The 55,177-nt window shown below is 39.7% G+C and carries 54 protein-coding genes, 2 pseudogenes and 1 riboswitch; of the genes and pseudogenes, 43 read left to right on the top strand and 13 right to left on the bottom strand.

What is annotated here, in order from left to right:
- Positions 1-125: 125 nt before the first annotated feature.
- Both KQI58_RS16375 and KQI58_RS16380 read left to right on the top strand, forming a co-directional pair.
- Positions 126-1,016, top strand: a complete 891-nt coding sequence (locus KQI58_RS16375) for a CocE/NonD family hydrolase (protein ID WP_216410103.1) — start codon at positions 126-128, stop codon at positions 1,014-1,016.
- A gap of 108 nt (positions 1,017-1,124) precedes the next feature.
- Positions 1,125-1,898 (top strand): CocE/NonD family hydrolase C-terminal non-catalytic domain-containing protein, encoded by a 774-nt coding sequence (locus tag KQI58_RS16380; RefSeq protein WP_216410104.1) that lies wholly within the window; start codon positions 1,125-1,127, stop codon positions 1,896-1,898.
- Between the two features lie 195 nt (positions 1,899-2,093).
- Here the strand turns inward: KQI58_RS16380 and KQI58_RS22780 are convergent, their stop codons facing one another.
- Positions 2,094-2,678: a TetR/AcrR family transcriptional regulator C-terminal domain-containing protein gene (locus tag KQI58_RS22780; protein ID WP_216410105.1), complete on the bottom strand. Its 585-nt coding sequence runs from the start codon at positions 2,676-2,678 to the stop codon at positions 2,094-2,096.
- Between the two features lie 348 nt (positions 2,679-3,026).
- Between KQI58_RS22780 and KQI58_RS16390 the strand changes: the two genes are divergently transcribed.
- The 3 genes from KQI58_RS16390 to KQI58_RS16400 all read left to right on the top strand — a co-directional run bounded on the left by KQI58_RS16390 (position 3,027) and on the right by KQI58_RS16400 (position 4,908).
- Complete coding sequence (locus tag KQI58_RS16390; protein ID WP_216410106.1) at positions 3,027-3,443, top strand: MarR family winged helix-turn-helix transcriptional regulator; 417 nt, start codon at positions 3,027-3,029, stop codon at positions 3,441-3,443.
- Entirely contained in the window at positions 3,443-4,312 is an 870-nt protein-coding gene (locus KQI58_RS16395; protein WP_216410107.1) for an SDR family oxidoreductase, read from the top strand. Before KQI58_RS16390 ends, KQI58_RS16395 begins: the two co-directional genes overlap by 1 nt.
- Positions 4,313-4,623: 311 nt before the next feature.
- Complete coding sequence (locus KQI58_RS16400; protein WP_216410108.1) at positions 4,624-4,908, top strand: PspC domain-containing protein; 285 nt, start codon at positions 4,624-4,626, stop codon at positions 4,906-4,908.
- Positions 4,909-5,357: 449 nt separating this feature from the next.
- Here the strand turns inward: KQI58_RS16400 and KQI58_RS16405 are convergent, their stop codons facing one another.
- Positions 5,358-6,380, bottom strand: a complete 1,023-nt coding sequence (locus tag KQI58_RS16405; RefSeq protein ID WP_216410109.1) for a LacI family DNA-binding transcriptional regulator — start codon at positions 6,378-6,380, stop codon at positions 5,358-5,360.
- Positions 6,381-6,641: 261 nt separating this feature from the next.
- Here KQI58_RS16405 and KQI58_RS16410 point away from each other — a divergent pair, with 261 nt between their 5' ends.
- The 10 genes from KQI58_RS16410 to KQI58_RS16455 all read left to right on the top strand — a co-directional run bounded on the left by KQI58_RS16410 (position 6,642) and on the right by KQI58_RS16455 (position 16,865).
- Positions 6,642-8,048, top strand: coding sequence for an L-fucose/L-arabinose isomerase family protein (locus KQI58_RS16410; protein WP_216410110.1), 1,407 nt, complete (start codon positions 6,642-6,644; stop codon positions 8,046-8,048).
- A gap of 43 nt (positions 8,049-8,091) precedes the next feature.
- A complete protein-coding gene (locus KQI58_RS16415) occupies positions 8,092-9,522 on the top strand; it encodes a PTS transporter subunit EIIC (RefSeq protein ID WP_216410111.1) in 1,431 nt (476 codons plus the stop codon).
- Between the two features lie 127 nt (positions 9,523-9,649).
- A complete protein-coding gene (locus KQI58_RS16420) occupies positions 9,650-10,480 on the top strand; it encodes a transketolase (protein ID WP_216410112.1) in 831 nt (276 codons plus the stop codon).
- A complete protein-coding gene (locus tag KQI58_RS16425; RefSeq protein WP_216410113.1) occupies positions 10,473-11,414 on the top strand; it encodes a transketolase family protein in 942 nt (313 codons plus the stop codon). Before KQI58_RS16420 ends, KQI58_RS16425 begins: the two co-directional genes overlap by 8 nt.
- Positions 11,415-12,842 (top strand): FGGY-family carbohydrate kinase, encoded by a 1,428-nt coding sequence (locus tag KQI58_RS16430; RefSeq protein WP_216410114.1) that lies wholly within the window; start codon positions 11,415-11,417, stop codon positions 12,840-12,842.
- 57 nt (positions 12,843-12,899) lie between these two features.
- Positions 12,900-14,174 (top strand): apiosidase-like domain-containing protein, encoded by a 1,275-nt coding sequence (locus KQI58_RS16435; protein WP_216410115.1) that lies wholly within the window; start codon positions 12,900-12,902, stop codon positions 14,172-14,174.
- 38 nt (positions 14,175-14,212) lie between these two features.
- Positions 14,213-14,698, top strand: a complete 486-nt coding sequence (locus tag KQI58_RS16440; protein ID WP_216410116.1) for a PTS sugar transporter subunit IIA — start codon at positions 14,213-14,215, stop codon at positions 14,696-14,698.
- Positions 14,699-14,932: 234 nt separating this feature from the next.
- Positions 14,933-15,268 carry an ArsR/SmtB family transcription factor gene (locus KQI58_RS16445; protein WP_216410117.1) on the top strand — a complete coding sequence of 112 codons (336 nt, stop codon included), beginning with the start codon at positions 14,933-14,935 and terminating at the stop codon, positions 15,266-15,268.
- Positions 15,265-15,957, top strand: a complete 693-nt coding sequence (locus KQI58_RS16450) for a type 1 glutamine amidotransferase domain-containing protein (protein WP_216410118.1) — start codon at positions 15,265-15,267, stop codon at positions 15,955-15,957. The genes KQI58_RS16445 and KQI58_RS16450 overlap by 4 nt, the downstream gene beginning before the upstream one ends.
- Positions 15,942-16,865 carry an NAD-dependent epimerase/dehydratase family protein gene (locus KQI58_RS16455; protein WP_216410119.1) on the top strand — a complete coding sequence of 308 codons (924 nt, stop codon included), beginning with the start codon at positions 15,942-15,944 and terminating at the stop codon, positions 16,863-16,865. The genes KQI58_RS16450 and KQI58_RS16455 overlap by 16 nt, the downstream gene beginning before the upstream one ends.
- Positions 16,866-17,008: 143 nt before the next feature.
- Here the strand turns inward: KQI58_RS16455 and KQI58_RS16460 are convergent, their stop codons facing one another.
- The 4 genes from KQI58_RS16460 to KQI58_RS16475 form a co-directional block, all read right to left on the bottom strand.
- Positions 17,009-17,884 (bottom strand): PocR ligand-binding domain-containing protein, encoded by an 876-nt coding sequence (locus KQI58_RS16460; protein ID WP_216410120.1) that lies wholly within the window; start codon positions 17,882-17,884, stop codon positions 17,009-17,011.
- A gap of 79 nt (positions 17,885-17,963) precedes the next feature.
- The gene (locus KQI58_RS16465; RefSeq protein ID WP_216410121.1) at positions 17,964-18,578 is read right to left on the bottom strand and encodes an ECF transporter S component; all 615 of its coding nucleotides are present in this window, start codon (positions 18,576-18,578) and stop codon (positions 17,964-17,966) included.
- A complete protein-coding gene (locus KQI58_RS16470; protein ID WP_216410122.1) occupies positions 18,526-18,933 on the bottom strand; it encodes a DUF4430 domain-containing protein in 408 nt (135 codons plus the stop codon). Before KQI58_RS16470 ends, KQI58_RS16465 begins: the two co-directional genes overlap by 53 nt.
- A 195-nt stretch (positions 18,934-19,128) precedes the next feature.
- A complete protein-coding gene (locus KQI58_RS16475; RefSeq protein WP_216410123.1) occupies positions 19,129-19,698 on the bottom strand; it encodes a cob(I)yrinic acid a,c-diamide adenosyltransferase in 570 nt (189 codons plus the stop codon).
- A gap of 247 nt (positions 19,699-19,945) precedes the next feature.
- Here KQI58_RS16475 and orr point away from each other — a divergent pair, with 247 nt between their 5' ends.
- The 8 genes from orr to KQI58_RS16515 are packed head-to-tail and all read left to right on the top strand — an operon-like array spanning position 19,946 to position 29,277.
- Positions 19,946-21,022, top strand: coding sequence for an ornithine racemase Orr (gene orr / locus KQI58_RS16480; protein ID WP_216410124.1), 1,077 nt, complete (start codon positions 19,946-19,948; stop codon positions 21,020-21,022).
- Positions 21,023-21,036: 14 nt separating this feature from the next.
- Entirely contained in the window at positions 21,037-22,458 is a 1,422-nt protein-coding gene (locus tag KQI58_RS16485; RefSeq protein WP_216410125.1) for an amino acid permease, read from the top strand.
- A 24-nt stretch (positions 22,459-22,482) separates the two neighbouring features.
- Positions 22,483-23,538 (top strand): 2,4-diaminopentanoate dehydrogenase, encoded by a 1,056-nt coding sequence (gene ord / locus KQI58_RS16490; RefSeq protein WP_216410126.1) that lies wholly within the window; start codon positions 22,483-22,485, stop codon positions 23,536-23,538.
- A gap of 22 nt (positions 23,539-23,560) precedes the next feature.
- Complete coding sequence (gene ortA / locus KQI58_RS16495) at positions 23,561-23,860, top strand: 2-amino-4-oxopentanoate thiolase subunit OrtA (RefSeq protein ID WP_048720903.1); 300 nt, start codon at positions 23,561-23,563, stop codon at positions 23,858-23,860.
- On the top strand, positions 23,860-25,260 hold the full coding sequence (ortB, locus tag KQI58_RS16500) for a 2-amino-4-oxopentanoate thiolase subunit OrtB (RefSeq protein ID WP_216410127.1): 1,401 nt from the start codon (positions 23,860-23,862) through the stop codon (positions 25,258-25,260). The genes ortA and ortB overlap by 1 nt, the downstream gene beginning before the upstream one ends.
- Before the next feature lie 12 nt (positions 25,261-25,272).
- Entirely contained in the window at positions 25,273-25,632 is a 360-nt protein-coding gene (locus KQI58_RS16505) for an ornithine aminomutase subunit alpha (protein WP_216410128.1), read from the top strand.
- A gap of 1 nt (position 25,633) precedes the next feature.
- Positions 25,634-27,859 (top strand): D-ornithine 4,5-aminomutase subunit OraE, encoded by a 2,226-nt coding sequence (gene oraE, locus KQI58_RS16510; RefSeq protein ID WP_216410129.1) that lies wholly within the window; start codon positions 25,634-25,636, stop codon positions 27,857-27,859.
- Entirely contained in the window at positions 27,859-29,277 is a 1,419-nt protein-coding gene (locus KQI58_RS16515; RefSeq protein WP_216410130.1) for a GlmL-related ornithine degradation protein, read from the top strand. The genes oraE and KQI58_RS16515 overlap by 1 nt, the downstream gene beginning before the upstream one ends.
- Before the next feature lie 8 nt (positions 29,278-29,285).
- Positions 29,286-29,411: riboswitch (cobalamin riboswitch) on the top strand.
- A 117-nt stretch (positions 29,412-29,528) separates the two neighbouring features.
- On the opposite strand, the gene KQI58_RS16520 is transcribed toward KQI58_RS16515, so the two are convergent.
- A complete protein-coding gene (locus tag KQI58_RS16520) occupies positions 29,529-30,416 on the bottom strand; it encodes a LysR family transcriptional regulator (protein ID WP_216410131.1) in 888 nt (295 codons plus the stop codon).
- 775 nt (positions 30,417-31,191) lie between these two features.
- On the opposite strand from KQI58_RS16520, the gene KQI58_RS23055 reads away from it, so the two are divergent.
- The gene (locus KQI58_RS23055) at positions 31,192-31,323 is read left to right on the top strand and encodes a hypothetical protein (RefSeq protein ID WP_301282208.1); all 132 of its coding nucleotides are present in this window, start codon (positions 31,192-31,194) and stop codon (positions 31,321-31,323) included.
- 130 nt (positions 31,324-31,453) lie between these two features.
- On the opposite strand, the gene KQI58_RS23175 is transcribed toward KQI58_RS23055, so the two are convergent.
- From KQI58_RS23175 to KQI58_RS16535, 3 genes and pseudogenes are all read right to left on the bottom strand, one after another.
- Positions 31,454-31,612 (bottom strand): LPXTG cell wall anchor domain-containing protein, encoded by a 159-nt coding sequence (locus KQI58_RS23175; protein WP_367397947.1) that lies wholly within the window; start codon positions 31,610-31,612, stop codon positions 31,454-31,456.
- A gap of 80 nt (positions 31,613-31,692) precedes the next feature.
- A pseudogene (locus KQI58_RS23180) lies at positions 31,693-33,987 on the bottom strand (collagen binding domain-containing protein).
- A gap of 132 nt (positions 33,988-34,119) precedes the next feature.
- On the bottom strand, positions 34,120-34,677 hold the full coding sequence (locus tag KQI58_RS16535) for a hypothetical protein (protein WP_216410132.1): 558 nt from the start codon (positions 34,675-34,677) through the stop codon (positions 34,120-34,122).
- Positions 34,678-35,515: 838 nt separating this feature from the next.
- Here KQI58_RS16535 and KQI58_RS16540 point away from each other — a divergent pair.
- The 5 genes from KQI58_RS16540 to KQI58_RS22800 all read left to right on the top strand — a co-directional run bounded on the left by KQI58_RS16540 (position 35,516) and on the right by KQI58_RS22800 (position 40,677).
- Positions 35,516-37,627, top strand: a complete 2,112-nt coding sequence (locus KQI58_RS16540) for a glucosaminidase domain-containing protein (protein ID WP_216410133.1) — start codon at positions 35,516-35,518, stop codon at positions 37,625-37,627.
- A 105-nt stretch (positions 37,628-37,732) separates the two neighbouring features.
- Positions 37,733-38,116 carry a DUF7006 family protein gene (locus KQI58_RS16545; RefSeq protein ID WP_216410134.1) on the top strand — a complete coding sequence of 128 codons (384 nt, stop codon included), beginning with the start codon at positions 37,733-37,735 and terminating at the stop codon, positions 38,114-38,116.
- A gap of 204 nt (positions 38,117-38,320) precedes the next feature.
- Positions 38,321-39,862, top strand: a complete 1,542-nt coding sequence (locus tag KQI58_RS16550) for a helix-turn-helix domain-containing protein (protein ID WP_216410135.1) — start codon at positions 38,321-38,323, stop codon at positions 39,860-39,862.
- A gap of 347 nt (positions 39,863-40,209) precedes the next feature.
- Complete coding sequence (locus tag KQI58_RS22795) at positions 40,210-40,359, top strand: hypothetical protein (RefSeq protein ID WP_253295992.1); 150 nt, start codon at positions 40,210-40,212, stop codon at positions 40,357-40,359.
- An 18-nt stretch (positions 40,360-40,377) separates the two neighbouring features.
- Positions 40,378-40,677: a GyrI-like domain-containing protein gene (locus KQI58_RS22800; RefSeq protein ID WP_253295993.1), complete on the top strand. Its 300-nt coding sequence runs from the start codon at positions 40,378-40,380 to the stop codon at positions 40,675-40,677.
- 22 nt (positions 40,678-40,699) lie between these two features.
- Here KQI58_RS22800 and KQI58_RS16560 read toward each other — a convergent pair whose 3' ends face one another.
- Positions 40,700-41,497, bottom strand: coding sequence for a MurR/RpiR family transcriptional regulator (locus KQI58_RS16560; protein ID WP_216410136.1), 798 nt, complete (start codon positions 41,495-41,497; stop codon positions 40,700-40,702).
- A gap of 160 nt (positions 41,498-41,657) precedes the next feature.
- Between KQI58_RS16560 and KQI58_RS16565 the strand changes: the two genes are divergently transcribed.
- The 13 genes and pseudogenes from KQI58_RS16565 to KQI58_RS16615 all read left to right on the top strand — a co-directional run bounded on the left by KQI58_RS16565 (position 41,658) and on the right by KQI58_RS16615 (position 51,899).
- Positions 41,658-43,106, top strand: coding sequence for a glycoside hydrolase family 1 protein (locus KQI58_RS16565; RefSeq protein WP_216410137.1), 1,449 nt, complete (start codon positions 41,658-41,660; stop codon positions 43,104-43,106).
- 275 nt (positions 43,107-43,381) lie between these two features.
- Positions 43,382-44,182, top strand: coding sequence for an SDR family oxidoreductase (locus tag KQI58_RS16570; protein WP_216410138.1), 801 nt, complete (start codon positions 43,382-43,384; stop codon positions 44,180-44,182).
- 20 nt (positions 44,183-44,202) lie between these two features.
- The gene (locus KQI58_RS16575) at positions 44,203-46,056 is read left to right on the top strand and encodes a BglG family transcription antiterminator (RefSeq protein ID WP_253295994.1); all 1,854 of its coding nucleotides are present in this window, start codon (positions 44,203-44,205) and stop codon (positions 46,054-46,056) included.
- A complete protein-coding gene (locus KQI58_RS16580; protein WP_216410140.1) occupies positions 46,053-46,535 on the top strand; it encodes a transcriptional regulator GutM in 483 nt (160 codons plus the stop codon). The genes KQI58_RS16575 and KQI58_RS16580 overlap by 4 nt, the downstream gene beginning before the upstream one ends.
- A 2-nt stretch (positions 46,536-46,537) precedes the next feature.
- Positions 46,538-47,089, top strand: coding sequence for a PTS glucitol/sorbitol transporter subunit IIC (gene srlA / locus KQI58_RS16585; protein ID WP_216410141.1), 552 nt, complete (start codon positions 46,538-46,540; stop codon positions 47,087-47,089).
- A 13-nt stretch (positions 47,090-47,102) separates the two neighbouring features.
- A complete protein-coding gene (gene srlE, locus KQI58_RS16590) occupies positions 47,103-48,101 on the top strand; it encodes a PTS glucitol/sorbitol transporter subunit IIB (protein ID WP_216410142.1) in 999 nt (332 codons plus the stop codon).
- 37 nt (positions 48,102-48,138) lie between these two features.
- Positions 48,139-48,492 carry a PTS glucitol/sorbitol transporter subunit IIA gene (locus KQI58_RS16595; protein WP_216410143.1) on the top strand — a complete coding sequence of 118 codons (354 nt, stop codon included), beginning with the start codon at positions 48,139-48,141 and terminating at the stop codon, positions 48,490-48,492.
- Between the two features lie 410 nt (positions 48,493-48,902).
- Positions 48,903-49,292, top strand: a complete 390-nt coding sequence (locus tag KQI58_RS22805; protein WP_253295995.1) for a hypothetical protein — start codon at positions 48,903-48,905, stop codon at positions 49,290-49,292.
- Between the two features lie 21 nt (positions 49,293-49,313).
- Complete coding sequence (locus KQI58_RS22810; RefSeq protein WP_301282209.1) at positions 49,314-49,514, top strand: helix-turn-helix domain-containing protein; 201 nt, start codon at positions 49,314-49,316, stop codon at positions 49,512-49,514.
- Positions 49,515-49,700: 186 nt separating this feature from the next.
- Positions 49,701-49,934: pseudogene (locus KQI58_RS22815) on the top strand (IS1595 family transposase); the annotation flags it as partial.
- A gap of 119 nt (positions 49,935-50,053) precedes the next feature.
- Complete coding sequence (locus tag KQI58_RS16605) at positions 50,054-50,407, top strand: nuclear transport factor 2 family protein (protein ID WP_216410144.1); 354 nt, start codon at positions 50,054-50,056, stop codon at positions 50,405-50,407.
- Positions 50,408-50,639: 232 nt separating this feature from the next.
- Positions 50,640-50,963 (top strand): hypothetical protein, encoded by a 324-nt coding sequence (locus KQI58_RS16610; protein WP_216410145.1) that lies wholly within the window; start codon positions 50,640-50,642, stop codon positions 50,961-50,963.
- A gap of 414 nt (positions 50,964-51,377) precedes the next feature.
- Entirely contained in the window at positions 51,378-51,899 is a 522-nt protein-coding gene (locus tag KQI58_RS16615) for a hypothetical protein (protein WP_253295996.1), read from the top strand.
- Positions 51,900-52,021: 122 nt separating this feature from the next.
- Here KQI58_RS16615 and KQI58_RS16620 read toward each other — a convergent pair whose 3' ends face one another.
- Both KQI58_RS16620 and KQI58_RS16625 read right to left on the bottom strand, forming a co-directional pair.
- Complete coding sequence (locus KQI58_RS16620) at positions 52,022-53,104, bottom strand: DUF871 domain-containing protein (protein ID WP_216410146.1); 1,083 nt, start codon at positions 53,102-53,104, stop codon at positions 52,022-52,024.
- Between the two features lie 3 nt (positions 53,105-53,107).
- The gene (locus KQI58_RS16625; RefSeq protein WP_216410147.1) at positions 53,108-53,992 is read right to left on the bottom strand and encodes a BadF/BadG/BcrA/BcrD ATPase family protein; all 885 of its coding nucleotides are present in this window, start codon (positions 53,990-53,992) and stop codon (positions 53,108-53,110) included.
- A 176-nt stretch (positions 53,993-54,168) separates the two neighbouring features.
- Here KQI58_RS16625 and KQI58_RS16630 point away from each other — a divergent pair, with 176 nt between their 5' ends.
- The gene (locus KQI58_RS16630) at positions 54,169-55,035 is read left to right on the top strand and encodes a MurR/RpiR family transcriptional regulator (protein ID WP_216410148.1); all 867 of its coding nucleotides are present in this window, start codon (positions 54,169-54,171) and stop codon (positions 55,033-55,035) included.
- The last annotated feature ends 142 nt before the right edge of the window (positions 55,036-55,177 follow it).

Raw genomic sequence — 55,177 nt, forward strand, 5'->3', positions numbered from 1 at the left:
GAGTCAATTCTAGAACATCACACAAGCACCAAGCAACTAAAGTGTTATTAAATTATCAAAGAACAAGAGAATAAAACTGGAGTGATTTATCACTCTAAAAAATATATTACGAGGAGAATGGAAAAATGGATATCAAAAAACCACCCATGATGGAAATGTTAAAAGATCAAGACAAGGCTGTAGAATATGAGCGAATTAAAGAGCTGTTTGGTGATGAAGAAATCGAAGTCATCTATAAGAAATCTAAAGATCCAACGGAGTTTATTGATCGAGATATTACTGGATGGGGTTTTTATCCTGAACTAAACCAACGAACGTATGAAGAAAATGGAATTATTTGTGAACAAGATATTCCCATTAAACTTAGAGATGGGGTAACTATCTATGTAGATGTTTATCGTCCATCCGATATCAAACAAGTTCCTGCAATAGTATCATGGGGATTTTATGGAAAAAGACCTGGAGATATGCCAAAAACATGGCAGATATTGGGGGTTCCACCTAAAACATCTTCAAAAATGGCTAAGTTTGAATCTCCTGATCCTGGATACTGGTGTAAACAAGGTTATGCAGTAGTAAATGTTGATTCCCGAGGAGCTGGAAACTCAGAAGGTAAATTGAGACCTTGGGGAAAACAAGATGGAGAAGATGGCTATGATGCAATTGAATGGATTTCCAAACAAATATGGTGTACTGGAAAAGTAGGAATGAGCGGGAATTCTGCTGTTGCAATGGCGCAATGGTATATCGCAGCTGAGAGACCTCCACATTTAGTATGTATCGCACCATGGGAGGGAAGTAACGATATCTACCGTCAATTTGCGAATAAAGGCGGAATTCCTATGACTGGATTTAATGAATTTGTCTTTCGTGATGTTCGTGGGAGCGAATTAGTAGAAGACCACATGAAGATGCTTGAAGAACATCCGACGATGGATGCCTATTGGGAAGATAAGGTTGCGGATTTAGCTAAAATTAGAATTCCGACTTATATTACTGGAGGCTGGAGCCATTAATTACACCTTACGGGAGCAATTAATGCCTTTAGGAAAATTCGTTCCCCTAAAAAATGGCTTCGTATCCATCGAGAATTTGAATGGGAGGATTTATATACACCTTCTTCTATGCAAGACTTAAAGGAATTTTTTGATCGCTATTTAAAAGAGATCAACAATGGGTTTGAACTGGTACCGAGAGTTCGGCTAGAAGTACAGGATGCATATGATTTTGATTACCAAAAGGAGAGGACAGAAGTTGACTTTCCTATTGAAAGAACAGAGTATAGAAAGATGTATTTAGATGCATCAAATCAACGACTTTCAACAGAGCAAATCGCAGAAGAGTCGAAGATATCTTATGATGCAAAAGAAGGATATGCTACTTTCAACTATCAGTTTAAAGAGGATACAGAACTTACAGGCTATTTCAAATTAAAGGTCTGGGTGGAAGCAGACGGAGCAGATGACTTAGATTTGAATGTAACTGTTATGAAGGCGAATGCAAACGGGGAGATATTACCGACCTACGTATTTCATGATTGGGAATACATGGGTACAGCAGGAGCATTAAGAGCCTCGATGCGAGCGCTCGATGAAAAGGCTTCGACAGATTTTCAGCCGCAATATACGTATAAAACGATTCAAAAACTATCTCCAGGTGAAATTGTCCCGCTTGAAATCGAAATCAATCCGACAAGTCGAATTTGGCATGAAGGAGAACAACTAGTAGTCTTTCTCGCAGGATGGAGAAATATAGGTGGAATAGATACCTATGAGCATGAACTATTAGAAAAAGGCAATCATGTTATTCATACAGGAAATGAGTATGACTCCTATTTACAAATTCCAGTTGTGCCACCTAAATATGTAGCCGGAAATGGCAAGGTAGTTTATAGATAATAATAACTAAACTTTTTCTGATCGGAGGCGGAACTTTTAAGAGTAGTTTCGCTTTCGATTTTTGTTATTTCTCTTAAATTGGAATAAGATACCTCGCAGAAACCTTGAGATAATGCTGAGAGATATAAAATTATTTTCCTATAGTTTACCTAGTAAGTATTCTCAATTAGCGATAGGAGTGATTTTTTCCAGCATTTAAACTCCTGAAGAAATCACCCCTTTTATAGCTTTTCCAGCAATAATTGAGAGTTCTTCAGGACTCACATCCTCTCTTTTTTGTATCCAATATATAATGGTGTCCATTAACAAAGAACTAATCATTACAGACACAACATCCGTATTTTTAATGTAGACACCGTTATTTTCAAAGGTCCTGATAAAGTAATCTGAGATATACCCTTTCCACTTTATTGGAAAGCTAGGATTTCCATATGTCCCGAGCAAGGCTTTCAAATATTTTTTGTTACTTAAAACCCAGACATAGGTATCGAGAAAATAGGGGAATGGTTCATTAGAATTATGACTAAAGAAATTAAATTTATAGAATGTTGAATTTACTTTTAGTAGTTCATTAAGCAGGGATTCTTCAATCTTTTCTAGAATAGAATATTTATCTTCATAATGGAGGTAAAAGGTGCCTCGACTCAAATTTGCTTTTGTTGTGATTTCCTTGACACTTATTTTGTGGAGGGGTTTAACAGCAAGAAGATCGATAAAAGTATCATTTAATAGTTTCTCTGTTTTAATAAAATCAATTCTATTCTCTTCATTATTTGTCACAAAAGTTCACCTCCATTTTTAGGATAAGTATACCATATGTGTACTATTTTATGTTTTGTGGTCATAATTAACCGTCACATGTTGGGATGAGGCGGATTAGTTTGTGATTGAAAAGATGATAGCAATTTTTAAGCCCGCAGAAGCTAATGAAGTAAACATACATTACAACTATGAGGCTCAATCATCTTAATCGGTGATTTGGTCATTTTGGTACCCTAAAGAGGAGGATTAAGTAAGCTTACTTTTTTGATGGTGTCTTTTTTCAATAAAAGTTGACAAATCAATCAGATATAGTTAGTGTACTAATTATATAGTTAGTACACTAATTTGTTTGGGAGAGACAGAATTATGGATACAGGATATTTATTAATGAATATTTCCAAAAAACTAAAGTATACCCTAAATCAAGCTTTAATAGAAAAGGGAATTACCATTCAACAATGGGCGGTGATTCAACAACTCTCTATACAAAAAGAGTGTACCGCTGTAGAACTGGCAAGCATTCTTGATATGGATAAACCGACAGTTTCAGGTATTGTAAAGAGACTTGAACTGAAAGGCCTACTGATAAAAAAGGACAATCCTTTAGACCAACGCTCCAGTTTATTGTCTTTAACAGAATCAGGAAATGTTTTATTAAATGACTGTCGAGCTACTAGTGAAAGGATTATTAACAACTATTTGGCTGAGCTATCTTCAGCTGAACAGCAACTGTTGAATCAGCTACTAATGAAAATAAATCAGAAAGAGGTGAATGAAGAATAATGGATCATATACTTGTCATAGGTGGGACTGGAAATATTGGGTTCCCATTAATTGAAATGTTGTCAAAAAATAAAGATATAAGCATTAAAGTCGGTGTACGCAATATTTCTTCAGAAGTTCAAAAGCAGTTTCAGCATCTAAACAATCTAAGCTTTGTTCCATTTGACTTTCTTGATGCTACTACATTTCCAGAAGCATTTTCCGAGGTAAACAAAGTATTCTTTGTCCGGCCGCCACAGCTATCGAATCCTAAAGAGGATATGTTTCCATTTCTATCCTATGCTAAGCAGCAAAAGATTCAACAACTAGTTTTTGTTTCCTTGATAGGTGTGGAAAAAAATCCGGTTACCCCGCATCACAAAATTGAAAAAAGAATCCGCCAATTAGAAATACCGTACACGTTTATTCGACCAAGTTTCTTTATGCAAAACTTAAGTACGACTCATCTGGAAGATATTAGAGAGCATTATGATCTTTTCATCCCTGCTGGTCATGCGAAAACAAGTTTCATCGATACGAGAGATATTGGAGAAGTAGCGGCGGTTTGTTTAACAGATTCAACGTATATCAATCAAGAATTGGAGCTTACCGGCCCAAAAGCACTGACTTACGATGAAATAGCACGAGATATGAGCCATATTTTAGGGGTAAGTATATCCTATAGTAAGCCTAGCTTATTAAAATTTCGCCAGGTCATGATAAAAAGAGGAATTCCTAAAGACTATGTAAATGTGATGGTGATGCTTTATCTGATTACTCAGTTGGGAAATGCAAAAACAGTAACCAACACTGTAGAGAAAGTCTTAAACCATCCACCACGTAGTATCCAGGAATTCATCAGTGACTACAGAAATGACTTCCTATTATAAAGTTGTTAGATTCATAGAATAAAAAATCTCGGTACACTTGCAGTTCTCATATGGAGAATCTGGTAAATTGATTCATATACTCAGCCTGATTTCTTTTTGTTGTTAGAACTCTGACTGTGGATGATCCTAGCTCTCTGTCTTAAGGCTACCAACGAATTGGGCCAAAATGTTTAGTCGAAAATCGGCCTTTTGCCCTATGCTGAATGAAAGGAGATTCGGCATAATATAGTCATAAGGAAAACAACTTCCAGACAAACAGGAACAGGAAGTATGTTTTAAAAACTAAGGGTAACTAAAAGGAGAAAAAGAAAATGAATAAGGAAATGACTAAATCACAAAACAATCGAGTATTAACGGGTACATTGGCAGGAATCGCAGACTATTTTGGAATTGATCCGACAGTCGCACGTGTCATCTATGTCTTTGCTAGTGTTTTCTTGATCGGCGCACCAATTCTTTTGTATATCCTATTGGCAATCCTGATCCCAAATGCAAAAAGCAGCACGCGCAACTACGAGCACAGCTATTACCAATCAAGTAAAAGCCAACCAAAACAAGCAGAAACAACCGCTGATGATTTTTGGGGAGATTTCTAAAAAATAAGCTTCAAAAAACCATTCAAATTACTTGAATTTCAATATAAATCGCACGAGTGAACGACTAAAACAGTTGTTCACTTTTTTTAGTTTTTTCTGCTGTTGATTGTGTTGGAAGTCCAGATGGAACTCTGCGAATCAGAAGTGTGTTATGTGAGCTAACAGAATCATGGTGATGTTTCGCATTTGAAGTGAAGGAGAAGTAGAGCATATCGAGGTAGACGAGCAAAATGATAATTACTTTTTTTCCTAAAGGAGAAATGAAATCAGCACATCATTTTGATCAAAATGATGCGCTGATTTCATTTCTTAAAGGTGTCTCAAATGGAGGTAAAACTAGTCTCAATTGTTAATTAAATATTTTTTAGCTAAGTTTTGCTGACTTTTTTATCATATGGTCTTTCTAGAGATAGCTTTTAAATCGAAGCGACTGAAAAAAGTTTTCTTTATCATTTAAGCAAGCTTTTAACAGAATCCCTACAAACCAATTTTGTATTCATAAATACTTGTTTTTTTGGTTCAGTAGGAGAAGTATTTCTCTCGATCATGGCAATGGCTTCTTTGGCGATTTCCTTAATCGGAACATGAATGGTCGTTAGTTCGGGTGTCATGACTCTGCATTCGGAAATATCATCAAAGCCGACAACCGATATGTCTTCTGGAATTCGGTAGCCTAATTTTGTCAACGTTTTGATGGTACTGATAGCGATGTAATCATCCTCGCAGAAAATAGCGGTCAAACCGTCAATAAAGGCTTTGAATTGGTCGATATTTTTATCAATAACTGCGATATCCATTGCAGGCAAATAAAATTTAGGCAGCTTATCTGGATTAATGTGATGAAACTTCAATGAATCCTTGAAGCCTCGTCGGCGATCGTAGAAATTATTTATTCTCGGCGTTCCTTTGATATAACCGATTTTTTGGTGGCCTAACTCTAATAAATACTGGGTAGCACTATAGACACCTTGGTAATTATTCATAGTGACCGTATTGCAGTTCAGATTACTACATTGGGTGTCCAGAATGACTAGGTTATCAAAATAATCATTGACCGGAGCGATATGAGCAGAAGTAAGATTGGTTCCTAAAAGGATAATACCATCACTGGTCTCAGCTTTTTCCAACGCTGTTAGTTCATCGAATAAATTGTGCTTCGATAGATTATTGGTCGTTAGAATATGATGGTTGTTGCTGACTTCGGTTGTAATATAAGACAGCAGCTCCTTAAAAAAGGGGAGTTGATCATATTCTTCGGTGATCACATCTTCGTTTGTACAAGCAACGAAGCGTATACGTAATTTGACTTCTTCTTGCTTCATGTGCTTCCGCATAGGGATATAATTATTTTCTTTTGCCACCTGTAAAATGTAATTCCGCGTTTCTTCACTTACACCTGGTTTACCGTTCAATGCTAAAGAAGCAGCTGATTTTGATACTTTAGCTAAACGGGCAACATCCTCTAATTTCATATAGTCTTTACTCCTTAACGTTCACTTAATGAAGAAAACGATTAATTTTAGTTTAGTGATTAGTTTAGTCTCTTCTTATTATTTTTACTCCTTCATGGAACAGATGTCTAGCTTTTTACGCAAGAAAACGATTTCTTTTTCTTAGTTTAGTAAACTAAAAATAAAATTGCGATTTTTTTTATTTTTAATATTGTTGCAGTTTAGGGAGGATGATATTCTACGATAAAGAAAGCGCTTGAAAAAAAGAAGGAGTTACTAAACGTGGATAAAATAAGAATCGGTTTTGCACCAACGAGAAGAAATTTATTTAGTGCCGAGGCAGCCATTGAGTATGCCGACTATACGAGAGACAAACTGAATGAACTAGGCATTGATTATGTAGATATTCAAGAGATCAACGAAGATGGTCTATTGTATGACGATGAAGGAGTAGAAAAAATTGCCGAGAAATTCAACACGGCAAAAATTGATGGGCTATTCATCGCCAACGTTAACTTCGGAACAGAATATGCCTGTGCACGCTTGGCTAAGAAGTTGAATGTTCCCGTTTTACTTTGGGGACCAAAGGACGAAACACCAGCTGAGGATGGTTCGCGCTTGAGAGATACGCAGTGCGGCTTGTTCGCAATCGGGAAAGTGCTTCGCCGCTTCAAAGTTCCTTTTACCTACCTGCAAAATTGCGACATTGACTCGCCTGTTTTTGAAAGAGGCGTGAAGGATTTTGTTCGAGTCTGCAACGTGGTCAAAACATTTAAAGCTACGAGAATTCTTCAAGTCGGTCCGAGACCCTTTGATTTTTGGACAGTGATGTGTAATGAAGGGGAATTGTTAGAAAAATTCAATATTTCACTTTCTCCAGTGCCGATCGAGGAACTGGTACAAGAAATCGAACAGGTAAAGAAGGAGAATTATGAAAGTGTCCAAGAGGCAATTGATTATTTTACTCGGACAACGGAGGTTCAAATTACTGAAACAGAGTTGGAAATGGTTGCGGCACTAAAGGTGGCATTACAATCATTATGTAAAAAATATGGCTGTAATTCTGGCGTGATTCAATGCTGGACTGCCTTGCAGGATAAAATTGGTATTTTACCCTATGCATCGCTTTCCTTACTGCAAGAAGAAGGCATTCCTTTTGTCTGTGAGACAGATGTTCACGGGGCGATCTCAGAACTGTTGATCGAAGCGGCTTCATTAGGCGAACATCGTGCCATCTTCGCAGACGTGAACTGTCGCCATCCAGAAAATGAAAATGGCGAGCTGCTTCAGCACTTAGGCGTATTTGCTTATTCCACTGCTGAAACAAAACCAATTTTACCACCACGACATTTTGTCTTTGATTATCCTGGCTCCGTTGCTTTTCGTGCCATCAAAGACGAGTATACTCTTTGTCGATTTGATGGCGATAATGGAGAGTATTCCTTGTTAATGGGAACGGGTAAAGGAATCGATGGTCCCTATAATCAAGGAACTTACCTATATTTAGAATTTGAGAATTTGAATCGTTTAGAGTTCAAATTAGTTGAAGGTCCCTATATCCATCATGTTGCTGCGGTTAGAAAAAATGTTGTTCCAGTTTTATACGAAGCTTGTAAATATTTAGGAGTCAAGCCTGATTTCTATGATCCAATCGAAGAAGATGTAAAAGCTTATCTAAGAGGAGAATAATTTGTTGTTTGTCGCTTCGCAGACTTAAAAAGGAGAAATGAACATGGCTAAGAAAAATTATGATGAATTAGCAGCAAAAATAATGCTGAATGTTGGTGGAAAAGAGAATGTAAACGCGTTGACTCATTGTGCGACCAGATTGCGATTTAAAGTAAAGGACAAAGAAAAAGTAAATATTGATCGACTAAATAAAATGAATGGGGTTATCAAGGTAATTGAAGCAGGCGGACAGGTTCAAGTTGTTATTGGTAACCATGTGACGGATGTTTACGACGTGATTGCAGCGGCAAATAATATGAGCAAACAAGTAAATACAGCATCTGATGCATCAGAAGAAAAGCAAAACATTTTTAATTTATTTATTGATACGGTTGCTGGTATCTTTACACCAACACTAGGTGTGATGAGTGGCGCCGGTATGTTGAAGGGGCTTCTGATTCTTTGTACGACAATGGGCTGGCTTTCTGCGGATATGGGGACGTATCGCTTACTGTATGCGGCGGCGGACGGTGTTTTTACTTTCCTACCATTCTTCTTAGCGTACACGGCTGCTGACAAATTCAAAGCAGATAAGTTTGTTGCGGTAGCTATTGCATCAGCTTTAATGTATCCGGATCTTTCTGCAGCATTTACCAATGGTGAGTCGATTACATTTTTGAATATACCAGTGGTATTGGTTAACTATACCTCATCAGTAATTCCGATTATCATCTCTGTTTATGTCTTATCCAAGCTGGAATTTGGTTTGAAAAAGATCATTCCGGATATGATCAAACGGTTTATGATCCCACTACTAAGTTTAGTGATCATGGTTCCAGTAACCTATCTAGCAGTTGGTCCAGTTGCAGATACAGTAGGTAAATTACTGGCATCCGGCTATACCGCAATGGTTGGCTTTAACCCAATTATCGCTGGCGGGATTTTAGGGTTACTATGGCCGTTAATCGTTATGTTTGGTTTGCACTGGGGCTTTGTTCCAATTGTATTTAACAATATCGCACAGTATGGACGAGATACATTATTTACCATTACTGGTCCTAACAACATGGCACAGGCTGGAGCAACATTAGGCGTCTTTTTGAAAACGAAAAACAAAGATTTAAAGCAATTGGCTGGTTCATCCGCACTTTCCGCGGTACTTGCAGGGATTACTGAGCCTGCTATCTATGGGGTCACGTTAAAATATAAAAAGCCATTTTATATCGGGATGGTATTCTCTGGAATTGCCGGAGCTATTGTTGCAGCAGTTGGGGCTGGCGCACCGACACTTTTAGGTACCAGCCTACTCACATTGCCTGGTTATATTGGAAAAGGATTTGTTGGATTCTTGATTGCCTGTGCCATTGCTTACTTTGGCTCAGCTATCACCACATATTTCTTTGGCTTTAATGACAGTATGATTGAAGTTGAAGAAGAACCAGAGGAATCAGAGGAAGCTGTTGAAATAGAGCCGACGAACATTGCAGCCGATTAGTTGATAAGATACCCTAATCACTTTTGAATACCGAAAGAACTCGTGCAGGGTAGTCTTGCATGGGGACTTTCGGATACCCAAAATTCTCGAAAAAAGGATTTTACACTCGTATAAGGAGCAGTTATTTATGAAGAATTTAGCACTCAAAAAAAAGGCTTTAGAGATTAGAAAGAAGACATTTCAACTGATCTATAACAGTAAAACCGGACACACGGGTTCAGATTTATCCTGTACAGATATCCTAGTTGCTTTGTATTATCAGGTGATGACGATTGATCCAAAAAATCCAACTATGAATGGACGAGATCAATATATCCAAAGTAAAGGTCATGCGGCGGAGGTTTTGTGGACAGTCTTGGCGGATAAAGGATTCATTTCCGAGGAAGAGCTACAATCCTTCTCTCAATATGGTTCCCGTCTGATCGGTCATCCGAATAATAAGGTCGCTGGTGTAGAAATGAACACTGGCTCCTTAGGTCATGGCTTGCCAGTGTCTGTTGGGATTGCGTTAGCTGCAAAGTTGGATCAAAAAGACTATCATACCTACACTTTGATGGGGGATGGCGAATTAGCCGAAGGTTCTGTTTGGGAAGGCGCAATGGCAGCAGCCCATTATAAGTTAGACAATTTAACGGCTATTATTGATCGCAATGGCTTGCAGATTACAGGTGCATCAGAAGATGTGATGGCTGTTGAAAACTTGGTTTGGAAATGGCAAGCTTTTGGCTGGGATGTTCACAAGGTTAATGGAAACGATCTAGATGCTTTAGTTGATCTGCTTAGTCTGCAAAACGAAACGAAAAAACCGCGAATGATCATTGCTAAAACAACCAAAGGGAAAGGGGTGTCATTTGCTGAAAATAAGGCCCATTGGCACCACAAAGTTCCAACACCAGAAGAATTGGAGCAAGCCTTAGCGGAACTTGATCAGCAATTGGAGGAATTAGCTCATGCGTAAAAAAAATACAGTGGCCAATCGACAAGCAATGTGCGAGGTATTGATTGAAGAGGCACAGAAAAATAAAGACGTTCTAGTAGTAACCAGTGATTCTCGCGGGTCGGCATCACTGGCTGATTTTGCGAAGCAACTACCGGATCAGCTGATTGAAGTAGGGATCGCTGAACAAAATCTTGTCAGTATTTCTGCTGGACTCGCGCATATGGGAAAACGGCCTTTTGCTGCCTCGCCCGCTTGTTTCTTAAGTATGCGGAGTATCGAGCAGATCAAAGTTGATATGGCGTACTCAAATAAGAATGTCAAATTAGTCGGAATCAGTGGTGGTGTTAGCTATGGCGCTTTAGGAATGAGTCATCACTCACTACAGGATTTTGCTGTAACAAGAGCCATTCCTAATTTACAGGTCTTAGTTCCTGCTGATCGGTATGAGACAAGGCAGTTGTTTAAGGCGTTAACACATTCCGATACCCCAGCGTATATTCGTTTAGGCCGTAATCCAGTGGAGGATTGCTATGATTCTGAAGATTATCCGTTTGAAATTGGTAAAGCAGTGACGATGATAGAAGGAACCGATATCTTGTTCATTGCAGCTGGAGAAACCGTTCGTCAAGCGATGGATGCTGCTGAACTGCTGGAACAAAAGAAAATCTCAGCGAAAGTATTAAACCTGCATACAATTAAGCCCTTCGATACCGAAGGAGTGGTCAAAGCAGCGCGACAAATCAAACGAGTGATTTCTGTTGAGGAACATAGTCTAAATGGCGGACTTGGCGCGGTTGTTGCTGAAGCTTTATCAGAGGAAACGGAGATTACTCACAAAATTGTGGCTTTTCCAGATGAATCTTTAGTAACTGGAACAAGTGAAGAGTTATTTAAGCACTATGGGTTGGATGGCGAATCATTAGCGAAATTGGGCGAAACGATGGTGAAATAGATGAAGGCATTCGGAGATTATCGCATTGTAATAGATCAAAGCACTTCAGCGACTAAACTGCTGCTCCTTCATGGTGGAAAAATTATAAAGAAATATCGTAAAAAGCATCAGCAAATTTTTCCTCGGCAGGGCTGGGTAGAGCATGATCCAGAAGAGATTTCTGCTAACGTCAAGAGCTTGCTCAATCAGCTTTTGACAGATAATCAGCTCGAAGCTCAGGCAATTAAAAGCATCTCCATCACGAATCAACGAGAAACAATTATAGTCTGGGATAAATCAACTGGCAAACCTTTATATAACGCAGTTGTTTGGCAATGCAATCGAAGTACGCAAATTTGTAACGAATTAATTGCTCTAGGGAACGAGTCACTGATCAGCGAAAAAACAGGTTTGAGGATCGATTCTTATTTCTCAGGAACGAAGATTAAATGGCTGGTGGATCAAATTCCTGAAATTCAATTCGCTTTAGCCCAAGAACGTTTAGCTGTGGGCACAATGGATAGTTGGCTTATTTGGCAATTAACTGACGGAGAATATTTCGTAACTGAACCGAGTAATGCATCTAGGACACTCCTATATGATATTTATGAAAACTGCTGGGATGAAGATTTGGCGGCACTTTTTGGCATCAAGCTTTCAGCTTTGCCAGAGGTTTTGCCCTCTTCAGCAACTTTTGGTAGTTATCGTGGTATTCCAATTATCGGAGTAATGGCAGATTCTCAAGCAGCACTATACGGACAGGGCTGCTTGGAAACTGGCGAAATCAAAATAACAATGGGAACTGGTTCATCAGTCATGATGCAAAGCGGAGAAAAAGCGAATTATCACAGTTCGAGTATTCTAACGACTATTGCATGGAAAACGACAGATCAAACGTTTTACGCACTTGAAGGGGTTATCCGTTCTTGTGGGGATTCCTTGAATTGGCTTGAAGAAAATCTGGCGATGTTTGATGATATCGCTAGTGCCAGCAATCATGTCCTTTCCCAAAATAGTGATGAGGAAGTTTTCTTTATTCCCGCTTTACAAGGGATGGGCGCTCCTTTTTGGGATCAGCAGATGACAGCTGCTTTTGTAGGTATGCGGCGCAGCACTAAGAAGGAAGATTTATTGAGAGCCGTACTGGAAAGTATTATTTTTCAAATAAAAACGGTCATTGATTCGATGGAAAATCTTTCAGAAACGACAATCAGAACAGTGAAGGTAGACGGCGGAATGATAAATAATCATAAGCTGATGGAACAATTGGCAGCACTCTTGAATAAAAATTTGGAATTAAATGCTGTCGAGGAGCTCTCAGCAATTGGTTGTCTGAAGCTAACTGGTGCAGAGCTGGCTCCTGAACTTTTTTCGGGTGATACGATTCAAGCGGGGAAATCCCCTGCTTTGGCAGAGAAATACCAGAAATGGTTGTCTTTGATCCACTGATATTTGGAGAATGGGCTCTGGTATAATAATTATAATACGAAAAACGAGGTGACCTCAGTGAGATTAACAACAAACAAACGGACTATTTTAAAGGATGGAGAACCTTTTTTTTACCTAGCAGATACCTGTTGGAGTGCCTTTACAAGTATCAAGGAGGATGAATGGCTCTATTATCTAAAAAAAAGAAAGGATCAAGGTTTTAATACACTACAAATCAATATTTTACCGCAGTGGGATCGCAGTATTGGAAATTTTGATCAGCTTCCTTTTAAGATTGAAGAGGGTGTTTTCGATTTTAACGAGCTAGATGAATCGTATTTTGCGAGAGCAAGAGAAATGTGCAAGGTTGCAACTGAACAGGGTTTTGTATTGTCGTTAATTGTTTTGTGGTCGAATTATGTGACTGGTACGTGGGCGAGTGCGATTGATCAAGAAAAGAATGTCTATCCAACAGAGCTGCTTGAAAAATACTTTGTAACAGTCATTAAATACTTCGATGTCTTTTCACCAATTTATGTCATTGGCGGAGATACAGACTTTCCAACTGATAAAACAATTGATACTTACCAACAAGCTTTTGATTATTTCGAAGCAGCTTCACCGGAAACGCTTAAAACGATCCATGTGAAAGGTCGGTTTTCAGAAATTCCGGAAGTGATCCAAAATCGTTTAGATATCTATTTCTATCAATCGGGACACAATAGCTCTTATCCGGAAATGGCGTATACGTTAGCGCAGGATTTCTACAAGAAAGAACCTCAACTACCGGTCATCAATTCTGAACCTTGCTATGAGCAAATGGGCTATGCCAGAAAGGTTTATGGCCGATTTAGACAAGCAGATGTTCGAAGGGCTGCATGGCAATCCGTTCTATCAGGCGGCTATGCCGGAGTTACTTATGGCGCTCACGGTATATGGAGCTGGCATGGCAATTCAGCGTCCTATTCGATTGATCTTGGTGAAGCATTCGACACGCCAATGCAGTGGCAGGATGCTATCAATTTTCCTGGTGCATTGGATTACGGTTTTTTAAAACAGTTGTTGGAGGACAATGGAATCACAGATTTGGAGCCAAGTAACCAGCTATTAGAAAAAGGCAATGAACAGATCCGAGTTGCCTATGCAAAGGATGGAAACACATTGCTCGTTTATCTTCCAAGCAATACAAGTATTCGTTTAGCAGCTGATATGAGCGATTACAAAATTTCATTGATTGATTTAGCGACTAAAAATGTTCATAAAGCAACCTATGTAATACAGGATAATCAAACCATATTCCCTACGCATAATTGTCTAGAGGATGTTTTGATTATTGCTAGTAAAAAGAAATAGCTTGAGTAAGGAAATCAAGGCTGAGGGGATATGAAACAATGCTTAATTTTTTTAAGAAGAAACCTAGCAGCATAGAGCTATTTTCTCCAGTTGACGGGGAAGTGGTTCCGATCGAGGCGGTCCCGGACGAGGTGTTTTCAAGTAAGATGATGGGTGACGGTTTTGCTGTAAAACCAATGGAAACCGCCATTTTCTCGCCTATTTCAGGTGAAGTAATTAGTGTTTTCCCGACTAAACATGCGTTGGCACTAAAAACCGCTCAAGGTTTAGAGGTCCTTCTTCACATGGGAATTGACACAGTGGAGCTTGAAGGAACTCCGTTTGAGATATTTGTAATGCCAGGGGAAAAAATCAATGAAAAAAAGAGACTAGCAACAGTCGATTTGTCCTATTTAGAAGAATATGAAAAATCCACAGAGATTATCGTTGTATTCACTAATCTTGACGAGTTAAATGGTCAGGTGAAAGACATGCAATATGGGCATTATAGAGAGTCTGCCAGTGTAGGAAGAGTGACTATTTAGCGTAAGTTTTTTACTATTCAAGCCGATCATTAGAAGAAGCCAGCAAATTACTAACTTAATTTATTTTCTGGAGCCCAATCATTTATGGTGATTGGGCTATTTTTCGCGATTGCCTTGCTTTATTGAAAATTTATAACCCATACCGAGTCTAAAAACTCAAGCCTAATTCATTGCATGAAAATCGCCTCTATGGTTTAATGTTTTAAACCATTAAACCATAGAGGTGAGCTTATTTTGACTGATTATTCCATTCTAAAACAAGATTTTCATGACTTGAGTGATTTTTTAATTGCACTTGGAGATAAAAAAAGACAAGCGATTATTATTCGCCTGCTTGAAGAAAAAACCTGCGATGGTCTACAAGTCACGTCGTTAATAGAAACAACGAACTTATCTAGACCAGCAATTTCCCATCATTTAAAGATATTGAAAGATGCAAAAATAATAGATTACAGACAAGAAGGGAAGAAAAATTTTTACTACCTTAGTCACGAACAATCCGAAATAAAAAAACTGCAATTTTTCTTAGACAAAGTCATTACAATAATCGATGAGAAGGATCGTTCATGAAAAAAGTACTAGTAGTTGAAACGAACGTTCAGAAGTACGCCGGTACTGACGAACCAACAGGTCTTTGGTTGGGGGAAAGCGTTGAGTTTATTAATGAACTTTATAAGCAAAAGATTGATGTTGATTTTGTCAGCCCCCAAGGTGGGTTCGTTCCTTTAGACCCTAGAAGCATGAAGTATACAAATGCGGACATTATGAACGTTTATCTGGACAAAGAATTCATTCGCGAAGGTCTAGTAAACACGAAAAAGCCGAAAGATATCGATCCGGAGAAATACAATGCGATTTATTACACTGGAGGACATGGTGTAATGTGGGATTTTCCTGATAATAAGGAACTGCAAGAAATTGCTTTAGCTATCTATGAAAATAATGGCTATCTTTTATCCGTTTGTCATGGGATCGCCGGATTACTTAACATCAAGGACAAAGAGGGCAATTTTTTGATTTCTGGAAAAAAGATTACAGGATTTACCAAAGCCGAAGAACGATTGGCGGGGAAAACACGTGTGGTGCCGTTCTTTAATCAAGAGGAAGCTGAAAAAAGAAAGGCCCTCTTTCAAAAAAAGCGATTCTATAAAGAATTTGCGATCAAAGACGGTCGTATCATCACGGGACAAAATCCGTTTTCGGTACGTGCGGTTGCAAAATTATATCTAGAGGAGTTAGAAGCATGCAAACAATCTTAGGCAGTAATGGCCAAATAGGCTATGAATTAGCGAAAGAATTATCCACCAATTATACAAAAGAGCTTCGACTAGTCAGCCGGAAGCCTAAAAAAATCAATGCAACAGATCAATTGGTTTCGGCAGATTTAATGGATTATGCTCAGACCAAACAGGCGATTGAAGGCAGCGAGATTGTTTATTTTACTGTTGGTTTACCCATGGACTCTGAGCTGTGGGAAACGAATTTTATGCAAATTACGAAAAATGTCGTAAGGGCCTGTGAGGAATCTCAAAGCAAACTTGTCTTTTTTGACAATACCTACATGTATCCTAAAGACAGTACGCCGCAGAAGGAAGGCCTGGCATTTTCCCCTAAAGGCAGAAAAGCAGTGGTTCGTTCTGATATGGCGAATTTCGTGTTGAAGGAAATGGAGGAGAAGCGATTAGAAGCAGTCATTTGCCGAGCTCCAGAATTTTACGGACCTGAGAAAACTCAAAGCATCACGAATACGCTCTTTCTAAATGCGATTAAAGCAAATAAAACTGCAAAGATCCCCGTCAATAAAACGGCATTACGGACGTTGATTTGGACACCAGATGCTAGTCGCGCGATGGCGTTGATCGGAAACACGCCCAGCGCCTACGGTCAGAGCTGGCACTTACCTTGTGACGAACCCCATACGTATATGGATATGATTGCTATTGCTGAGAAAATTCTAGATAGACCGGTCAATTATAAAACGATTCTTCTATGGCAATTCAAACTAGCCAAGCCTTTTAGTAAAGAAGTACGCGAATTAGATGAATTATTGCCTAGATATGCTGTCGATAATCTTTTTATCTCTGATAAATTCAAAACGGCGTTCCCAAATTTCACCATCACCACACTTGAAGAAGGACTCACGCTAATATTCAGTGAAATGAACTAGATTTAGTAAGATATTCCTGGATTATCATTGAAGAATTCTAGAGTCTGAAAATTAAAAAAATGAAGGAACAGGTTTCTATCAAGCTGATAGTTCCTGTTCCTTTGGTTTTTGCTGGAATTTAGATTTAAACATTTAAATTTGTTCTAACTGATTATTTTTTTTCGATATTTAGCGGGAGTCGTACCCACAAACGAACGAAATATTTTACAGAAATAGCTTGTCTGTGAAAAGCCAATTTCTTTTGAGATGGCGTTTACGCTCAAGCTTGACTGCGTTAGGAGATTTTTTGCTTGTTTAATCCGTTGTTGATTCAAGTAAGTATTGAAGTTAACGTGGATCTCATTTTTAAAGACACGACTAAAATGAAAAGGGCTTAGGTAAACGTGATCTGCGACCTCCTTAATCGTTAAGTCCCTTGCATAATTTTTATTTATATAGGAGATAGCCTTACAAATTTCTTCTTTTTTTGAATGATTTTCTTGATGCTTCTCTATTTTAGCTGTTGGCAACCTAAATTCTATTTGTCCGTGAAGATCGCTGTTGAAATGGTGATCTATGAGTGTTTTAAGCAATGATGCAGCTGCTTCAAGCTGAGGCTTGGAAGCAGTTTTTACGGTTCTTTTTGCCAATTGTAATTCTGGAGAGAGCTCGCTGGGAGTAATAACTGGATATATTTGGGTAAGTTGATTTTCAGTGCTATCAATTCGCTCCACTTGTCCAATTGATACAGAGCCAACCAACTGATTGTTTTGAATAATAGGCACGGAAACATTTATGAGTCCCATATGACAATAATTATTACAGCGAGGCCTGGTTGTATCTGATCCTCCAAAGGCGTGACAATCTTGGCATAAAGCTTTAAGTGTTGGTTTTGAACGGACTATTTGGCAAAAATAGGAGAAGCTGGAGAGATCAGGAACGATCCTCCCGTCTCTGTCAACAACGATCACATCAAAGCTAGTTGCTATAGAAAAATCTTGAAGCTTTTTGAAAAATTCAAGAGCGCCATTTATATTCAACGTACCACCTCCGATAAATGTCTTCGTTTTAGCCTTTTCAAAATAATAGTCATTTAAGCGTTCGACTTTTTATGAAAGATCAAATCTTTTGATTTTGTTTCGGGCTTGAGCTTCGCCATTCGCCTAATTTTTGAGTCAACAGTCTTCTAAGAATAGGTGCCAGCAAAAGATAAAAGACAATATTCCCAAACCCATGCATAAGATCAGTCGGAAGCCCTGCCAAGTAATAGGGGAGAAAGGCCGAAATGCCGAAAAACGGCGCCTGTATTGCGGAAATAAAAAAGCCAAAGAGAATTCCTGAAATTCCGGCATAAATGGCCTGCAATAACAGACTATTTTTAAAGGCAGGGCTCATTTTCAATACTCCGGTTAGAAAAATAATCAGACTGTAGGTAATAATTTGTGCAATTGTCCAGACGCCCATTCCCATGTAGAAGTTAGTAATCAGAATGGAAAAAATACTGACTAAAAGCCCTTGATAGCTTCCCAAATAAATGGTGATAATTAACAGGATAGCAGTGACTGGCTGGACATTTACGATAAATTGGAAAAAGGTCCGGCTAACCACACATAAAGCGATCATCATTGACAGCAGGCTCAATTCTCTTACGCCAAGTGAAAAGAAGACAGCTGTTTTACTATTAGAATTGTTCAAGCTTGAACACCACACGATCACCTTCCTGCAGTACAACATCCTTCGCCCCGGAATTTACTTGCTCATCGTTTATTGTAAATACCCAATATTTATTGTTTTTATCATCTTGAGCTTGCCCGTCGATGGAGGTAATCATCCCATCATTATCTTCAATAGCATAATTGTCCTTGAGTACATCAAATAGTTTTTCTCCCTTATTGAAAGTTACGTTTTTTTTCGATAATTCCTTTTCTCCATCCAACAAAGTAATGGTTGCTCGCTTTTCTGTTTCTTGACTGCTAGAGATCGTTTCTTTTGGCGCTGAACTAGCTGTCGAATCAGCTTCTTTTGTTGTGCAGCCGCCAAATAGCACAAGGCCTGCAGCTAATACTAAAAAACAAATTTTTTTCTTCATCGTTTTCTATCTCCTTCACAAAAAAATAAAGACACCCAAAATAAAAGGGTGTCCAAAAAATGATTGAAACAAACGACCCTGATATTGCTTGTTCTTATCAATCAGGATTAGTGTCTGACTTTGCCTAAAGCATTTACAGTAGAAAGGGACTGTAAAGGAATTTCACCTTTTTCCTAATAGCTGATTGAAATCTATTTAGTTTTTAAAAACACGATCACTGTTGCGATAAAATACTTCCTCTTCCTTTTTCTGGGTATTAGCATAACGTGCTGCCACAAACAAATAATCCGACAAACGATTAATAAAAACATAAGCGTGGGTGTTGATTTCTTCTTGAGCCATCAGGGTGACGATGCGGCGCTCGACTTTACGACAGACGGCGCGAGCATAATGCAGCCATGAGGCCAAGGCGTTTCCGCCAGGTAAAATAAATTTTTCGATCGCTGGGGTCTTGTCGGTGTACCAATCGATTTGCTGCTCCAGCCATTTTGTTGGTTTTTCCGTGATGCGCAGGGGAAGCTCCCCATCTATATTTGCTAAATCTGTTCCGACATCAAACAATAAGTGTTGAATTTCAGTCAGTTCCGTCGCCAGCTTGCTGAAGGCTTCTTGCTTTATTTCTTCTTGACTATTGATTAAACCAATAAGTGAGTTAAGTTCATCGACTTCTCCATACGCTTCAATACGGGGAGAGTCTTTCATCAGACGGGGTCGGCCGATTGCACTGGTTTTTCCTTTGTCACCGCTACGAGTATAAACTTTCATTGCAACAAAACCTTTCTCTAAATTATTGGAAACGCATACAAATAAAGTAACAGATTAGTACAAGAAAAGAAATGCCAAATACGAATGTTTAGTATGCCAATTTTTATCTCTTCTTGGATGTTTCGCTAAGAAATCTAAACGAATCGATTTTCGAATAGTAACTATGCAAGTTTGTGAATTTCCCGTAGAGAAGAAAAAGTATCATATGGTTGAAAGCGCTTCACAATAACATGGAAGGACGAATGCTATGAAAAATCCGAGAATCGTTATTGATCGGACAAAGTTACGAGAGAACATTTCATTTATTGTCGCTAAATTAAAAGAACATGACTTGACGATCACGGCAGTAACCAAAGTATTTAACGCGCATTCACAAATAATTGCTTTATATGAAGAATTTTCTGACATTATTTATTTTGGAGATTCCCGCATTGAAAATTTGATGAGTTATTCCAACTCAAAAAAGCAAAAAATTTTGATTCGAATACCGATGATCAGTGAGATTCCTGAAGTGATCCATTACGCGGATATTAGTTTTAATTCGGAGTTAAAAACGATCCAGCTGCTTGATTGTGAGGCACAAAAGCAAAAGAAGCTGCACAAAATTGTCTTAATGGTAGATCTGGGTGATTTACGCGAGGGCTTTTTCGAGAAGGAAGAGCTATTTGACTGTATTCGCGAAGTTATGAAATTGAAAAACATTCAAATTTTTGGTTTAGCGGTGAATTTGACCTGCTATGGCGCCATTATACCCAGTTCGAAAAATCTCGGGAATTTGGTCGCTATCCAAGAAGAAATCAAGGAACGGTTTGATTTGTCTTTAGAGATGATTTCTGGCGGCAACTCTAGCTCGCTGTATCTGCTGGATTCACCAGAGGATCAGCTTCCTGGCGGGATTAATAATTTGAGAATTGGTGAAAGCTTTGTATTAGGAAGAGAAACGGCTTATGGTGCCAACTATCAAGCAATGCATCAAGATTCTTTTACTTTGGTGACAGAGGTTGTCGAAGTAAAGCAAAAGCCTTCCTATCCGATTGGCGAGATTGGTGTGGATGCCTTTGGTAAAAAGCCCCACTACGTTGATAAGGGAAAGATGCTGCGGGGGATAGTGGCGATTGGTCAGCAGGACATCTCCTTAGCTGACATTACGCCAAAGGATTCGCAAATCGAAATCTTAGGAGCCAGCTCAGATCATCTGCTGTTAGATCTGACACAAACTGAGCAGGAGTATCAGGTGGGAGATGAGATTGAATTTTCAGTTTCCTATGGATCGGTATTAAGTACATTTACGAGTAAATACATTAAAAAAGAGTTCATTAATTAAGAGGGGGAAAAAGAATGTCACTCAAAGAACAGCAGGAGAACCAATCAACAGATTCAGCTTCGTTGAAGCGAGGGATGAAGATTCACCACGTTGCGATGCTGAGTGTAGGGGGAACGATTGGAACAGGATTGTTTCTGGGAACGGGATATGTTGTCCAGCAATCTGGTCCAGGAGGAACCTTTGTCGCCTATGCATTTGGTGCATTGATCATGGTTCTCATGATGTTAAGTATGGGAGAAATGCTGGTGCAAATGCCTGTTGCCGGCAATGTTCAAGCCTATGCGACACAATTTCTAGGCTACGGTGCAGGCTTTACGGTTGGATGGGTAAAATGGCTGCAGCTAGCGGTTACTGTTCCAACACAAATTGTGGCCTCTGCGATTATTATGAAAAATATTATTCCGCAGGTACCATCGATTGTTTGGATCATCGGCTTTGGTCTGCTGCTATTTTTCTTAAATTCGCGATCCAATGAAGAGTATGGTTCTTCTTCGTTCTTCTTCAGCAGTATCAAAGTGATCTTAATCGTTGTTTTCGTTCTGGTTGGGTTAGGGATGATTTTAGGTGTTGGTGGAAATGGTGTGGGCTTAGCGAATTACACCAATGACGGCGGACTATTTCCGACAGGTTTTCGTCCAATCATGATGTCGATGATGACTGCGGTTTTTGCTTATAGCGGCGCAGATATGTTCGCGACAGCGGCTGGTGAAAGTGAAAATCCCGAAAAGAACCTGCCTCGAGCAATCAAAATCAGCTCTTTAAGTATCATCGTCAGCTACGCCTTGACCTTGTTTGTTCTAGTTGCGGTTTTACCTTGGCGTGAAGCGGACTTGATGGGCAGCCCGTTTGCCTATGTATTTGGAAAGCTTGGTATTTCTTCAGCAGAAATGATCGTGAATCTGGTTGTTGTTACCTCGGCACTGTCTTCAGCGAACGCCCATGTTTTCGCGGCCGTTCGTACTTTATGGTCAATGGGGCATTTTGAACAAGCTCCTAGTTTCGTAAAAATAGTCAATAAACGCAAAGTGCCAATCAATGCATTGATCGTAACGATGATTTTCGCCGTATTTGCGGTGGCATCAAGCTTTATTTCGCCAGATGTTGTGTATTTATTTTTAACCTCATTTATCGGAGCAGCAGAATTGGTGGTTTATTCGATTACCGGAGTCTGCGCCTTGAAGCATCGAAAAGCCTTTTTAGCGAAGGGCAATACGGTGGCAGATTTGAAATTTAAGATTCCATTGTTTCCAGTTGTCCCAATTTTATTAGTCATTTTATGTATTTTAGTGGCAACGGGGATGATCCTTGATCCAACTCAGCGAGGCGCGCTGACAACAGGCGCACCAGTCTTTATCGCCTTGTTTGTTGGAAGCACCATATGGGCGGGGATGAAAAGAAAAAATAAAGAAAAAGCACCAGATAAATCAGTAGAATAAAAAAATTACTTAGGAGGATTCAACTTGAAAAACGTAAAAGTCATTATTTGGGGAATGGGTGCCATGGGAAGCGGCATGGCAAAAATGCTAATGAAGAAAAAGGGTGTCGATGTTGTTGGCGCGATTGATATCGGCGATAAGATCGGAAAAGCAATCTTTGAAGTACTAGGAGAGGAATTTCCTAACAATGAAAATATAAAAATTAGTACGGCAGAGGATGCGATTACAGAAAAAGCAGCGGATATTGTTCTGCTATGTACAGATTCCTTTACAGTAAAGGCCTTCGATAAGATTAAAAAAATTGTCGAAAACAAGATCAATGTGATCACCAGCGCCGAAGAAATGGCCTTTCCAATGGCACAAAATCCAGCGTTAGCAGAGCAATTAGATAAATTAGCCAAAGAAAATGGCGTATCTATTCTGGGAACAGGCATCAATCCGGGATTGATTATGGATGTATTGGTACTGGTAATGACGGGTGCTTGCGAGGATATCAAACATATCACTTCTCGTCGCGTAAACTCCCTCTCTCCATTTGGAAAAGCGGTAATGGAGGAGCAAGGAATCGGTATTTCTGTAGAAGAATTTGAACAAGGAAAGAAAGATGGCACCTTAGCAGGTCACGTCGGCTTCCCAGAATCGATGCTAATGATTGCCAAGGCTTTGGGCGTTGAGCTTGATACTGTTAAACAATCCATGGATGCGATTGTAACAGATGTTGATCGTGTGGCTCCATACGGTGAAGCAAAAGCAGGCGCGGTTGCTGGTGTTTCCATGAAGGCAAGCGGAATCAAGGACGGCAAAGAGCTGATCGCCATGGATCATCCGCAACAGATCGAACCAGAGCAGGTAGGGGTCCAAACGGGAGATTATGTCATTATTGACGGAAATCCTCAGGTAAATCTAGTAAATTCACCAGAAATTGAAGGCGGAGTTGGAACAATCGCCATGTGTGTCAATATGATTCCCCAAACAATCAATGCGCGTCCAGGCTTAGTCAGCATGATTGACTTGCCGATTCCTCATGCGATTTTAGGAGATTTTAGAGATCAAATCCATGAAGAGGCAAAAATCGTTTAAGAGACAGGAAAGGGTAGAAAAGATGATAAAAAGCGGAAGTTGGGTGCAGATTCATTCAGTTGTGTTAAAGACGAATGAACGGGCACCGCAAGTACCAGATAGCACCAAAAAAGTCCCGCTTGAAATGTGGGTCAAGGGTTTTTTACAAGAGGATGGCAACATCGGAGAAGAAGTAACGATCAAAACGGTCACCGGTCGGATGGAAACTGGGCGATTGGTTCAGGTTGATCCGACATTTAATCACAGCTTCGGAAATTTTGTTCCGGAAATCGTCGAGATTGATCAGATGCTGAGAAAAGAATTATTTGGAGGTGCAGATTAGTGAGAGACGACAGTTATCAGGCCGTTATGGCGCGTCGCGGAGAGCTGATGGAGGCCTCATTGCAAATCAATTATGAAGAATTTGAGCTAGCAGGTGTGGCCTTTGATTACGAGAAAATGATGTCAGAGGCTGCCTATTCTATGGAAGAAATGATTGAGATTCAACGCTCCTTAGGTGTGGGGAACACGCCAATTGTCGAGTTGAAGAATTTAACCAAGCTAGCCAGAAAATATGCGCCACAAGGAAACGGTGCGCGGATTTTTGTAAAGGATGAAGCGGCCAATGCTTCAGGAAGTTTCAAGGATCGACGCGCAGCCATCTCGGTGTATCATGCCAAGAAATTAGGCTACGAAGGTGTGGTGACCGCAACTAGCGGAAACTATGGTGCGGCAGTCGCGTGTCATGCCGCAAAACTCGGCTTGAAGTGTATTGTTGTTCAGGAATGCTTTGATTCAAAGGGTGTAGGACAGCCAGAAATCGTTGAAAAGGCTCGTAAATGTGAAGCCTTAGGTGCGGAGGTTGTTCAGCTGACAGTTGGACCGGAATTGTTTTATCAATTCCTAAAACTAATTGAAAAAACCGGCTTCTTCAATGCTTCCTTATATACACCCTTTGGAATCGCAGGCGTTGAGACATTAGGCTATGAAATCGTCCAGCAGTTTAACCAGCTGGGTCAGCAGCCAGACATCGTTGTGGCTACAAATGCGGGCGGCGGAAACTTGACTGGTACTGCTCGAGGAATGCGCAAAGCGGGAAATACAGAGACGAAAATTGTTGGCGCTAGTGTCGATTTGCAGGGACTGCACATGGCATCAGATGTTGATTTTAATCGGAAATCATTTACGACTGGTCATACCGGCTTTGGTGTACCTTTCACGACTTCACCGGATCGTTCAGATGTTCCGCGCTCGGCCGCCCGACCACTGCGTTACATGGATCGTTACGTGAAAATTCGTCAGGGGGAAGTGTTCTTTATCACCGAAGCTTTAGCCAACTTGGAAGGATTAGAAAAGGGACCAGCCGGAAATACGTCCTTAGCCGCCGCCTTTGTCTTGGCGCAAGAGATGCGGGAGGATCAAATCATTTTAGTTCAGGAAACGGAATATACCGGCGCTGGCAAGAGTGTTCAGCCGCAGCTATCTTTTGCACGAGAAAATGGGATTGATGTTCGTTTTGGTAATCCAGCAGAGGAGATCCCAGGAAAATCGATCATCTTACCGTCTTCACCGGAAAAAATCTCGGTGAACGACATTGATTTGGCTTACCTGAAGCAATCGCTGGTGAAGAATGTCTTAAAAACGACTGATCAGCCATTATCTGAGGGTGAACTGGAGTACTTAGCTGAAGAGATCAACGGGACTGTTGAGCAGGTCCAACAAATCATTAAAAATTTGAACTAAGAGGTGACGGAAGTGGAAAATATAAAATTTGAGGATGCGAGAAAGCATTTAGCTGATTTAAGCGATGAAGAATTGAAGGCACGTTTTTGGCAACTAGCAGAAGAGGTCGTTGAACCGATGCTAGACATGGGGAAAAAATACACCTCGCCATCAATTGAACGTTCCGTCTTATTACGAATGGGCTTCTCATCAATTGAAGCCACAGAAATTGTTAAACGCGTGCTGGCTCATGAGCTGATGGGCAAAGGAGCCGGACACATCGTTTATCGAATCGCCAAAGAAAATGGTCTGAGCGTCCGAGATGCTGGACTAAAACTAGCCGATGGCGAACTTTGGGAACAAGTAGATCGTATCTTCAAGGAGGCAAACTAAGATGTCAAAAGAGATGAAGCTTGATGAAAATAAAAAGTTAGATATACACGAAATTTTGGATGATTTAGCCAATTATCGTCCAAGACGTCGCGGCTGGTCATGGCGTACCCCAGTTCCACGTTACAAGATGCACAGCTTTGAATACCATGACATGGCAGAATCCTTAAAAAAATATGTTCCCTTACCGTCTGCAAAATATTTTGACAATATCGATCCACAAGGTACTTCGTCAATTACAACGGAAATTGCCTCAGGTCGTTTTGAAGATGATATTCGCAGAATGCGAATGGCTGCTTGGCATGGTGCCGATCATCTGATGGTGATTCGTACGGCAGGCCAGTCCCATTTTGAAGGGCTGATCGAGGGCACACCACAAGGAATCGGCGGTATTCCAATTACGCGGAAACAAGTTCGAGCACAAAGAAAAGCGTTGGATGCGATTGAAGATGAAGTGGGACGGCCAATTAACTATCATAGTTACGTTTCAGGAATCGCTGGTCCAGAGGTTGCGGTAATGTTCGCCGAAGAAGGAGTCAACGGCGCCCACCAAGATCCGCAATACAATGTGTTGTATCGTAACATTAATATGATTCGTTCATTTGTCGATGCCTGTGAATCGAAAAAGGTGATGGCTTGGGCAGGAATAGCCCAAATTGACGGAGCGCATAACGCGAATGCAACGGCGCGTGAAGCCTGGAAGGTTATGCCTGAGCTGATGGTCCAGCACGCGATTAATTCGATCTTCTCCCATAAAGTCGGAATGGAAAAATCAGACATCTGCTTGTCCACCGTTCCGCCAACGGCACCGCCAGCACCGTCAATGTATCTAGACCTGCCGTACGCTGTTGCTTTGCGGGAATTTTTCAGCGACTATCGGATGCGTGCGCAGCAGAATACAAAATACATGGAGGCCTCAACACGTGAAGCTACGGTGACTCATGTATTGAATCTATTGATCTCAAAATTAACCAGTGCCGATATCCAATCAACTATCACGCCAGATGAGGGACGCAATGTTCCTTGGCATATTTACAATATCGAAGCTGTCGATACCGCGAAACAGGTTTTCCAAGGCTTAGATGGTTTTGGTGATATGGTGAAGCTGCTTGATGATGGCCCGTTGCGAGAAACAGCTCGTGAAATCAAAGAAAGAGCGGTCCTATTCTTTGAAGGGATCATTGAAGCAGGCGGCTACTTCCAAGCAGTTGAAGATGCCTTTTTCGTGGATTCTGGAAACTATCCAGAGCGAAATGAAGACGGAATCTCTCGTAAAATCAACGGCGGCGTTGGAGAAAATACGGTTTATAAACGTGATGAAGACTATTTGGCACCAGTTACCGCCCATTATGGCTATAACAATGTCGCTCAATACGATGAAGGCGCAGTGGAAGATCCTGCGAGTCTAATTGGCGGCTCGACACTTGAAAAACCGGAAAAAATCATTTTTATCGATGAACTGGATGAAAATGACAATGTCAATGTTCGTTTAGAAGAAAACAAAGAGCTTCGAGAAAAGGAATTGATCAAACCAGAAGCAGAATGGCAGGGCGATGGGATAATCCTGCTAACAATGATGCTTCCAGAATCAAAACGTGTGGCAGAATTTGCGGCGTTAGAAATTGGGAAGAAGATGGGGCTGGTCGATTGCGAAGTGATCAATAAGGAAGTGATGCAGGCCGCAGAAGGAACACGAATCGAGCTAAAAGGCCGGGTGCCATTTACGATTGATAAAGTCACTTTAGTCATTCCTGAAGAACCAAAAACACTGTCAGATGATGAAATTCGTGAAGAAGTAAAACGCAAAAAAATGGTGATTGTTGCGGGAACAGTAGGTGAAGATGAACATTCTGTAGGGTTGCGTGAAATTATCGACATCAAACACGGCGGAATTGAAAAATACGGAATGGAAGTCCATTACTTAGGGACGAGTGTACCAGTTGAAAAATTAGTGGATGCGGCGATTGAATTAAATGCCGATGCAATCCTAGCTTCAACGATTATCAGTCATGATGATATTCATTACCGCAACATGAAACGGATTCACGAATTAGCGATTGAAAAAGGCGTTCGTGAAAAAGTCATGATCATGGCTGGTGGAACCCAAGTTATTCCAGAGATCGCTGTTGAAAATGGGATGGACGCTGGCTTTGGTCGGGGAAGTAACGGTGCAAATGTCGCAACAGCGTTGGTAGAGCGCAGGAAAGAAATGGAAAGAGAAGAAGTCTAATGAAAATTGATATCTTAGTAGCAGAGATCGGGTCCACGACAACCGTGGTTAATGCTTTTCAAGGTATCCACGGAGCGCAGCCTGTCTTTTTAGGACAAGGACAGGCTGCAACAACGGTGTTAGAGGGTGATGTTCGAATCGGTCTAGAGAACAGCATCAAGGATCTGCAGGAACAGCTGGAGGTGGACCATTTATCCTATGATGAGATGTTCGCCACCTCCAGTGCGGCCGGCGGGCTAAAAATGACTGTTCATGGGTTGGTTTTTGATATGACTGCACGTGCGGCCAAAGAAGCGGCGCTGGGAGCAGGAGCAATTGTCCATATGGTGACAGCAGGAAAATTACGGCGAACAGACATGAAAAAAATCGCGGATGCTTCGCCAAACATTATTTTGATCGCAGGCGGTGTTGATTATGGCGAACGTGAAACGGCATTAGACAATGCAGAAAAAATCGTTGACTTAGGTCTTTCAATTCCCGTGATTTATGCGGGTAATGTTGAAAACAATGAAGAGATCAAGCTGATTTTTGAAAATAGTAACCAGGAGCTGTACATTGTTGAAAATGTTTTTCCAAAAATTGACGAGCTAAATGTCGAGCCGACACGCAAGGTGATTCAAAATGCCTTTGAAAAGCACATCATCCACGCGCCTGGAATGGAGCATATTCACGATCTGGTAAATGAAACCATTACACCAACTCCCGCAGCGGTAATGAATTTAAGCCAGCTAATCTATGAAAAAATCGGTGATGTCTTAGTCGTCGATGTGGGTGGTGCAACAACGGATGTTTATTCTGTCACCGAGGGAACCGATGCTATTTCAAAAATTCAAGTTGCTCCTGAGCCAGTAGCCAAGAGGACTGTTGAAGGCGATTTAGGCATGTTTGTCAATATGGAGCATGTCATCGAGATTGTTGGTGAAGAGCAGCTTGTCAAAGAAGGCCATCATCTGGAAAAGCTGCGGCAGGAGTATCACTCGATTCCTAAGAATAAAGAAGAAAGAGCATTTGTTGAGCGGTTGACTGAAGTAGCTGTGAAGACGGCGGTAGATCGGCATGTTGGCGCTTTGCGTTATGTTTATGGGCCTTCCGGTAGAGATACACTAGCACAAGGGAAGGATCTGTCGAATATTCGCTATGTCATTGGAACCGGAGGCGCATTGACACGATTGAAGAATGGTCCAGACATTTTGAAAAAGATCCGTAAAGAAGATTCGGATACAAAATTATTGCCAACAGGCATTCCGAAAGTTTTGATTGATCAAGATTATATTATGTCCTCATTGGGAGTCTTAGCCTGTAAATATCCCGATGAAGCCATGAAGCTGCTAGAAGCTTCATTAGGCTATCCGCTGTTAAATGAGGAGTTAATTTCCAGTGCTGTTTCTTCTCAACAAGAAGCTTCTATGCTAAAATAATGGTAGTTTAATACAATTGAGTGCGTGATAGTCATTACGACTAGGATGGAAGTTGGTGAAAGTCCAACGCTGTACCCGCAACTGTAAGGATCGTAGTATCCAAGTCAGGAACATCGTGAGTGCTCAATCACTTTTTCGGGAGTAAGAAAGTGGCTATAAAACCATGAAAGTAGCCGCTTTGTCTCAATAACAAAGCGGCTTTTTGTTGTTTAAAAAGATTCCCCAATCTTTTTAAATCATTTAATAAGAAATCAGATCCATTGGACTTTGGCGGTCTTTGAGTGGGCCTGACTTTGCTGACAGATAAGTGAATACAAATTTTGAATACTTTCATGGTTGCTGCTTGCTTTATTAATTACCACATTAACGGGTTCATTTGTCGAAAGCTCTTTGATGATTGAAATTTGTTTTGATTCAATCAAATGGCGAATTCTTCCCGCCCGAACGATGCCCAGCATGCTATTGTTCAAGACGGCTTCTTGCACCACTTCATCACTTGTCGAATCAATGATTTGCGGTGTGTTAAGGGATTGCTTAAAGGAGTTGTGGTAGTTATAATATTCAGATTGATCCACAACGATTGGATAACGTTCAAAATAGTCCTCCAAATGGAAATTAGGACGATAATATTTTGTGTTAATACACAAGATAACGCTTTCATAATCGATCGTTTCATAATTCAAATCAGAAGAGGCGATATTGCCTGAAATAATTCCGATATCGATCTCATTTTTTAACAGCTGACTAATTGTTTCTTCATTGCTAGAGCCATGCAACTGAAAAGATACAGTCGGATTTTTTTTGTTTATTTGACGAATTGCCGGTAAAAAATAGCGGAAGCAATAGTAGTCGTGACCTTGTAAATGAATTAAGTGATTCTTTCCATATTCGCTAGGAATTCCCTCGATTAGATTCACTTCTCTTAGTATGTTGATTGCACGTTTATATAACTGTTCTCCTGCATAGGTTAATACATATTTTCCTCCACGCTTCTCTAATAAAATGGTTCCTAGATGTTCTTCTAAGCTGCGTATATGCTTTGTAACTGTGGGCTGTGAGTAATTCAATTTAATAGCAGCTTTAGTAAAATTCAATTCCTCAGCAACGACTTGAAACGTTTGCAATGTTCGAAACTCCATAATCTCCCTCCACTTATTTCTATTCTAAAAATAATTTCCACAAAAAGCATTTTCGTTAAAAACTATTTTTAACATTACTACCATTATAATATAAACAGAGCCTATTGTATAGGGAACGAACGATGATCAAACACGCAAAAAAGTGACGATAAAAAAACTATTTTTCGTTCAAATCACGATTACTATCAGGGGTTAAAGTAGATCGAAATAGTATCTGTTTTCCACGATTTTCCTACCATTAATCTCCCGTTTCTCTCAAAAACGACAACTAATTAAAAAACAAGAATTTCTTTGCTCCTTTTTTATTTTTCTATTTTGGATGAGGGGGAGCTGTTAGGGACTCTCAAGATAGATAAAATAACTTAAGTTCTTTGTCGCATTGTGTTGCATTTTGGATCTGTAACGGGGTCAGAGAGCTGTTATCCATATGAAAATAGCGATTTATTTTCTTATTCTAGCTAATAAAATAGTAGAACTGAGCTATTTTCAATCATAAGAGGAGTTTGGTGAGAAGCAATCAGCGCACAAAACTGAGAAGAGGAAAAATCTCTCACTATTAAGAAATATCTGAGGTTTTCTTGAAGCTCATCAGATTTTGATTGATTTAAAATTGAAAATAACGTCGGATATTTTAAGAACCAGAGAATTTTTTTCAAAATGCGACAGTGCTGTTATTATTTGTAAATCATTCTGTCATTTTTCTGTCTTGGTTTTAGTTAATAATCATTAAGGAAATATTTTTAATTGAAATTATAGATAGAAAAGGTTGATAGTGATGATGAAGTTATGTATTGGAATGAAGCTAGAAGCAGTAAGTGTCCATGGAGAGGTTGTTGAAGGTGAAGTGTTATGTATTTATCAACGAACCTTCATAATCGTCTCAAAAAAGACGCACAACGTTACTTAGTTCGCCTAAATACGCTGAGCAAAGACTTATATATACAAGATGTCCCTGCATGAGGAATACATTTAGTAATAGTATATAAATGAAAAAAACGTACAGCAGATTTTTGCTGTACGTTTTTTAATGTGCTAAATTATTGATCGTCCTTTAAGTTAAGTTTTCTATACAGACTAATTAAGAGTACTCCTAATAGAAAAGTCATTCCCAAAAGTGTCAACGCGGTAGAAGATTTCTGCCCAGTGTTAGGATAAGCTTTAGCTGCTCCACCTTTGTTATTTATATGAGTACTCACGATAACAAAATCAAAGGGTGCTTGTTCAACAACTCTTGAATGGTAATTTTTTGGAACATCGATTGCTTCGACCGTATAGTTTATCTTGTTTCCATTCGCATCCTGTTTCGGAAGATTCTTCCAAGAATGGCTCCAGTGATTGTCGTCATTTAAAATCACGGGCTCTCCATGTTTTTTATCGCGATCGTAAAGCTGTACCTTAACAGAAGAGGGGCGATCCTTTTCTCGATCGTTGTTATCATTCCATTGTTGAGTGACGTTTACTGATGGAATAGTAGGGACTTCTTTATATGTGTTCGTTATATTAAAGCCCTCCACCTGACTTGAATATCCAGAGACTGGTTCTTCATTGATTGTGTAAACGATTGGTTGACCATTTCGATTTTTTGGCAAGTCAGTGAATTCATAGTCCCAATTATCATTGGCGGTAACTTGTTTAGTCGCCACCTGCTCGCCATTTGCTAACAGTAGGACAGTGATGCTGGGGGGTCTTTTTTTGTCGCGATTGTTATTGTCTTGCCAGGTTTTATTCCCCTTGACCGAGGTTTGTTCTGGCAAATGCGTATTGGTAACGATAAAGCTATCAGCGTTTTCTTGGGACACAGCAGAGGTATAGCCAGATACTACGGTTTCTTCCTCGACCGTATAGTTGATTGCTTGTCCTTTGTCATTTTTTGGAAGATTCTCCCAAGTATGGGTCCATTGATCGGCGCTAGAAACAGAAGCTTCGTCGATTTTTTCTCCGTTAGCTAGAAGTGCAAATGTAACAGCTTCCGGTCTTAATCCATCCTGATCATTTTGATCGCTCCAGATCTTTTGAATATTAATGGAACGAACTTCAGGTGTGTGGGTGTTGGTAATTGTATTCCCTTCAATAGTAGTGACATAATCAGGTACGGCGTTTTCAGACACGCTATACTCGATCTCCCGTCCATTTAAAAATTTGGGCAGGTTGGAGAAAGGGTAGCTCCAATCGTTTTGACTCGTGACCGTTTTACTCTCCTGAAAAACGCCGTTGGCCAGCAGGTTGACGGTAATTTGATCCGGACGTTTGCCGTCTTGGTCATTTTGATCCCGCCAGATTTTTTGTCCAGAGAATTCGGTCGTTTTTGCCGGATAGTGATTGATGATGTCAAATCCCTTTACTTCGCTGCTATATCCTTCTGGGACAGTCGTTTCTTGCACAGAATAGCCATATTCTCTTCCAGTATTGTCGTATTTCGGTACTGAAGGAAAGGCGTAGCTCCACGTTCCGTCTTGGCTTTCTGAGATAGTTGTCCATCTCGCAACAACGAGACTGAGATAGTTTCCGGTCGTGTTTGGGAACCATTCTCTTCGTCCTCCCAAATTTTTGTTCCCGAAATAGTAATCAGCTGCTCGCCTTCACCGCCACCGCCTTGTCCATGATAAGTAGCGGTGGATACAGAAGTATCGATAAAACTTCCGTTATCATAAGTGCTTGCGGTGTTGTGGTATCGATTATTGGCTACATTATATAATAGCCGCGTTTGATAATGGATGACTAAAGAAGTCGTAGCTGTATTATTTTGTTCCTGCACACTGGTCAATTTTCCAAAGCTAAGATTGAAGGTCTGTGTTCCGTCGGCCTGTTGCGTAATAACCGGATCTATTCGCTCAGTAGTTAGGACAGTTCGTCGCCAATTACGATGAGCGATCGTCATTGATCCAGGAATATAGTCCTGATTGTTCTCCATAATATCTTGAAGTGTCGCATTTTCGACTGGGTAGCCGCCATTATTGACCGTTAGCGTCCAATTGATAATGGTGGGATCTGCATCGTCGTAGGATAAGCTCTTGGCGATTGCACTAGTTCCAGAGCCACCGCCTGAACTGCTCTTTGAAAAATTTAAGTGAACGGTGTTGTTTGGATTGGTCTGTGTCGGAAAGGCCAGATCATTTCCAGTTTCATAATTTAGCTGACTGCGATTGAAGGTAGCCCAAAAATTAAAATTAATTCTTAAATTATCATAGGATTGAGCATCAGAAGTAAATTGGATTGAAATGACACCATTGCTGATGGTAACATCCGCCAAATGCACGCCCGTTGATGTATTGATACTGATTGGTGTCGTTGTTGTGTAATTCAGTTCTTTAGGCAGAGGCATGGTGTAAGGCTGGTCTATATTGATGGCGCTGCCATTTTCCAAATTTAAATTATAGGTTATTTGAACAGAAGAAGTATCGCGAATTCTATTGGTTCCAACCGGTCCGTCTGCATCAGCGAGAGTGACACCTGAGACAAATTGGGAAGCATCCAGATTTTCGGCTGCATAGCCGCTGGTTGAACCTAACTGAATAAATAGGTTGCTTAGTAAAAAGATAATACTAAAAAGGGATTTTAGCCTTTTTTGCATGGGAAACCTCTCCTTTAACTTCTTATTATCAAAAGTATAAAGGGGGAATCACTGAATCCAAAGAATTCTGCCTACACAAGAAAAAACATCTAGCAAAACTAGATGCTTTCTCAAAAATATTCACTGATTGAGTTAAATAAAGCTCTCTAAAAATTCCGTTGCGACTCGTTGAAACGATTCATCGTAGTCAATCAATAATTGCTTTAAAGACTCAGTTTGACTAACTTTTCGCCCCTGACTTTGTACCTCAAGCAGTAATTCCTCGCCATTCAAACGAAAATCTACAAACACCTCATCGTCGATCGACGTTTCTAAATAATCAATCATAGATTCGAAATAGCCTTCCGCTAGCGGCTCTGCAACCTCCAACAAGACATGCTCCATCAAGGCATCAACCTCTGGATTTTTGTATAAAAGGAAATGCTTGCTAACAAATGCAGAATCATAAACATTCTCGATCTTAAAACCTAAAAATTGCAGATACTCTTCGACTTCACCAATCTTTTCTAAGGTATCTAAGACTGTGCGGAGGATTCTAAGGAGTGCGTCATCAAGCACCGTATCGAACTGCTCCTTTGAATAGTAGGTTTCAATGACCTCTTCTGTTTCAAAAAAGCTCGCTTGGATTTTCTCGAAGTAATAGCCCGTTGATGATTGGTCTTTGACAAAAAAACTCACTTGCATACTCATTTTGATCACCTCTTAGAGAAAATGATTAATTGCTTTTTTAGTTTAGCATATTCGAAAATAGTTTTCGCTTTTTGAGCATGAAGAGATAGGGGAGGGAAAAGTTTAATGAGTAAAACTATCCATGGGTGAGCGAGTTACTATGGATAGTTTTGAGTACTTAGCCTTAAAAAGCTTTTCCTTGTATAGAAAGTTAATTTTAAAGAAAAGTAAACATGAAAGCTCAAAATAAAGTTTATTTATGTGAGATACGCCAAAAAAATAAAAATTGTTCTGATTTATGACTTTTGATCAAATAACCATTGATTTAATAATGAAAAGCATAAGCGGGGAATTGCTTTGTCATAACATTTTTTATCTATAAAAATTTAGGAGGCCTCTTCACAGCCATTTTTATCGGATAGGAGAAAACGACTGATTTGTAGAGAAAAGCTTATTTAACTCAATGTTTGTTTGTAAAATCCATTGGAATATTAAGTGATTATAATAAAAAATAAATACATTGTTTTTATTAAATAAGCCTCAAACAAGAACGATCATCGACGATTATGACGTTTCTCCCTTCTTAAAATATTCAATAATAACTTGTAAGAAAGATTATTTTTTAAGAAGGAGCGCCGCAAATTAATAAAAGCGTGCGGTTGGTTTGTTAGATAGTCATTAGCAATAGTACATAAGCGCTCAATTTGCTCTGTCTTATCTCGGCATTAATCTCATTAAGGAAGCGATTGAGCGTTCTCTAGTCAAACTAGTATAAATCGTAAAAAGATTGTTGGGTAGGAAAGATTAAAAAATTCCCTACTTCAATGAACACCACTATAGAAAAAAGAAGGTAGATTACATGAAAAAGAGCATCTGGAAAATTTGCGCAGCCTGTTTGAGCATCTTACTTTTAACTAACACGTTTAGTCAAACATTGCAGGCGGCGGAGGAATTAACATCTGATACAACCATCCATTCGACTGAAGACTCAGCAATAAATAAAAAAACATCCGCAGAGAATTCTGTTACGAGTTCTGAACAGCTTCAGGAGTCTGCGACTGTTCCAAGCGAGTCAGCTGCTGAATCGTCAAGTATTTCTAGTTCGTCATCAACGGCTTCGGAGAATACAACCACATCTTCTGAGCAATCAGCAAGTTCTACAACGGAGTCTAGCAGTGGACAAGATTCGTCAGAAACCAGCACTGTTCCTTCTAGTACAAAACCGACAGCTTCTTCAACAACCTCGAAGCCGTCTACCAGTACCACACCTAGTAAGGAACAAAGTGCGCCGTCAACCTCTAAAGAGACATCTGTCGGGAGTACGCAAGCAAGTCAAGAAAACAATGGAAATCACATAATAGCTGGAAAACAAACGAATTCTGTGTTGGCTACACAATCTGCGTCAACGGTAGGAACCGGAAACACCGCTGCAACAGCTACACAAACTGCGGCTGCTCTTTCCCAATTAGATGAGGTTAGTTTGGATGAATCTCTACGTGTAAGCGATGTTTCAGAGTCTGATTTAAAGGGCTTTGAATTGCCACTTTTAACAGCCTTTGAAGACAAAAGCAAAGCGGTTCTAGTTTATGAAGGGATAAGACAGGTTGGCAGATACCAAGTAACAACTGCAGAAGCAGATAAGACAGGTCAGACCTTTAAGAATACAGAAGAGCTGCTCAATCTAATCACAAAAAATCTCTTTGGTGAATCGGCAGCGACAGCTCAAAAAGCAAGTATTGCCAATGAAAAAAAACAGCCGGGAGATTTGCTTTATAAGGATGATCAATTGTTTGGCTTGTATTTGGGTGGCGACCATTACTTAGTTGCAGGCGATCCGAGTGACAAAGAAAAAACAGAAAATCCAGAACAGGCCGATCATAAAATCGGGAAGATTGCTCTTTTTTCTGACCAGAAAGACCTAGAGCAAAGCCTACAGGTACAGCGTTTAAACAACAGCGCCTTGACCACCTATGGCAAGGAAGTAGAAAAAGCTTATCCAGCATCCATGGACTTTACAGAAAACGAGCAAACCCAAGCCTTTATTGAAACAATCGCAAAATCAGCTCAAAAGCTGGGACTCGACTATGATGTATTCGCCTCAGTGATGATCGCTCAGGCAATCTTAGAAAGCGGATCAGGTACGAGTAGCTTAGCGGCAGCCCCTAACTATAATTTATTTGGTGTAAAAGGGAGCTACGAAGGCGCTTCGGTGAATTTTTCGACTCAGGAAGATCGGGGAAGCGGCGAAATGTATACCATTCAGGCGGCTTTCAGACGTTACCCTAGCTATGCGGAATCACTGGGGGATTATGTGACTCTTATTCGAGGCGGTATTCAAGGAAACGAAGAATATTATCAAGATGTTTGGCGCTCACAAGCGAAAAACTATCTACGATCTGCAAGTGCTCTAACAGGAAAATACGCGACCGATACAAGCTACAATCGCAAAATCAGTTCATTGATTGCCGTTTATCACCTTACGCAATACGACCTGCCGATTCCAGAAAATAAAGTAACTGGAACACAAACAAGTGCAGTCATGCAAGGAAAAGAAACCATCCCGGCGGCTTATCGTGAAAAAATGACTTTCCCAGATTACGACGGAAAAAATTATAATCTTTCGGGTTCTTATCCCGTCGGACAATGTACCTGGTATGCGTACAATCGTGTCGCTCAATTGGGCAAACGAGTGGATGATTATATGGGAAATGGCGGGGAGTGGGGCACCTCGGCCAAACGCTTAGGGTATCAAACGAGTCAAACACCAAAAGCAGGATGGTTAATCTCCTTTAGTCCTGGAACAGCTGGCTCTGATCCTCGCTATGGGCATGTTGCCTTTGTGGAGGCTGTTACTGATGAAGGAATCCTGATTTCTGAAGGAAATGTAGTAGGAGGAACGATCATCTCTTATCGCATCATTCCAAATAGCTTGGCTCGTTCACAGCTGGTGACCTATATTGAAGCAAAATAACTTGAATCAGCAGAAGTTGCAAAGGAACAGGATAAGCTTCACAGTTATTTAGCACTGCAGAAAATTGGAGAGGTCTTAGACTAAATCAAAACAGGAGGAGAAAAGATGCGCAAGCAAACACTTCAAATCAACGATGTAAACGACTACCTGTACTATTTTATTGAAAAAGTAAATGAACAGTCATTTGAGACAAAGTTTCCTAAGGTTAAGGCGCGTATTCTTCAGAATTGTGCAGAACTAAAAAAACAAATCGATTTGATTGACGGAAGAAACTTTTTCCGACAGCTGGCCCAAATCAACGGTCTGGAATCGGAAATATGGATCTTAATCGAGATGTGCAGCATAGCAGATTCAGATGGAGCATCTATTTTTTCAGAAGAAGAAATACTAACGATTGCTCGAAATGATTTCAAAACCTATTTCAAGGAAAAATGCGGAATGAGCATAGTAAGTACACCGCCGCATTCCTTACACTTTTTAACAGAATGATAGACAGCAAGAAGTGAAGCATCTTTTTTCTCATTAAGCAGTATTTTATTAGCTCTCAAAAAATAGACAGCCAACGAGTGTTTAAGTTTCTATTAAAGCTTGAGGTGTGTGGTCTATTTTTTTGCACAATGAAGCAGATAGATTGAGTCGGGTGAAAAAAGGTGCTATATTCTAAAATTTATCAGGGTAAAAGGGGGAATATTAGTGCTAGATTCTTTTATAAAAGGACAAGATCAACTAGTACAGCAGCTTTTTTTATACTATTATCGATCGTATCAAAATTCATTTAGCTATAAAGAATTGATCGATGAATTAAATATTACATACCCAATGTTAAAACATGCGTTAGATCAGGTAGAGGCCATTCAGGCTGGCTATCCTGAGTTTTCTATAGATCGAGGAAGTCGCACAGTAACGATTACATTCTCAGAAAAATTTTTGTTAAACAAGATTCGTGTGAATTTGACCAAAGAGACGGTTCCATTTATTATCTGGGATGCGATTTTCTATCAAAAGTTTGTCTCATTAGATGCCTTTAGTCAGAAAAATTATTTAAGCCGTCGAACCGTTCAACGTCAAATAGCCGCATTTGGTTCTATTCTAGATCGTTATAAGATCGGATTGAATCTGAAGAAAAACGATCATTTGGAAGGGGAAGAATACCGGATTCGTTATTTTTTCCACAGCTTCTATTGGCACGTGTTTGATGAAATTGAAAGCAATCGACCGCCAATCTCGCAAAAAAGTGCTGCGGAAGTCTATCAAAAAATTACCGCCTATTTTCCGTTTATCCGACATGCGGCAAAGGAGCGCTTCATTAACCTTTTAGCAGTATCAGTCACGCGGATAAAGCAGGGGCACGTGATATCGGAATTGCCGGATTCGGTCAGGCGATTCTATAATCCATTTATGGCCAAGGGTGCGTTTGAAGAGAAGCTTTTATTACCGTTTTTTGAGGCCAATTTTCTTTTCGCAAAGGATCTAACTAAAGAAGAGCTGCTGTATATTTACTACATGTTTACGATTGGTCAAAGCTATCCAATCGATTCAATGCAGACCATTCAATTGCAGTCGCCGATGTTTTTAAGTGATTATCGTCGCCTAATTGATGATTGGATTTCGCTAGTAGAAAAACAACTAAAATTTGAATTTGGGCAGAATGAAAAGAAGTATTTACTTGTTAATTCAACCTATGTGTTCTCGTTTCTACTTTCCTTTGGACTCAGTAATCAAATTGATTCCTTTGGTGATTACTTATCTGTTTCGGAAATGGAGGAACAGTACCAATATTTATTCGCCGTTTTAGATGAAATTGCACCTAAAGTAAAAACAGACAATCCAGAATGGACCGAGGCGTTGAGATCAAACTCGTTTAAATACTACACTTCTCAATTGTTGTATTACATTCTAATGGATTATGATATACCAATTCGTGTGGCGATCGAATCAAAAGGACGAGGAATCGAAGAAGCCCTGCAGAAGCAAAAACTTGTGCGTTTGAGTCCAAGACCGATAATTACTGTACGAATCAACGAGGAGCCGGACGTGATTATTTCTGATTACGCGATTGATTTGTCGAAATACTTTTCTTCGAATGTTCCACATCTATTTCAATGGAGTGAAAGACAATATTTATCCGATTGGATACGAGTGGTAAATTTCATCAATGATGTTCGCGATCAAAAATATGCCCAATTGCTGCCGAAAAATGTTGAAACAGAACAATCCAACAAATCTGAACAGTGAGAAATAAAAGCATAGAAACCGTACAAGAGAAATTTCAGCAAATCATTTTATGAGACTAGGAAACTTTTGATCTGTGTATCACACACCCTAGGTAGAAAGTAGTTTTACTTGGGGTTTTTGAATTGTTGCTAAGAGTGAGAGAAGCATTTAGCAAACGGGTTAAACGATTCACTTCTCTATTAATGAAGCTTAGAAATTGAAAATATTCTTTGGTCCAATTAGTAAAGCTGATTGGATCTTTTTTTGTATTCGATTGATGAGAAAATGGATTGAGGGAAAAGGTTATAGCGGAAAAGCCATTCGGTTAATCAGGATTATTAGGATATAAAGGAAAGGGTGAGAACAAGGTGGAAATTCAAATCGAAAAAATGAAAGCGTTCCGATTACTTGGGAAAGTCGAAAAACAATTTGTCGAAAATGTTCGGGCAGATGAATTTTGGCAGCGCTGCGGCCGGGATGGGACTTTAGAGGAACTAATAGATTATTCTACATCCTAGAATAAGGAACTTATAGGATTGGCGGATGGCTCTTCGTATGATGGAGCGAGCTATCAGTATTATATCGCGACTCCTTTTGATGGCAAGGAAATTCCAGAAGGCTATGTAATGAAGACGATTCCGAAAAGTACATGGTTAAAAGTTCAAAGTCCCGATTCGGATGGATTAATTGATCAGGAGATATGGTCAAAAATATATTCAGAGTTTTTCCCAACAACGACCTACGAGCCGGCTGAATATCAATTAGAGGTCTATCCAAATGGGGATATGAAAAAAGAATCCGAGGTTTGGATTGCTGTTCAAAAACGCGGAAAATAATCGTTAAAAAAGCCTCTCTGGATTATTTCTGTCCAAAGAGACTAACATATCGACGGATCACGTAATCGAAAAAGAAGGTTAAGGGGTAGGTTCCAATTTGCACATAATTTTGGCTGGTGACCTGAATGGTCTGGGTAAATAAATTTGTAAGTGTATTTTTTGTGTTTTGCGTAATAAAGATCGACTGAGCGGGACTGTTATTAATCAAGCGCGTCAGTTCAGGGTCCTTCGTCAGCAATGTTCCATAAGAAGAAATAAGAAGGATCAAGGCATCCTGATTCAATCCTTGAAGTAGTTCCTTTTGTAAGGGCTCTGTTTCACCAAGATAGAGAATTTTTCCGCTGGAAAGAAAGGACATCTGGACTTCCTTAGCGATCTCCAAAGTGGCACCATAGCCCATCAAAACAACTTCTGAAGCCTCGTGAATTTTTTTGAGCAGCTGATCAATTTCAGGAATATCAATGGTTTTCAGCACATCTTGAATTGAGGTAATGATTTCCTCACTGTAGTTTTCCAGATAGGCTTGCGGGTTGCTTTGGATCAGCTGGTATTGCTGCTCATTCATTCGTAAGCCATTATAAGGAGGCATTCCAACCAAATGAGCCAAGGTTTTCCTCAGTTCATTAAAGGAGGAAAAATCAAAATGACGGCTGAAACGGGTCAGCGTAGCTGGAGAGACATAGCATTTATCGGCAATTTCAGAAATCGTCAAGGTTTGTACCTCTTCTGAATGAGTCAATAGGTAAATAATGATCTTAGAATAGCTGGTTTCTTTTCCATTGATATTTAAGTAGGTTAAAAAGTCTAAGAGGTTAGACAAAGTTAGGCACGCTCCAATCAAATCAAATCGTTCATTTTCATGTTTATGAAAATGGGTCCTATCACATGAAAATCTACTTTGGCTTTCTTGTGATAAGATAAAAGAAATCAAGTAAATCAATTATACAATAGACTTGAATGGAAAAGGAAGGATGAAGAGCATGAGTGGATTTCCTAAAGACTTTTTATGGGGCGGAGCAACGGCGGCCAATCAATTTGAAGGCGCTTTTTTAGAAGACGGAAAAGGTTGGTCGACTGCTGACACAGCTCGTTATATTAAAGAAAATGGTACAGATATGCATGGTATCACCAATCCAATGACCACTGCGGATGTCAAGGCGGCGATGGCAGATAAAGAGGGAATATACCCGAAACGCTACGGGATTGATTTTTATCATCGCTACAAAGAGGATATTGCCCTATTTGCTGAAATGGGCTTTAAAACCTTCCGATTATCGATTTCTTGGCCGCGGATTTTTCCAAATGGCGATGAAAGTGAGCCGAATGAGGCGGGATTGGCTTTTTACGACGCTGTTTTTGATGAGCTGTTGAAATATGACATCGAACCGCTTGTTACGATTTCACATTATGAATTTCCGTTGGAATTAGCCTTCAAACAAAATGGCTGGGAGTCTCGTGAGACAATCGCAGCATTTGAAAGATACGCACGGGTTCTTTTCAATCGCTATAAGGACAAGGTGAAGTATTGGCTGACCTTCAATGAGATCAATATTATCGGAATGACTGGGTATTTAAGCGGTGGGATTTTGGCCGATAAAACAGATAACATGCTGCAGTCGCAATTTCAAGCGGCTCATCATCAGTTCGTCGCAAGCGCACTAGCTGTGAAGGCTTGTCATGAGATCATTCCAGATGCCAAGATCGGCTGCATGCTGGCTCGCATGGAGGCTTATCCAGATACCTGCAATCCGCTGGATGTGATGGAAAGTATTGATAGCGATCATACCAATCTATTCTATTCGGACGTTCAAATTCGCGGGTATTATCCTAGTTATATGAACAAGTTTTTCCGCGACAATAAGCTTACGATCAAAAAGGAACCAGGCGATGACGCGATTTTGCGAGAAGGCACGGTTGATTATATGTCCTTCAGTTATTATATGAGTAGTATTGCTACCCATGAAAAAGATGGAGAAGAAGTGGGGGGCAATTTACTAGGCTCTAAGAAAAATCCTTATCTAAAAGCCAGCGACTGGGGCTGGCAGATCGATCCTGTAGGTCTAAGAATCACGATGCACAAGTTGTATGATCGTTATCAAATTCCCTTATTCATTGTTGAAAATGGTCTAGGAGCGAAGGATGTCGTAGAAGAAGACGGTGCTATTCACGATCCATACCGCATTGATTATCTCCGTGATCATATTAAGGAGATGGAACAGGCCATTGATGAAGGGGTTGAGCTAATGGGTTATACACCATGGGGCTGTATCGACCTAGTCAGCGCAAGCACGAGTCAGATGTCTAAACGCTATGGCTTCATCTACGTTGATTTGGACGATGAAGGACATGGAACATTGAGACGTTCGAAAAAAGATTCCTTCGATTGGTATAAAAAAGTCATTGCCACAAATGGGGCGGATTTGACTTAATCGCCATCATAAGAGAGAAAAAAATGGAATAAAGCTGCTTAATAGATAGCACGCATAGATGATGTTGATCATTTTCTATGCGTGCTATTTTTTGACGTAAAAATTAAATTTCCCAGAAATCTCCACAAAAACAGTATCAGTTATATCTACTCCTTCCTTTTCAAGAACTCTCGAATTAGTTCACGTTTTTTTATTCTCTCGATAAAAAGACCGTATTAATTTTGTGAATGAAGGGCTCTATACTTTGGGTGTATTAAAAATAGGAGGAACGTGTTATGACAGATTGGTTAGACATTGCAGGTAAAACAGTGATTGTGACAGGGGGATCATCAGGTATTGGAGCAAGTATCGTCACGGAATTGCTGGAGATTGGCGTGAAGGTAGCAAACTTTGATCTCAAGGAAGGAGAACAAACCCATGAAAATCTTCGCTTTTTTGCGACAGACATTTCATCCAAAGAACAGGTCGAAGCAAATGTCGCAAAAGTAGTAAAAGAGTTTGGAACTATTGACGGGTTGGTCAATAATGCAGGAATCAATGTTCCGCGGTTACTAGTAGATGGTAAACAGCCTCATGGCGAATTTGAATTATCTGTGGATGTTTTTGACAAAATTTGTGGGATCAATCAAAAAGGGCTCTTTTTAATGAGTCAGGCAGTTGCTAGAATCATGGTAGAAAAGCAAAAAGGTGTGATTATCAACATGTCTTCAGAAAGTGGATTGGAAGGCTCGGAAGGTCAAAGTGCTTATGCAGCGACCAAGGCAGCAGTGAATAGCTACACTCGTTCTTGGGCGAAGGAGCTGGGCAAACAGGGAATACGTGTGGTCGGGATTGCTCCGGGAATCATGGAGGAAACGGGCTTACGGACCCTCTCGTATGAAACAGCCTTGGCTTATACTCGGGGAATCACCGTTGATGAATTACGTCAAAATTATAGTAAAACCACCACCATTCCATTAGGAAGAAGCGGAAAGTTAAGTGAAGTGGCAGACCTAGTATGCTACTATCTATCTGACCGAGCAAGTTATATCACTGGTGTTACAACTAATGTCGCAGGTGGTAAAACAAGAGGCTAAGGTGAAAGCGGGGTAATATGATGGCGTTGGTGAACCGTTGGTATCAAGTATTGCAGCATTTTATTACTCAAGATCGACTGACTCTAGAGGAACTAGAACTGATTACCAATACAACTTCACAAACAGTCAAAAAGACGATTCAATTACTAAATGAACAAATGGAACATGTAGGTAAAATCGTGGAAGTCTCCGGTGTTTATCAGCTAAAGGTAATTGATTCAAAGCAATTTGAGGTAGTGATGAACGGCAGCTTAAAGCAACAGATGGATTTTAATTCCAGCAGTAAGCGCATGGCAGTATTAATTGATTGTTTTATGAAGCGGCAGGATTACGTAACGATTGACGATCTGTCAGAACGTTTGGGTGTTAGTCGGTCAACGGTAAATAAGGACCTGCGGAGTTTGAAGCAGCTGCTACAGAAATTTAACATTTCATTAATTGGAACCCCTAACAAAGGATTGCTTATGAAAGGGCAGGAAGCTGATCTGCGGATGTTGTATTTGTATCATGCCTATGACTATTTGGAATATATCAGCTTAAGTGAGACGATTTTGCTATTAATTGAAGAAATATCAATCACTAAGAAACTGGATTTTCGAACCGCCGGGTTATGGCAAAAAGTCATTGGTTTAACCTTGGATCGGATTCAGGAGGGAAATACTCTACCGGCTGCGGTTCCGTATTACGTTAATTATTTCAGTGAAGATGCACAGGTGGAAGAGCTGCGGGTGACGATTGAAGAAGGCTACAGCGTGACCTTGAGCCAGTTTGAATTTGATTTTCTGTGCTTTCCTTTGAATATTTTCAACAACAACATAGTGGATGAAGAAGTAGCGGACAATTCAATTGTTCATCAGCTGTTTAAAAGCATGATGACGACCATTCACGAGTCGGTCATTATCGCTATTGATGAAGATCAGCTATTTAAAAATTTGCGAGCTCATTTTATGTTTTTACTTAATCGAATGATTTTTCGTGTACAGACATATGATATCTTTGGACGGGATTTTCGTACGAAGCATGCGTTTGCTTGTGAATTAGCAGAGATTGGTATTCGTGCGTTGGCAGATGTTTTGAATAAGCCGCAGTGCAGTGCTGAAATTCCTTATTTAGCTATTTATTTTGAATTAGCTCTTAAAGCGGATACCAGCGGGAAATTTAAAGAAATTGCGATTGTCTGCAATACCGGAAAGGGAACGGCCTTGATGCTGAAGCGGCAGCTAGGCAATGTACTGGGGCCAAACATTCGAATCGCTCATTATTCAGAGGAAGAATACCAAACGAAGGATTTGAATCGCTATTTCGCTATTTTTACGACCATTCCGCTAAATAAAACCAGCGTCCCTACGACGTTGATCAAGCTGACGGATTTGTTTAATGATAATTGGCTTTTAGGTGAATGGAAGCGGATTATTGCATCAAAAGCAGCTTCATTTGAGAATATTCATTTCAACTTCCAGACGTTGGACAGTCAAAAATCATATGAAGAGAACTTATTGCTGATGTTGAATCAGCTTGAAGCTGAGAAGTGGATTGATGAAGCTTTTAAAACCTATATCCTGCAGAAATCGCAGGAGGAATCGGCGGTGATTGAAAACGGGATTGCGTTTCCTCATGGTATTAATAATCAAAGTGATCAGATTATTGCCTTTATTGGTTCGTATCCTGAAAAAGCGTCAATCGAAGAAGTTGAGCTAGTCTTTTTAGTCGCTATCCCAGTCGATTTAACGATGGAGGCCGAGGATGAGCTGTTGAGTTTTTACGATACGATCTTTACTATTTCTTCCAGTCCGAACCTGCGTAAAAAGGTGAAGGAAGTTGTTTCTAAGGAAGAATATACACAGCTATTAACGAAAGGGGAAGTTTGGAAATGAATATCTTTTTTCTAGGTGCTATTGCTCTTGTTGCATACATTATTCAGACGTTTTTAGGATTAAAGCAAATTAAAAATTTCAATATGGTATATGGTCGGATGCGAAGAAGAGGCAGGGTGGCTATCGGCAGAAGACCGGGAAAGATTGCTTCAGGGACACTTCTTTTGTTTGCTGTAGATACGACAGGGAAAATCGGAGAGGCAGAAATGATGCAAGGAACGTCAATCTTGGCTCGCTTCAAACCACGGCCGCAGTTCATCGGCTTGGATATTCATGAGCTATCTGCGGATCATCCAATTTTATTGAAGGAAAACAAATTGACTCGTCAAGCCGCGATGAACGCGCAAAAAGTTTATATGGAAGTTGAAAAGGGCAATTATCAGGAAAGTCAGCCAGTTTCACCAGCGATGAACGTAGGGCTGAAAGTAACGATGCTAAAACAAGCAATTCAGACAAAATTTACTAAAAGGAGTGTATAAAAATGGATTTTCTAATTAAATTCGCAGAAGGCTTCATGGGCCTTTTCCAAACAGGTGCTGAAACATTTATCAGCTGGATGACGGGGATCGTCCCGGTTGTCTTACTTTTGATGGTGGCAATGAATACTCTGATTGCCTTTCTAGGAGAAGAACGAGTAACAAAGGTTGCGCAGGCTTCTTCTAAAAATCCCTTTACCCGCTATTTGATTTTGCCGTTTCTGTCAGCCTTCATGCTGGGAAACCCAATGTCCTTTACGATGGCCCGTTTCTTGCCAGAGTACTATAAACCAAGCTACTATGCGTCGCAAGCACAGTTCTGTCATACAAGCAACGGCGTTTTCCCTCATATCAATCCTGGCGAACTGTTCGTATGGATGGGAATCGCTCAAGGAATTACAGCACTAGGCTTGAATTCAATGGAACTAGCGATTCGTTATATGTTGGTAGGAGTTGTTATGAACTTTATCGGCGGCTGGGTCACAGACTTTACAACAGCCTTTGTTTGTAAACAGCAAGGCATTGAGCTAAGTAAAGACGTGCGGACAGTAGACTAGAGGAGGAAAAAGAATGACTTACAAAAGTATCAAGATTGTTAAAGGTAACGGCGGATTTGGCGGACCATTAGTCATTACGCCGACAGAAGAAAAGTATAAATTTATTTACGTAACCGGCGGCGGAGAAAAACCGGCAATTGTTGATAAAATTGTTGAATTGAGTGGTATGGAGCCAGTAAACGGCTTTAAAACTTCGATCCCAGATGATGAAATTGCTTTAGCAATCATCGATTGCGGTGGAACCTTACGCTGCGGGATTTATCCAAAGAAAAATATTCCAACAGTCAACATTGTACCGACGGGTAAAAGCGGTCCGTTGGCACAATATATTACAGAAGAGATCTATGTGTCAGCCGTTGGGACTGATCAGATCACGTTAGCTGATGAAAGTGAAGCAGTTGTTGCACCGACTGAGGAGCCGAAGAAAGAAAAGAAATTCAAGTACTCTACGGATAAAAAGATCACGGAACAGCGGGCCGAACAGCAAAGCTTTATCGCAAAGATCGGCATGGGAGCCGGGAAAGTAGTCGCCACCTTCAACCAGTCGGCTCGTGAAGGGGTTCAAACCATGATCAATACGGTCATTCCTTTCATGGCCTTCGTATCGCTGTTAATTGGGATTATTCAAGGTTCAGGGATTGGAACAGTTTTCGCCAATATGATGAAACCATTGGCAGGTAACGTGATTGGCCTGATCATTATCGGTTTTATCTGTTCGCTGCCATTTCTATCGCCATTATTGGGGCCAGGAGCAGTGATCAGCCAGATTCTAGGGACCCTGATTGGTGTAGAAATCGGCAAAGGAAATATTCCGCCGCAGCTGGCTTTACCAGCATTGTTTGCCATCAATACGCAAAATGCCGCGGACTTTATTCCGGTTGGTTTAGGTCTAGAGGAAGCAGAAGCAGAGACTGTTGAAGTCGGAGTGCCATCCGTTTTGTATTCCCGTTTCTTAAACGGAGTGCCTCGCGTAGTCGTAGCATGGCTGGCAAGTTTCGGTATGTACAGTTAAACTAAAGGTAAAAGTAGTTGTTGGGAGAGATGAAAAAATGATTTTTGAGACGCACGTAACGAACATTGGGCCAGAGGCAGAGATGTTTCAGGCTGAAAAAATGCTGATCTTTTTTGGAGATGAAGCCCCTGAGACATTAGCTGATTACTGCTACAACATTGAGCTAAAGGCTTCAACCGGCGACATTTTGCCAGGCATGACCTTCGGCTTTAACGATCAGACGTACAAGATCACAGCCGTTGGCGATGTGGTTAAGAAGAACTTGGACGATTTAGGGCATATCACCGTGCGTTTTGATGGTGCCGAAGAAGCAGAGCTTCCAGGAACATTATACGTAGAAGAAAAAGTTCTGCCCGAGATTCAAATTGGAACGAAAATCAGTATTTATTAAAAACGAGCTTCTTGGCAAGTATCCCTAAGGTGGTATTTGCCAAGATTTTTTTATTTAAAAGGGACGAGCGACACAAAACATGTCACGGGAAAAGAAATGACTATCACAATTGGCATATTGACAGAAAAACCTAATATATCAATATTTATAACAGGTTTAAACGCTTAAAAAATCGAAAATTGAAAGTGAAAAGTAGTATTGCGCTCGCTGTTAGCAAATTAATCGTTGATAAACTCTCTAATTTTGAATGATTTCATTTATTTTTAGTAAAGCAAGACTCAAAAACTATTATTTTTAATTGATAATGACGTTTTTGAGGCTGAGAAATGAAACATAATAGTATTGGAATTAAATCCATAAAAATTAGAGAAAATAAACAAATCCTATAGATGATTAATGGAGGAATCGAAATGAGAATATTAGTGCTAACCAAAAATATTTTTCATGAATTAGAATTACAGCGAGAATTACAGGTTTTAAATCACGAGGTATTTGTAACGAGAAATGAGCGGAACAATTCCTTATTGGCTAATTGTGGAAATGTCTTTGATTGTCTATTTTTGAGCGAGACGTTATCAGAAAAGGAGTTCCTAACGATTGCTAAGGAAACCTCTGCGTTATTTGATGGGCAAATTATTCGAATTAATTGCGAAGAGGGACAGAATAACTCTATACCAAAGGGAAAATTGGATGTCATGTATGTTGATCGTTCATTTGTAGAGATTAGAGAGCTTTTAGATATCTTGAATACTAAAAATGATGAATACCTAATGGCGACCTCGATAGAAGAATTCAATTGAAAATTAAGTAAACAGGAGCAATTGTTTTTTGAGAATTTACAGGAAGGAAAAACAATCGCCAGAGAGGATATGTGCTGGTTAATTTGGGGAGAAGATGAGTCCAGTTCAAGGAAATCACAGCTTTCTAACTTAGCCAAAAAGATCAATCGAAAACTAGATGAGTGCAACTACACAGACAAAAGAATCAAGACCTATTGGGGGAAAGGCTATATCCTTCAATAGTTATTTAAAGGCATCAAAAATTTGTCCAGATTTGTCAGCATATCGTTATAGGAGGGATGTTCTTTTTAATAAATGGTAAAACTGATAATTTTTGATGATATGCTGCAATAAGGGAATATTTACAGGTTCAGAGGTCATATTATGGCAAATAGTAAATCTTGATTTCAGATATTCAAAAACTATAGGTATCATATCCAACATATAATTGCTGTTCACAGTAAGTTAGAAAAGTGGCTGAATAGGTTTAATGGAATTGCGACTAAATGGTTAAGCAATTCTATGTATTGGATCAAATGGCTCGAATTATTTGAAAATGATAGAGAAACGGTTAAAGAGAAAAATTTCGTGATTTAATGCAATATATCCGATGCTTATACAAGAGTAATAGATTTTAGAGGTCGAGAACCTATCTATGTTTAATTTATACAGGTTCTCGAAATTAATTGTAAAAGTAAAATATAGTAATACAATTAGATACTTGTTTTGTATGGTATTGCAAATTAAAATGAAGATTATTACATGCCGAGGAGGTAAATTATATGAAGCCAAAAGAAATACTTTGCCAATGGGTTGACGCATTTAATAATGCGGATGTAGAAACTATTTCTGAATTATATGATGATAATGCAATAAACCATCAGGTTGCCAATGAGCCAGTTATTGGGAAAGAGGCTATAAGGAAAATGTTTGAACAAGATTTTTCTAGCGCAGAAATGGTTTGCATCGTTGAAAACATTTTCGAAGATGGACAATGGGCAATTTTAGAATGGCGTGATCCATTAGGTTTGAGAGGCTGCGGTTTCTTTCAAATAGTAAACAATAAAATTTTATTTCAAAGAGGCTACTGGGATAAGCTATCTTTCTTAAAACAGCACAATTTGCCTATTGAATAAAATGAAACTATCCCTTATATGAATAGTTTGAAAATTTCTTAAAATGTGCATGAAGGGAAGTATAATAACTTCCCTTAAAAATTGTTATAATAGCAACACTGTATTAAAACATAGCCTAAATAAGATAAATTTTCAAAGAATAGTGAAGAACAATTAATGCCCTTAACCACCCTTTATACAGTTGATTTTCCTCTTTCGTAAGCGGATAATTATCGAAAAAGGACTGAAATCAATGAGTAAAAAAGTGTTATGGGTATGGTCATTCAACAATCACCAGCAAACGGTTGGTACACCTGCTGGAATGAGTGGTGTGACTCTGCATCCAATCAAATTTCAAAAGGCAATGCGAAAGACGTTAGCTCCTGAATGGGCTTTCGAATTCATCAGTGATGATTTTTCCGAGGAGCTGCCAAAAGCAGATGTGATCGTTATACCTAAGACCAATAAAGCACTTTATGCAGAACGGGCAAAAAATGCGAAGGTGGTTTGGGTGTCAGGAATCGAGGTTGCAGAGCATAATTATGAAGGAATCAAGCATAAAATTATTAACGCGTAAAACGATAGAAGAATGAATAGTCCCATTAGATTAGTAGCTAGTAGAGCTGTATCAGGAATTTTGATACAGCTCTTTTTTTGCAGTTTTCGATGCTCTATTGAGATTAAGATCAAATGAAGTCGATCTAATCATTCTTTAAGTTATACGCAGTTTTTTGTATTTGCTATCATTTATGGCTTAAAAATCGCTATATATCACTACTTAATGTGGTTTTATGACAGTTTTAATTTATTCAAATTGCTAATTAAAAGAAAAGATATTGAGAACCAAAAAAAATAAACAAAATGATATCATTAGTAAGGAATATTATTTTAATTAATACTATCCTTTTATCAATGAAACCGTCGTTCCATATTGATCAGGCTTTTTTGAAACACAAATTGAAGGAGAGTTATTTAGAAGGAGTGGGTGTAATTGGATTATAAAAGATTGTATGGCATTTATTATGATGAAGAGGCAGGGGGCTATATTTCAGGGACTTATAAACAAAATGGAAAGAGTCACGTACATCTGACAGATTTGTACCCTAGTCAATTTCCAGAAGATGAGATCCCAATACCAGTCCTGCAGATCGCAAGCATAAAGACATACGACTCTCTAGTGAAAGTACAAAAGGAATTAGAAAAATACGCTTCATATGTAAATGTGGCAGATGCTTCCAAGCTAGAAGCAAGAGAGCTGAATTATCAGGAGATCGAGTTGATCGACAGATGTCGCGCATTCATGGAAGGACGGAAAAGGGCGCGTTCTTACGCAGAACAGTTCAAAAAAGAAAAATTGAAATGCTCTAAGTGCGGGAATACCGATATTGAAGAAATGGTTGTAGGTGAAAAAACGTTTCAATTAATGGATCGACAGAGAACCACACAGGTCGACGAACGCTTTCAAAAAGAAATCAGTGTTTATTGCAATAAGTGCACGGCTAAAATATTGTAGGCAAGCGCAGCGTTTTGATGCGTTTCATAGTAAGCAAAGAAGAAGTATCGCTATTGGATACTTCTTCTTTTTTGGTGTTCACACTCATTAAGAGTGTTGTTTCTTGATAACTTGAAAAGGGATCAAACCAGTTTAAACTTTGTCCATGGTTTCAAATAATTGACTAGCTCAATTTCTACTTTTGAAAGTCGTCCAATTTTATTTTTACGGTCATCTTTATGTGGTGTTAAGACAATCTGCAACTCATTTTTGTAAATTCCAAAGCGGTCATTTCCGATCAAAACATCACCAAATTCAAATTCCTCATCGTTATCATGAGGAGGATTCGCCTCGTTCTTATAAATAACACGTGATTGTGTAGAGCGGGCGACTAGTGCGTTCGTATCTCCCCGGCGAAAATGTTGCATATCACAAGCAATTTTATGTTCTAATTCTGTTGTCTCCGCTAAAAAATCCACCTTCAATTGAAGCTGGTAACGATCTAGTTCTGCTAAAGCCTTCAGTTCCTCTTCAGTGGCATAGGCATTTCCAATGATGACATCATCAATGAGGCCAGTGGCGAATAATTTTTTTGCCTGTACCTCGATTGGCAAATAACGATCACTTTCCAAAGTAGGCAAGCCATCATTCACATTCCAAGGACCTTGTTCTCCATATTGGCTGGCTACGAAGGCGGCGGTATGAATGCCATTCTTCTTAAATCGTTCGCTGCACTCTAGGAAAAACTCTTCTGTTAAGCCAGTTCCCACCTGTGGGTAAAAATTGTGACAGCCGAATAAATATGGTTTATTGGCTTGATAACTCAAGATATTCTCAAGGTAAGCGACATCATTGCTCATGTTCAATTCGATGATGAGTCCATAAGGATTATAGCTTATCAGTGCTTCGGTATTTCCATCAAAGCCTTGATCTAAACGAATCCCATCCACGCCTAATTCCGCAAAAAAGCGCAGATCCTGATAGCTGATCCCCAGTTTTTCAAAGATGCGAGGAGAGATATCGATGATGGTTAAATAGCCTAAATCCTTCGCCACAGCAATGATCCTGCTGAATTTTTGCTTGGTGGCAAGGATGTCGTCCGCTTCAAGCATACTCATGAAAAGTCGAGAATATCCGTATTTTTCCCCCAGTTCTAAATAGTCTTTGTCTTTTGAAAAATCACTATGGTCTGGATAAATGGAAAGGCCTAATTGTCTAAATGTCATGGTTTATTCTCCTTTGTAATAAAGTACCCCAGAAGCATTTGTACCAACTAAAGGGATCAACGCCACTTCGGGATAGTTATGTTTGATTGTTTGTTCAAAGCTATCTTTGAGCACTTGATTGTTTGTTAAAACGGAACCTGTAATAGCAATTTTACTTTGATTTGCGCTCGGACCTATTTGATCAAGGATTGCCAAAGCCTGAAGGCCTAAACGTTTTCCGCAGCTCTTTAAAATTTTTTGAAAGGCCTGATTTTTAGTGCCGTGTTCTGCAAATGCTTTTCCAAAAGCCGCCAAATCATTGCGAGGAAGACGATTGAACAGTTTAACAGCTTCAAATACATTTTCTACGCCAATTATTGGCAAAATTAGTTTTGTTAAATCACCGATGATTCCTCGATCCGCTTCTCCCAGCATTCCTTTAAACGCCTGACGCACCAAATCATAGGCGCTGCCCTGATCCCCTAATAAATGTCCCCAGCCGCCAGCTCGGTAGGCTGTTTGATTGAATTGGCCTAAGACAATCGAACCTGTTCCAGCGATGACCAAGATTCCGTCTGTTCCCTGTAATCCTTTCAGCATTGCCAGTTCAGCATCGGATAAGACGACTGCTGGACGATGAAATGTTCGTTCAATAAATTCCGCGATTTCTTTTTGGTTTCCAGCACTTTGACTACCGGCTACACCAGCTAAAATTAGCTCACAATTAGCTATCGGCAATTTATCGAATAATTCTGTTAAAACGCTCTCAATATTTTGTTTCGTCTGCTTGAAATCGACCAGACTATTTCCTGGTCCAGCCTTTCTTTCAGCCAGTAATTCTCCTGTTTCAGAGTAAGCCTGAGCGGTGATGACTGTTCCACCGCTGTCTATTCCTATTCTATAGTGCATAGATTTTTTCCTCCAAAATACTTGACATGGAATAAAAATACGTTTACATTGTATCTGAAATGAAATTTTATTTCAAGTTTTGTGAAGAAATGAAATCGAATTTCTAAAAAGGGGAGAAAAAAGAAAGATTGAAGGAGGTCAGTTAGTAAAGATAGAACATTATGGGAGGAACAAGGATGCCGATTTTTGCTAAAATTCAGGAACAACAAGAGGCGTTTTCAAAATCAGAATTAAAAATCGCGCAGTTTATTTTGGACCAACCGCAGGATGTGTTGGAAATGACTGCTCAACAATTAGCCAGAGCAGCTGATTCCAGCAGTGCCGCTGTTATCCGTTTGTGTAAGCGGTTAAAAGTCTATGGTTTCCCGCAGCTTAAAATAGAATTATCCGCGGATTTAAGCGGGGGAGAACTTAGTCGGAAAATACAGCCAGAAGTACGTGAAAATGAAGAAATCAGCTCCATCAAAGAACGCTTACTAGTGAATACTCAAAATTCTTTAGCCGAAACGGTTGAAGAAATAGACGATGATCAAATTTATCAGCTTAGCCAAATAGTTGCTCGTTCAAGACGGTTACTTGTTTTGGGTATCGGCGTTTCTAATTTAGTGGCTCAAGACATTGCCCAAAAGTGGGGAAGTGTAGGCACGATTGTTATCGCTTTTAATAATGTGAATGATCTATTGCCGATAGTAGCAAATGCTGGAATTGAGGATTCCCTGTGGGTAGTAGACAATTCAGGAGAAACCCCAGAAGCAATATATGCAGCTCAAATCGCTAAAGAACGAAAGGTTCCAATCATTACGATGACTAAAAAGGGCAGCAATACCATCTCTGAGCTAGGTGATGTGGAAATTCATACGAGCCAGCCGATCGAATTACCGGGAAGAATTGCTGCGACGGATTCCTTACTATTACAGTTTATGGCTATTGATATTATCTTTTATGATTTTGTGAGTCGGAATTACGAATCAAGCATTTCTCAGTTGAATCAATCAGCGAAACTTGTGAAGGACTACAAGAACCATTTCTATAAAAATAAATGAAACAAACAATCTATTGTTAAAAAAGTCTAGTGGTAATAAGTCAAGAGTAAAGTAACACGTTTTCTACCCTAAAGAACTGAAAGAAGGTGCACTCAAAAAAGCCTAGCCTAATGAAGCGTTTTCACAGGCTGAGTTCAAAGAG

Source organism: Enterococcus raffinosus (assembly GCF_018917525.1).
GTDB lineage: Bacteria > Bacillota > Bacilli > Lactobacillales > Enterococcaceae > Enterococcus_A > Enterococcus_A raffinosus_A.

Coding starts and splice junctions, on each gene's coding strand:
- KQI58_RS16375 (WP_216410103.1), top strand. CDS start 126: ATGGATATCAAAAAACCACCCATGATGGAAATGTTAAAAGATCAAGAC.
- KQI58_RS16380 (WP_216410104.1), top strand. CDS start 1,125: ATGCAAGACTTAAAGGAATTTTTTGATCGCTATTTAAAAGAGATCAAC.
- KQI58_RS16390 (WP_216410106.1), top strand. CDS start 3,027: ATGGATACAGGATATTTATTAATGAATATTTCCAAAAAACTAAAGTAT.
- KQI58_RS16395 (WP_216410107.1), top strand. CDS start 3,443: ATGGATCATATACTTGTCATAGGTGGGACTGGAAATATTGGGTTCCCA.
- KQI58_RS16400 (WP_216410108.1), top strand. CDS start 4,624: ATGAATAAGGAAATGACTAAATCACAAAACAATCGAGTATTAACGGGT.
- KQI58_RS16405 (WP_216410109.1), bottom strand. CDS start 6,380: ATGAAATTAGAGGATGTTGCCCGTTTAGCTAAAGTATCAAAATCAGCT.
- KQI58_RS16415 (WP_216410111.1), top strand. CDS start 8,092: ATGGCTAAGAAAAATTATGATGAATTAGCAGCAAAAATAATGCTGAAT.
- KQI58_RS16420 (WP_216410112.1), top strand. CDS start 9,650: ATGAAGAATTTAGCACTCAAAAAAAAGGCTTTAGAGATTAGAAAGAAG.
- KQI58_RS16425 (WP_216410113.1), top strand. CDS start 10,473: ATGCGTAAAAAAAATACAGTGGCCAATCGACAAGCAATGTGCGAGGTA.
- KQI58_RS16430 (WP_216410114.1), top strand. CDS start 11,415: ATGAAGGCATTCGGAGATTATCGCATTGTAATAGATCAAAGCACTTCA.
- KQI58_RS16440 (WP_216410116.1), top strand. CDS start 14,213: ATGCTTAATTTTTTTAAGAAGAAACCTAGCAGCATAGAGCTATTTTCT.
- KQI58_RS16450 (WP_216410118.1), top strand. CDS start 15,265: ATGAAAAAAGTACTAGTAGTTGAAACGAACGTTCAGAAGTACGCCGGT.
- KQI58_RS16455 (WP_216410119.1), top strand. CDS start 15,942: ATGCAAACAATCTTAGGCAGTAATGGCCAAATAGGCTATGAATTAGCG.
- KQI58_RS16465 (WP_216410121.1), bottom strand. CDS start 18,578: ATGTTGTACTGCAGGAAGGTGATCGTGTGGTGTTCAAGCTTGAACAAT.
- KQI58_RS16470 (WP_216410122.1), bottom strand. CDS start 18,933: ATGAAGAAAAAAATTTGTTTTTTAGTATTAGCTGCAGGCCTTGTGCTA.
- KQI58_RS16475 (WP_216410123.1), bottom strand. CDS start 19,698: ATGAAAGTTTATACTCGTAGCGGTGACAAAGGAAAAACCAGTGCAATC.
- orr (WP_216410124.1), top strand. CDS start 19,946: ATGAAAAATCCGAGAATCGTTATTGATCGGACAAAGTTACGAGAGAAC.
- KQI58_RS16485 (WP_216410125.1), top strand. CDS start 21,037: ATGTCACTCAAAGAACAGCAGGAGAACCAATCAACAGATTCAGCTTCG.
- ortA (WP_048720903.1), top strand. CDS start 23,561: ATGATAAAAAGCGGAAGTTGGGTGCAGATTCATTCAGTTGTGTTAAAG.
- oraE (WP_216410129.1), top strand. CDS start 25,634: ATGTCAAAAGAGATGAAGCTTGATGAAAATAAAAAGTTAGATATACAC.
- KQI58_RS16515 (WP_216410130.1), top strand. CDS start 27,859: ATGAAAATTGATATCTTAGTAGCAGAGATCGGGTCCACGACAACCGTG.
- KQI58_RS16520 (WP_216410131.1), bottom strand. CDS start 30,416: ATGGAGTTTCGAACATTGCAAACGTTTCAAGTCGTTGCTGAGGAATTG.
- KQI58_RS23055 (WP_301282208.1), top strand. CDS start 31,192: ATGATGAAGTTATGTATTGGAATGAAGCTAGAAGCAGTAAGTGTCCAT.
- KQI58_RS16535 (WP_216410132.1), bottom strand. CDS start 34,677: ATGAGTATGCAAGTGAGTTTTTTTGTCAAAGACCAATCATCAACGGGC.
- KQI58_RS16540 (WP_216410133.1), top strand. CDS start 35,516: ATGAAAAAGAGCATCTGGAAAATTTGCGCAGCCTGTTTGAGCATCTTA.
- KQI58_RS16545 (WP_216410134.1), top strand. CDS start 37,733: ATGCGCAAGCAAACACTTCAAATCAACGATGTAAACGACTACCTGTAC.
- KQI58_RS16565 (WP_216410137.1), top strand. CDS start 41,658: ATGAGTGGATTTCCTAAAGACTTTTTATGGGGCGGAGCAACGGCGGCC.
- KQI58_RS16570 (WP_216410138.1), top strand. CDS start 43,382: ATGACAGATTGGTTAGACATTGCAGGTAAAACAGTGATTGTGACAGGG.
- KQI58_RS16575 (WP_253295994.1), top strand. CDS start 44,203: ATGGCGTTGGTGAACCGTTGGTATCAAGTATTGCAGCATTTTATTACT.
- KQI58_RS16580 (WP_216410140.1), top strand. CDS start 46,053: ATGAATATCTTTTTTCTAGGTGCTATTGCTCTTGTTGCATACATTATT.
- srlA (WP_216410141.1), top strand. CDS start 46,538: ATGGATTTTCTAATTAAATTCGCAGAAGGCTTCATGGGCCTTTTCCAA.
- srlE (WP_216410142.1), top strand. CDS start 47,103: ATGACTTACAAAAGTATCAAGATTGTTAAAGGTAACGGCGGATTTGGC.
- KQI58_RS16595 (WP_216410143.1), top strand. CDS start 48,139: ATGATTTTTGAGACGCACGTAACGAACATTGGGCCAGAGGCAGAGATG.
- KQI58_RS22805 (WP_253295995.1), top strand. CDS start 48,903: ATGAGAATATTAGTGCTAACCAAAAATATTTTTCATGAATTAGAATTA.
- KQI58_RS16605 (WP_216410144.1), top strand. CDS start 50,054: ATGAAGCCAAAAGAAATACTTTGCCAATGGGTTGACGCATTTAATAAT.
- KQI58_RS16610 (WP_216410145.1), top strand. CDS start 50,640: ATGAGTAAAAAAGTGTTATGGGTATGGTCATTCAACAATCACCAGCAA.
- KQI58_RS16620 (WP_216410146.1), bottom strand. CDS start 53,104: ATGACATTTAGACAATTAGGCCTTTCCATTTATCCAGACCATAGTGAT.
- KQI58_RS16625 (WP_216410147.1), bottom strand. CDS start 53,992: ATGCACTATAGAATAGGAATAGACAGCGGTGGAACAGTCATCACCGCT.
- KQI58_RS16630 (WP_216410148.1), top strand. CDS start 54,169: ATGCCGATTTTTGCTAAAATTCAGGAACAACAAGAGGCGTTTTCAAAA.